Here is a 48,507-nt window from a genome sequence, read left to right as displayed (position 1 = left end):
CCCATTTCAACATACTACGCGCGTAGTATGTTGAAATGGGTGACTATTATTGATACCTATTCATATATTAATTATTAGTGGTTGATTGGGTTACTTTAATTAACTTGTTGGAATAGGTTACGATAAGTGTTGAACAATAAATGTTCTTGTGATAGTGTGAATGGGTTACTTATTATTTTTATTTGGAGGCGTTATGAAAATCCATTTTCGCGATTTAGTTAGTGGTTTAGTTAAAGAGATCGATGAAATAGAAAAATCAGACCGGGCGCAGGGTGACAAAACTCGGCGTTACCAGGGCGCGGCCAGAAAGTTCAAAAATGCCGTGTTTATGGATAAGCGGAAATATCGTGGTAACGGTATGAAGAATAGAATATCGTTAACAACATTTAATAAATATTTAAGTCGAGCACGTTCTCGTTTTGAAGAAAGGCTTCACCATAGTTTTCCTCAATCTATAGCAACTATCTCAAATAAATATCCTGCATTTAGCGAAACAATAAAAGATCTGGATAATAGACCCGCTCATGAAGTTAGAATAAAACTTAAAGAATTAATAACTCATCTTGAATCCGGGGTTAATTTATTAGAAAAAATAGGTAGCTTAGGAAAAATAAAACCGTCTACAGCTAAAAAAATAGTTAGCTTAAAAAAAATATACCCATCATGGGCTAATGATCTAGATACTTTAATTAGTACTGAAGATGCTACAGAATTACAACAAAAGTTAGAGCAAGGGACCGACCTACTTAACGCATTACATTCTCTAAAAGTTAACCATGAAGTTATGTACGCATTAACGATGCAGCCGTCTGACAGAGCTGCATTAAAAGCTAGGCATGACGCAGCCCTTCACTTTAAAAAGCGAAACATCGTACCTATCGATTATCCCGGCTATATGCAACGAATGACTGACATACTGCATCTTCCAGATATAGCTTTTGAAGATTCGATGGCATCACTTGCTCCTTTAGCATTTGCTCTCGCAGCTGCTAGCGGTCGTAGACAAATTGAAATACTAATTACTGGTGATTTTGAAGCCAAAAATAAAAGTATCATTAAATTTTCTGGTCAGGCTAAAAAAAGAATGGCGGTTTCAGGTGGGCATTATGAAATATACAGTTTAATTGACTCAGAACTATTTATTCAGAGATTAGAGTTCTTACGTTCTCATAACTCAATACTTCGATTAAAAAATTTAGAAATTGCACATGATGAACATCGTACTGAGCTGTCTGTTATTAACGGCTTTGTAGCTAAACCTTTAAATGATGCAGCAAAACAGTTCTTTGTCGATGACAGGAGAGTATTTAAAGATACTCGTGCAATTTATGCTCGCATAGCATATGAAAAATGGTTTAGAACAGATCCCCGCTGGGCTAAGTGCGATGAAGATGTTTTCTTCTCTGAATTATTAGGCCATGACGACCCAGATACTCAACTGGCATATAAACAATTCAAACTGGTAAATTTCAATCCGAAATGGACACCTAATATTTCAAATGAAAACCCTCGCTTAGCTGCACTTCAAGATCTTGACAGTGATATGCCTGGCCTTGCACGTGGCGACGCTGCTGTCCGTATCCATGAGTGGGTTAAAGAACAACTGGTGCAGAATCCTGCAGCAAAAATAACTGCATACCAAATCAAGAAAAATTTAAATTGCCGAAATGACTTAGCCAGCAGATACATGGCATGGTGCGCTGACGCGCTTGGCGTTGTGATCGGTGATGATGGACAGGCAAGGCCAGAAGAACTCCCACCATCGCTCGTGCTTGATATTAACATTGATGATACTGACTCTGAAGAAGATGAAACAGAGGAAGACGTTACTGATGAAGAAATAGACGACACCGAGTTCGACATATCAGATGATGATAGTGATGAAAATACGCACGAAGAAAAACCTCGCTTTTCAGCACCAGTTCGTAGAGGTGAAAACGCTTGGCTAATTAAATTTGAATTTGCTGGCAAGCAATATAGCTGGGAAGGCAATGCGGCCAGTGTTATGGATGCGATGAAAAAGGCATGGGAAGCCTATATGTAAGACTAAATGGCTGGGACCATGGTCCCAGTCTTATCGCTTATGTGCCAACCATGCTTTTATTACAGGTTCATAATCAATTGGAAAATCATTATCGGTAAAATGAGCATCATCGCCAGTGAATGCCCCGTATTTTTTAGGTGAAAAATAACGCTTTAGCTCACGGAAAGTACTAGGAAATCCATCGGTAAAAGTACCGATGATAATAAATGGCAGTGCAATTAATATAACCCACCATCTGGCAACAAAATGATAAACCTGAAGGTGTTTACCATTATAATAATATTCAGCATAAGTGAAGAATTTCAGCTTTCTATAGAGATAGATAGAGTTATGTTCAGAGCGCGATATTTTTAACTTAGTATAACCTTTACTTTCCGGATCAATATATTGATAACCCATCCTATAAATTTCCTTTAATAGTTATCTTAAAATACATACCATTTTCCATAGCTACCAACCAACGATCACCACAAACTTGCCAATACTTTACGTTAAATAACCTTGTCAGTCATAACGTAGGACTTTCCTCTCTAAACTGAGACAGTACCTCCACCTTAACGACCTTGATAGTGGTATTCGTAGTGCCATATAATATTCGTTTTATACACACGCTCTAGCTTATATGGGAAGATGTTGGCTATTTTTGGGGCGTCGCAACCTGCATTTACTGGGGTAAATATAGGTTCAATTTTTCCCGACAGATAGATAACGTATCTTGGATGATGATGATAATCAGTATTCAATTCACTGATGCCTGTGACCCAATCACCATCATATGGCCCACCTACAAGTTTAATATCCATAAAAGGCTCACATATTATCTTTGAGTTTTGTTATGCAATCCTCAATGACTTTAGCTAGCAGAGGATATTCACCAGCATCATCTTCGCGCATTGTCTCAAGCGCGGCGTTCATCTCGCCGATAGCTCTCTGTAGAGCCTGATACTGCAATGTCTGTAATATTGTCACTTCACTCATCACAACCTCGTCTAGTTATTCTTTATTACGCCCTAAACCACCTGTAACCGTTTAAGGACGGCATACTGCCCGGCAGTAAGCTGATCCATGTGCTCACTCATATATAGCCCTGATATCGTCGCTTGTATTAAGCGGACCGGCAGCATAGCTAGTTGCTTAAACTCTTCCAGTGTCAGTGCAGCCCGAATCCAACCAAGCGGGATAGGAAGCCCAGCACATGCCTCCTCAATTGGTTTAATAGCCGTGGCCGCAGTGTTATCAAGTGATCCAACTTGAGATCTTATATCTATATCAGATCCACAAGTTAGATCCGGTTCTGCGGCCACAGGCACTTCCAGTTTATCGTTGCAGAACGATAAGGAAGCATCAGACCGGCGAGCCAGAATGTCATGAATGAATGACCACGACTCGGGATTTATCGACCACACGTACCCAAGGCCCTGAGAGCGCGGTAGGCGGCGTTTGTCGGTAGAGTAACCAAATGCCTCACATATCTGTCTGAAAACTGTCTCAGGGCGTTTGGGCTTGCCCTTTTGGCTTATATAGCCCCCAAATCTCAGCACACTGTTAAATTCTTCGGCACGTTCTTTGTTCATGAGCTGTTCCATTGCGGCTTTCATGCTTTCTTGCGTGGCTTCACCCTTGCCAGTATCTGGATCAATTCCGCATGTTGAGAAATAGGCTCGGGCGGCTTTACGATGCAGAGAAGCAAAGGTTCGCTGAGTTACTTCCATGACTGGCCGAGTCTGGACTGTAAAACTTGTTACTTGAGGTTGCATTTTAGAGAACTGGTCATCTGCCTGTTCTCTGTTTAGAGCAGTGATCGATACGAATTCATTTCTATGGTTTTGCTTGAACTGGTATGTAAAGACAATAGCTTGTTGTTCGCGGTCAATTCGCGCTGCTGTTAATTCGTCCATCGTCATTAGTTCAGCCAGAGTTAGTTTTTTCTTGCCAGCATCCATAATAAATTTAAGTGTAGGTTCAGTGACTGGCAGCAATAGTTCTTTCTCAATCTCCCAGCGTGTTAGCTGAGCTTTTTCTATTTCTGAAATTGAACGTTTAGACAGCAACTCTTCACGTTGTTCTTGGCTTGGCGTCTCAGCCTCAAGATGTCGAAGAACAGTTAGATCCCAGACGCGTTCTTTAGAGTTTTTACGTAGGGCTTTCCCTTCGTCACTTAATTGTTGGTTTTCCGCTAAATGGCAAACTTTATAGCCATCTGCGTGTAATATGCAGATCAGGTTGTTAGCAAAATCATTTCTGGCTTTAGCTTCCATCCCCGCAATTTTAAATTTCAGTTTGACGTAGGTGGTATCAGCCAGTCCAAGTGATAGCCGATCACCATCAAAGATTGCATCAGTAAATTCATCATTAATATCTGCAGTGTCGAGTAAAGCCTGTAGAAATCCTCGTTTGATACTCTCAGCGCTCTCCTCTTTACGTCCAGGAATTTGCCCTAACCCGACCATGAACTCAGTCGCTGTTCTGTCACGACGTAACATCTGGATGGCATCTGAAGGAACAATCTGACCGCAGAACGAACCAAAATGGCGTGTGAAGTGAGGTATTTCGATAGATACACCTGACGATATAGCCGGGCTGTAAATGAGTCCATCATAAAGCGGGGCACGTTGATTAGGCGCATCGGTGAAATCAATCACCTCTTGTTCCTGTTTCATATCTTGGCTTACATAAAGCCACTTCTTTTCTGGCCAGCGGTCACGTAACTGCAATAGCAGCTGCTCGGCAAAGTTCGTAGAGTCAGTAGCCAGAAGAAATTTTTCGCCTGTCTCAACAGCTTTTAGTATTTCGGTGATAATTCTATTGGTATCTGTATAAAACACTCGCCGGGCTTGGCGTTTGCCATCTTTTTCATAGGTCACATCTACAGGAAGTTCGACAACATGTATCTGAGTCCATGTAGATAGCCCGACTTGCTCACGTTTGGCCAGCGCCAGTTCGCAGAGGTCAACAAGGATGTCACTGGCATCGGCATCGACTAAAAGTGCATGATCATCGGTCATCGCGATAGATTCAATTAGCCTGTTGAAAACGTCAACGGGATGGGCCATTGCTTTCCCCGATAAAGTTGCCCGGAGTCCCTGAGTCGCTTCATCCAGTCCGAAGAAATCATGCTTAGTCATCAATGGCCGCCAGCATCCCTTAACTGTACTGTTGATACAGATGGTTGCTTTGTTGGCGTAAGGGGCTATATCTTTAGCGCCCTCATCCCCGTAGTGAACTATGTCAGTTTTTATACGCTGCCCGAGATCGTTACGCGTCATCATATCCCACAGACCACCGATCAGGCTGACGCGGTGGGCCACAGAAACGCCACGTTCGGCAGCATGCATCAATGGTCTAAGCAAGTGTTTAGACTTACCTGAGCCCATGCCAGCCCGAACAATCACAGGTCCCCGTAGTGACTTAATATATGCCAATACTTCTGGGGTGATTTGAGGGGTATTAAACCGTTTATATGTGATGTGATCTGGACGTAGCGCGGCATTAGTTACCCGTTCACTGAATGACCGGAAAGCCTGTGCATTTTGACATTTTTGTTCAAACCGTCGTTTAACTCGGCTGATAACAGTATTTTTGAATGCATCATCCGCACCTAACTTTTTAAGTTCAGCGCAAATTAAAAGGATCAATTCTTGTGGTGATATTTTAGATGGGCATAGCATCATACCTGCATCAATACAGGCGGTTAACTGGCGTGAGAATGCTCGGCGGTGCTGTTTAGCAGTTGGGGCCACGCTTAATGCCAGTAATTCTGCATCAAAAATATTACCTGATATCTTCAACCTATTTTCAATAGCAAAGAGCTGCCTATTGGTTTCAGTTATGCCTTTAGCTTGGAATAAGTCATTGAAGTCACTGAATTCTTTTTCATCTTTATTGAATAACGGTCTGGTACATTTAACGTTCGGGAATTTTTTTATTACTTCAATACCTGTTTTTATACCGGTATTCCCTTTTCCTTCAGTAGCTGATTTTTGGTCATTATCGAGAGCACACCAGATCTCAATTCCTGGATAAAGTGAATTGAGTTGTTCGACAACTTTAATCACGTTATTTGCAGCAACCGCCACAATAACGGCATCGAAACGTTTTTTTGCTGCCATGTAAACCGACGCACCGGTTGCGAACCCTTCAACAACACAAACACGTTCAGCCCCACGTAGTTTGCCAATAATATGACAGCTTCCAGAGAACGGAGCTGGCGCATCTGGGCCAGCTCCCATATCTACCGCACGAGTTTGGATTTTTGCGCCGTTACTAAATATCCGTTGCCAGCCAATAATTTTCCCGCTAAACCGCCCATCTATGTGTGATAGGGGAATGGCCATGCATTCGCGTCTGGTTAATTTTTCGCCATTGTGACCACGGTCCCAGAGGCTAACTCTACGGACATTAGTCATTGGTAATATTTGAGATATTCCCTTTTTTACTACATAAGGGTGAGTTCCATCTTCAATCGGCGAATCTGCAAACGCTTGCAGAAATTCTAAATATTCTTGTAGGTCAGCGGACCGGTGCTGGCTATTAAGAAGTTCAGCAACCCGTTTCTGTTCCTCACGTTCAATGCGCTTAGCTTCGGCTTGTTGCTTTCTTTCAAGCTCTTTAGCTGTCATTGGGACCGTGGTCCCAGTGGTCCGTTCTTTATACCGCCGATACTCGGCAAATAAGAATTGAAGCCCACTCCATACACCTGCGTCTGCACCTTTAGAAACAAAGTTAACGAATGGGTATTTGATGCCGTCTGGCGTGGATTCTAAGCGTGAGTAAATCTCAACCTTGCCGCGTAGCTTGGGGCTGGTAACAGCCGGTGCATGGCCTGTATATTTCGTGAATTTTTCAGAAGGACCACGAGAAGTGGTTAATTGAATTTCTGATGAGCACTCATTCCAGTTAATACCAGCGGAATTAGCCAGGGAAGCTAGCTCAGAATTTGCTGCATCAAGTAGTTCAAATGGGTCAGAGTTAAATAAATGTTGATAAAAATCCGTTATTTTCATATTTCCGCCTAAAAAAAAGCTCTGCACAGTTGCGCACGAGAAGCGGAAACGGCTACAATCAACTCACATTGGACGTGGGTTGTTGATTGTAGACATCCCCGAGTACGAAGCCCCGGTCGCCACAACCGGGGCTTTTTATTGTCAAAAATTTGAGTTGCTCAAATATTGACCTGCCAAGATCACCGCTCATCGGTTATTACGCCACATAATAGCCTTTGAAAGTTAACTTGGCAAAATATGCTTAACACAACATCAAATAGTCGCCTTAATTGTGTGATATTTGGCCACAAAAATTATAGGGTGTATCACAATTATTTCGTCAAGATCCCTTATCACTCGTTGTTTTCTGTCAGCGGACTCAAGCAAAACCTGATTATCTCTTTTGCTAGCAAAGACTTTAATGACTGGTTCATCGCCATTTTTTGTTATGACAACTACCTCTTCACCAGTTATGGGAGTTGCATCTGGATCTGCGATCAGCACCTCACCTTCTGTGTAACGTGGTAAAGAAGCATCATTAGAAACTTTTAATCCATACAATCTACGAGCCGGAACTCTGATATCAACAAATTCTAGAGTATTGACACCTTGGCCGTTTTTTTCTAACCATTCAATATTTGGTCCTGTTAACGTAGTACCAATGATAGGTATGCCCGGCTGTTGATAATTACCAATCCCTGTAAGAACCCATTCAATGGGTCGATCCAATTCTCTCGCTAATTTGAAAGCAAGATCTAAGGCAGGCATAGCATTAGAGTTTTCAAGATGTGAGACCCCCGCACTGGTTATCCCAACGCGTTCAGCCAATGCTCTTACAGAAAATCTCTTCTTATCGAGGGCCTTAAGCTCCTCGCGGCGTTCTTTCAGCCAGTCACCACGTTTTTTCATAGTCGAAATCATAGATCACTTTTGTATAGCTGGCTATACACCCCAAAAGTGATGATCACGCCAAAAATTGCCAATTAAACTGGACAAAATGTGCGTAGTCATCTCATAATAAATACATGAAAACGAAAGAAGCTATCAAGATTGCAGGAGGCATAAACAGCTTATGCAAACTGCTTCATTGCAGCCGTGATGCTATCTACAAGTGGGGCGCTGAAGTGCCAGCTCATCGCCAGTATGAACTCGAAGTCAAAATGCGTGGAAGACTCAAGTCGGATTACACGCTGCAGCGGCAGAATGCCAGACGGAGGAATGATGAGTAAATGTCAGCCCCGCGACACCATGTCGTCAGTTGTCATTGCGGCAACAGAGCAAATGCTCATGCAAACCGGCGAAAGCTGTGCGCATTTTGCTACTGAGCGCCTTATTCCTCAGTTAGAAGCCCAGGGATTGATTGATATCGGTACCGAAGGTGTGACTGCTGAAACTTACATACGTTGGCGTAGCCGTTGTATCAAGAGAACAGAGCGGGTCATTACTGGTGAAACCTCAATGCCAGCCGATTGGGTTATTACGTGGATGTCTGCTTTATCTGAGCCGTACAAGGGAAAATGTCAGCAGAAACTTGCAGCATTGCAGGATCTTATGTGGATTCGCCTTCCTAGTTATACCTTGCATTCAACTAAATCAATCGAAGCTGAAATTGATGAAATAACCAGAAAATTTGGTGAAGTATTGATGCATGCCGAGCCAGCTCACGACGGTGTTTATGACTGTAAAGACGACAAACACGCGCTGAGTAAATTGCAAAATAGGCTATTTGAACTGTGTGCATATATAAAGCGCGAAATAGGGAATATCGAATCAGCCACTGGTATTTCTCCTGATGTAATCCAATTAGCTGCGCAAAGTCCTCTCCGCGCTACAACAAGGGGGCATTAATTGTTGCAGCTTAATTATGTGAGAAACCGACTAACAATAGCGTTATTGGGTATTTATAAGCCTAAGGCTAATCAACTGGCTAGTATCGGTGGTTCCATACAGGGAGAGCAGAAATTCAGGGCTAAGCCTACGCGGGAAATTTCATTTGGTGAAAACCATTCAATCACTGTTCCTGCCGAGGCTATACGCTGCTGTGAAGTCCGATCATATAAAGGCAGCTCAGTGCTGCTCACCCCAGAAGCTTTTGAATATTCAGCGTGGCGTAGAGCCGTAAATAAACTGCCTTATACCTATCAGGCATGGGTTAGATATTGCTACGGCGACTCAATTCTGTTTTCAGATCAAATAGTGCTTTGCCATCACGTTTGGTCCGCATTTCTCGTTTATCAAAGAGAAATAGGCGCACCGAAAATGAGTAAAAAAATAAAAACGTTAATGCAATCACTCGTTTGGTTATCAGTACAAGAATCCAAATTAATCACCAACCGTGGCGTCGGTAAATATGACGCTACTGCCCTCAGTACTCTAAGTGGCCTATCTGCCTCTAATTGGAACCAAAACTACCAGCCTCGCTGGTTTGCTTTGTTGCAGATTGGAGCCGCGCTCGATAGGGAGGCATTAACTCATGTTGAACAAGCCCATAGAGCAGAGAACAGCCGCGAAAGCAGTATATGCGGATATTCCAGTTTGTCTTTGTCAGCAGGTAATGCGTAGGAAAGCAGATCCACCGCGTCTACTCCGGTCACAAGCCAGAGATGAATACCTGATGTATTGCCCGACCTGTGGCTTTAGAACCCACCCAGACTGGAATAAACAAGCAGTTATCAGCGAATGGTATGGGGCAAATAAGACCGGTGATCAGCACATCGAATCTTTGTGGATAGAACGTTACGAACAACAACAGGAGTCGCTCGCTGTCCAGCGTTCTAACTCCTGCAATTCTGGGACCACGGCCCCACAATCAGAAGGTAGTTAACCATGCAAACAGAACCATTAATTATTGGCCAGCGGCGCGACCCATTAGATCCAGGCGCAGATTTTAGCCGTAATTACTTACATACGCTTCTGGGCGGCTACGGCCCAAAGCCAAAAGCACAGACCGTTGATGTAACGCCATCAAAATCTACAACCCCGACTAAAAGCCAGTATGAAAAATCGATGGACCGCGCCCGTAAAGTAGTAATTAAGCGTCAGCGTCGTAAATGCGAGGGAATAGCATGAAAATGTTTAAAACTTGTTTCCCATATCTTACCGAGATTGAACTCCCTGCAGATATGGCCGAACTGGTAGAAAAAAAGGCGTTTGATGGCCTGACTGATTCGGCACGTTCAGGGTTTGGCTGGTCGCAAATTGTTCCTGACGTTCGAATGATTATCTCAGATGGTCGGGTGCTATTACTTTATCGTAAAAGTGAACGAGTAGAGAACCGAGCTGCTGTGCAGCAACTGGTCGAAGAGCGCCAGAAAAAAGCCGAAGAAAACGGGGTCGTAGTTTCAGATGATTTATTGCGAGAGTTTGAACATACCGCAACTAATGAAATTATTCGCTTTGCCCCACTAAAAACATGGTCCGCATATATTCTTATCTGCCCTGTTGAAAAACATATCTATGTTTCCGCTGGTAATGCTGCCAAATGCGAAGATGCATTGTCGCTCCTGCGTAAAACTCTTGGCAGTTTATATGCGACCCCTTGGGGCTTTGGTGGGCTGGAAGCTACCGTTCTATCAGACCACCTAAGTTGTGAAGCTGGCAAAACAAACTATTACCCTCTGCCAGATAGCCTGATTATTTCCCCGTTTGGCAAAACTATATTCACAGGTTCTGATTCTTCACTCAAAGGCACGTTTGATGGCGTGGGTATTAATAGCCCTGAAGCTAAGTCGCTTATATCTGGCATGAAAATCAGATCTGTAGAAATGGCCTTTGTTGAACGTCCCGCTGATGGCCAGCTTAAAAATCTGGCTGAGTTTTCATTGCATATCCCGGCAAATGGGAACCTGCACTTCAAAGGTTATGACTATGACAATGATGAGCGGATGTCGGAAGAAGAAGCCGATGACGCTCAACATGTATATGCCGTTGAGATGCTGCTAGTCGCCAGTTACACCCCTCAAATTATGCGCAATTTAGCCACTTTCTTTGGTGTTGCAGACGACTACAACTTTATGGTTCAGGGGTAGTTATGGCGCTGGACTGGTTTCCTCAAGGACCCATGACCCAAAGAGAGGCAGAGGAATTGGCCAGCAGATATCGTTCTGCTGGTCGGGAGGTAACAATCACTCCATCGTTTGATATTGGCAAAAGCCTCGTAATGGTCCGCTTACCAGTAACAAAGAACAAGCCTCGGCCATCCAGCGATTATCAGCAAAAGATGTGGAAATAATCCCTTTTAATTTTCAGCAATAGAGTTCTCTATGCGAGGAAATAGCGATGTTAAAGACAATTACAGCAGCACCCGTTGAGCGTGATAGTCGTGGATTCTGGACTCATCCTGATTTTTTTGTCCCAGCAAACGGAAATGAGTTTGGTGTCGAAGGTGAATTCGATGCGTGGAAAGCATTTAACCGCGTTACGGGCGCTATAGGCTGGATGGAATGTGAAGAAAATGCAGAAGAATTACAGTCTGCATACGATGCCGGTGATTGTGATCTCAGCATGTGGCAACCAACGCAACCAAATGGTGACGGTTGGTTTATGGCATCCATCCACGAAACAGAAGAAGGTCCGGTTTGTTACTGGTTGCGCCCTATCGAATGCGATCCAGAAGCGTTAGCAACCCACCGAGAGCGTTGCCATCTTGAAGCATTAAAAACGGTGCTTTTAGCTAAGCATCAGGCAGCGGTAACAGCGGCACATGAATATTTTTCAGCCTGTGATGTGGGTAAAGAAAGACTTTTTGCCGCAGCAATTTTTGAACGTCTGCGTGTAGCTACCAGAAAGCATAGGGGTGACCTATGAGCTGCGGATATCAAGGATATGAATTTGGTGGCGGCTATTTAGATAGCCAATGTATCGACGGTTTTCTATGGGATATGGATAGCGGTGGTGTTGATAGTAAAGGTGACACCTATTTGGATTTTGGTGGGGAAATCCCCTGCCCGGATTGTAATAAAAATGCATGGATGGCTCATTACCGCGCAGACATCATCGAAATAGGTAAAGAGCAAGGCTTCTGTAGTAAACGGCCAAAAGTGCTGATGTATGGCGGCTACCCAGAGGTTGTACGTAGTGACATTCACGCTATGCGTAAAGCTAAACGTTGGATAAAGCGTGGTTGGTATCAGGGTAAAAAAGAAAAAGCATCAGAAATGCAGGGAGGTCATTGATGGATATGCAAATTTTAAAGCAAATAAATCATTGGGCCGCTTGCGCTCGATTAACCTCAGAATGCTCATCTGTCGTACATGCGGACTTTCTGGAAAAAGCTGCTGACCACATAACCAGCATTGAAAGCCAGCTGGAAGCTGCACAGCAAGAAATTGACGGGTTGAAAGTATGGAAGAAAATCGCTGCTGGAAGATATGAAAAGCTACAAGAACTCAAATCTAAACTTGAGAAAGCAGAAGCCGAGTTATCAGCGGCAAACGAGCGGGTATTACGGGAATATCCAGCAACTCTACCTTGTCCCGTTCGGCTTGAGCCGGGTCTCATCCTTGGCAAGGGGCTTCCTATAGCAATGCTGTTTAGGGCGTTATCACGTAGAGCTGATTACGAGGCTGAAATTGTCGCTATGACACCAGAGCAGCGTGCGGAACATGACCAACGCACGCGTGAGGTGAAAAAGTTTATTAGCGAGTGTATTGCACCACGTGTAGCCGGTTTCAAGGTAGAGGGGGAGTGATGAAAGCTATCGATTTATTTTCTGGGTTCGGTGGTTCTTCAACGGGTGCATCAATGGCTGGTATTGATGTTGTTTGGGCTGGTAATCATTGGCAGGAGGCTGTAGGGATTCACGCACTCAATCACCCAAGCTCACAGCACGTTTGTCAGGACCTCCATCAAGCCGACTGGTCATCGGTACCAGCACACGATTTGCTGATTGCCTCCCCGTGCTGCCAAGGTCACAGTAAAGCGCGTGGTAAGAAATCAGGAAACCCGCAGCATGATGCAAGCCGTTCCACAGCTTGGGCAGTTGTGTCAGCACTTGAATTTCACCGCCCAAAACAGGCTGTCATAGAAAATGTGCCAGAATTCCTCAATTGGGCGCTTTACCCCGCTTGGGAAGCAGCAATGAATGCGCTTGGGTATCAGTTGGCTGCTCATATTGTTGACTGTGCTGATCTGGGTGTGCCACAGAATCGCATTCGAATGTTTATTATCTGCACCAAAAGCAAGGCGCCACTGTTCCTCAACCTTCCACGGCGAGATCACGTATCGGCCAGCACATTTATCAATTTTAATGCTGGCACCTGGTCACTGATAAATAAGCCTGGTCGAGCCTTGCCGACTCTCGAACGTGTCTCTAACGGGCGCAAACAGTTTGGGGACCAATTTTTAATTAGCTATTACGGGAGCACAAAGATTGGGCGCTCACTTGATCGCCCGATAGGTACGATAACAACTCGTGACAGGTGGGCCATTATTGATGGCGACAAAATGCGGATGATAAGCGTAGATGAGGTCATGTCAGCAATGACATTCCCGAAAAATTATCACCGACCATCAAATTCGAAACTGGCGGTTCACATGGCAGGAAATGCAGTTCCACCGTCTGCTATGTTTGAAGTTATCACAGCACTACAGAAGCAATGCTAATGCTGACTAAATGGAATCTGGTAGAGGGGAATGCAGATGCTGAGTGAAGAGCAGTTAGAGAAAATTGCGAATCAGGGGCCTGTTGACATTGGTGGTGCTCAGAATCCAATAGTTACGGAAATGGCTGCGGAACTGCTATCACTGCGTGAGCAACTTGCAGAGTTGAAAGTGTTGCCGCCTGTGGCTGAGGTTGTATCAAAGTTCGGCGACCCGGAAGCATTCGGTGAGCGAGAACTTAACATTCTGGCTGATATTCAGAAAATGCCATATGGAACGCAACTCTTCACAGCAGCCAAATCTGAAGCATTACCACGGCATATTTTCTCAATGCTGGTAAATGAATTGCGCGACGTTCCTGCAATTGGTTGTAAGCGGGAATTGATTATTGGCGTATTAAATCGTCACGGTGTTATTGCTGATTCGGTGGAAAACTAATGCTAAATAGCCATCTGATATTAATTAAAGCTACGGAGCTAATCCCCTGCCCGTTCTGTTCTGGTCCGCCAGTAACGTTTATGTGTGTGCGTGAGGGCTTATCCTACAGACCAATATTTATCCCGATTGATATTGATCTGCCAGAAGATGGAGTGCTTACCAAGGTTAATGTTTTTTGCCATGAATGTGGAGCAACCTCTGAGGAGATCTCGGGAATGATTTACTCAGATAATGACCTTATTCCATTAATTAATGAGGCTAGAGCTAAATGGAATCTGAGAGATAAACGCCACATTGACCTATATCAGGCTGCTTATCAGGTAAATCAAACTAACTATATTGATGAATTTTTCGGAGAGAAGACAGCATGTTGATATTCATGTTCACTCCCGGTTTCAGTATTAAAAAAGGCTCTTTTATGGGGAGAGATAAACCTGATATGAAGATGTTATCTATCAGAACCCCCTTTGGCGCTATCTATTGGTTAAGCGGAAAACCTACATCAGTAATACTTGATGCGGCCCGCTCATCATTAAATGACCCTGATTGGTTTATTAAAAATCATCATGCTGTGCGGCAAGCAAAGCGTCGAGCATCAACCACTCGTCACAAAGAATATATAAAAGCTCAAGATGAAGCGGAAAACCGCTACCGTTCGCGCATTGATGAACTGATGAATGACAAATATCAGTTGGAAATGAAATGCCGTGAACAGGTTAGAGATATTTTGGCATATAGCCGATTAGTTAAGGGGGAATCAGATGGAACATCAACGTGAAACCCTCATGGTCATATTAGCCAGTAAGAGCCAAAAGGCATTGAATGCCGGTGGTGATGGTTTTATATCAGCGGATAGTTTGCGCTTTGATGTTGGCCTTAGTACGCAAGCAATTCGACGTTATCTGGATGCAGCGACAATTAATGGTATTACAGAGCACCGACAAGCATCGGCTGGACGCACTCATAGTTATAGACTGGCAAAGGAGAAGTAATGCTACTCGATCATCGTAGTCTAACCCCTAAAGAGTTGCGTGATATTTGGCAAACCGATCCTCGTATTGCCGCAGGGATTTTCTCCCTGCTTCGCCCCTGCTCTATCGACGGCTGTGCCAGTGATAGTAATCACCTGCTTCCTCACTATTTCACTAGGGAAGATAATTGCCTGGAACTCGATTGGCATACTGAAACCACTCGGCGTGGTGTTGAACCGGCAATATATTTCAACCCCCCATTTTCTAAAGAAGATGCGAATGCGGCCGTTCCTCACAATGGGATGGCCAACTTCTTTAAAAAAGCGCGGCAACAAGCCGAAAAAGGTGTCTATTCTCAATGGTTATTTCGGGCAAGGCCAGGAGAGGGATGGTTTCCATGGTATTTGGCCAGCAGGATTTATTTCATCGTTGGCCGTGTTGCTTTCGTAGATGCGAGTTCTGGCCAACTGGATAACAACCAGACAGAAAATCATGCAATTGCAGAGTTTATACCCGGTAATTTCCCCATGATGGCAGCAGGACTTCCACTGCAGCGTGATTCAATCATTGCATCCGGAGAACGTTTGTTAGAACAACAAGCGAACTGTTACTCTATCTTGAGTCAAAGATACGAACAACTCTTAGGCATTTGATAGCAATAGATAATTAAAACTTGATAGAACTTGCTTTTATCTATTAGACTGTATGAATATACAGTATTGCATAGGTGGGATGATTAATGCGTATTGAAATATTGTTTGATGAGCACAGCAAAGTTCCGGTGAAAACGATTGAAGCATTACGTGCGGAGATAGAAAAAAAACTTACACCGTTGTATCCAAAATTTGGATTACGCATAGCTAATAGTACTAGTAGCATTATTCAGGTTTCTGGTACTAAAAATGTGGCTGAACATGACGAAGTTATAAGTGTAATTCAAGGTGTTTGGGAAGATGACAGCTGGATACCGGCATAGCCTCCCTGCTTAAATATTGTGAGCCGACTACCCTGCTGGGGAGGTAAAATGTATAAGAATAAAATGAGCGATAACTGCCAGTCAGAAACCATGGCATCAAAACTTTTGGAACTTAATGCCTTATTACAAATGGTGCGTCGAACACTCGATAGCCCTGACGCGAGTATTTATATAGATGAGGTTGTTAGACTAATGAATACAGCTAGCGAAATGACTGTTGAGTGTGAACACATAAGGCAGTATATGGACACGTTGATCTACCAACAAAATAGTAAATTTTACGCCAAGTTTAACCATTCTTCGGCATCATAAAACAGTGGGACCGAGGTCCCACTGGTTCATCTAGCGTGTGATTCAATATTAACATTCACTGTTTTATTTAATTGATGAAGAGCCAGTTCAACAGTCTCTACTTTTGATGAATGTTCGACATCCAGCAATCGATCTATTTGCGGCGCTTTCTGACCAAGTTTTCTGGCCAAGTCAGCCTTACGGGTTCCAGTTTCGATCATTGCATTATGTAATGCCGCTTTCATAGCGACTAGCACAGGTAACGCAATAACATATTCACCGGCTTGAGGGGCAGAAGCGGCTGGTATAGGGCGACGTTCGTCAATCTCTATAGATAGAGCTGTAACAATACCGTCTACCGCCTCCAGTAGCGCCTCTTCTTTAGAGTCACCTACTGAATTTAGCAGCGGCAGATCACGGCATGAAACGATAAAAGTACCGCTATCATCATCGCGTTCTAGTTTCACTGCGTAATTAAACATATGATTTACATTCCAATTTATGAAGTTTTTAAAGCTGGGGCTTATAGCCCCAGATCTTTCAATATTTTCTTTCTTAATGGCTCCGGCATTTCTTTTGAACCGTGGTCAGGAAAAACTGACCGTTTTCCGTTGAGGGCTATTTTACGATGGCTCCCCCCTCCTTTTGCTTTCTCAATGGTTGCCCCTTGAGAAATCAGCCACCGTCTAAACTCACTGTATTTCACATTGCGCCCTCCTTTCCCTATAAAAATAGAATAAACATAAAGCCGCCAAAAAACAACATTTATGTATGTAAAGATAACAAAAATGATTCATTAAATAGCTGGCTTTACAGTTTTGGCGAAGCTACAGTTCGCGTCGTTGAGGACTATATTGAGTAACGACAGGATAAATAAAATGATATATAAAGAGCTTAACGAAACCATGACTGAAGATGCATTCAGATTGAAAAGAATTTTAGGTGACGGAAGATCATGGGCTTATGGTGATATAGCGGATGAGTTGTATATGGGTGAGTGCCGCGTTTTATTCATTTTGGCTCAGATGGAACACTTTAAAATGGTTCGCTGTAATGTATCGGGAAGATATTCTTTAACCCTTGAATATCGTCAGGCTTGTCAGGATAAATAAAGCCACGACTATTTTATAATTGGGACCATGGTCCCAATTCATCACTTGCAAAAAAGTTAATAAAAATATAAAATTTTTCTAAGTTGGCATTTTTGTAAGCTAACTTAGATCATCAACCGCCTATTGGCGGTTTTTTTGTGCCTGAAAATGGGCGCTGCGACCACGTGGGACCGTGGTCACAGCATTCGACCCATGCCACGAGACATGGCGAAACAAGGCCCATTGCTGATGCGCGCCAGCACTGATAAGCCTATCAAAAAAGGCTCCATCATTCCATGGAAAATACTGTAAAAATAAACAGTGCAACTTTAGTACATGCAGATTCGTTGCAATACATTAAAACCCTGCCAGACAATTATGTTGATGCAATCATTACTGACCCCCCCTACTACCGTGTGAAATCGAATAGTTGGGATAATCAGTGGGCATCAGTTCCTGATTTTCTGGCGTGGCTTGATGAGTTTTTTGCTGAATTTTGGCGGGTACTAAAACCGAATGGTTCTCTTTATTTATTCTGTGGTCCTAAGTTATCGGCTGATACAGAAATATTGATGAGAGAGCGATTTAATGTGTTGAATCATATTGTCTGGGCGAAACCATCTGGGCGATGGAAAGGGGCAAATAAAGAGTCTTTCCGATCCTATTTCCCAGCTACAGAGCATGTTTTATTTGCTGAGCATTATGGTGCCGAGGGCTTTGCAAAAGGAAATGCTGGCTATGCATCAAAATGCCAAGAGCTGAAACAGCAGGTATATGCACCGCTTATTCAGTATTTTCGTGAGGCTCGTTCTCGACTTGGTATTTCGGCAAAAGAAATTAATGAAGTCACGGGAACTCAGATGTGTAGCCATTGGTTCAGCCAAACTCAATGGCAGCTACCTCGACCTGAACAGTATGCAGCGCTACAGGCATTATTTAATCGGGTTGCAATGGAACGTGGTGTTATTGGGTTAACAACAGAACACTCATTGCTAGAGCGTGAATACGGCGGTCTATCGCTTGAATATGCAGGATTGATTAGACAGTACGACGAACTACGCCAGGAATATGAAGTGCTTCGGCGTCCGTTCAATGTTTCTAAATCAGTTCCACATACAAACGTATGGACCTATCCACCCGTTCAGCATTACCCCGGAAAACATCCATGCGAAAAACCTCTCCCTATGATGCTAGATATTATTGCCGCGAGCACTCGCTCCGGTGATTTAGTAGCAGATTTTTTCATGGGGTCAGGAGCAACGATTAAAGCTGCAGAACAGTTAGGCAGACGTTCGTTAGGTGTTGAACTTGAAGAAGAACGATTTTTACAAACAGCTAGTGAATTGAGAGTTAGAGAAACAGAGCTATAGCTAGCTCGGAAGATATGCGGTCAGCACATTGGTAGGTGTTGACGCCGGAACCGTAACCGGCTTCACATTCGCTTGAGCATCACTGAATAACGGGTTCATATCCCAATCTATTCCAGACATTGTTGCAGCAATGGTTGGTGCTCAGCCGAATGTGGTGAATGCGTAGACTGATGCGCGTAGTGCTGGACTACTGGCAAAGGGCCATAAACCAAGCTGACACCGATGCCAATGCCGGAGAGCAGACCCGGCCACCACAGAACAATTTTCAGGCTACCTATCAGGTGGCCTTTTTATTTGGCTCGCCGTAGAGCTGGCATGCAAGACATCCGGAAATAAGCGCCGGGAGCCGACTTACACACCAACCGATACCGGGGGGTTGAGGATGAAAAATATGCAGGAGAAAATTGCAGACAATGCCCTCTATGGCGGTGGTATCGGCTCAGTTTTGTTTGGTTTAATTACTTACTTTTCACCAAGCGAATGGATGGTGCTAGGTATTCTTGTGGGTATTGTTACCACAATAATTGGTTGTGGCACTGGGATCTGGTTTAAATGCCAACGTCTAAAACTTCTTAAAGAATATCTAAATCGGAAAGATAAAAACCTAACCGATGATGAATTGAACATCATGATGTCGGAGGATCGTTAATGCCGTCATCAACAAAAAGCAAATTGAGCGCGGCAATTCTGGCGCTTATCGCTACTGGAGCTTCTGCACCAGTAATGATGTCTCAATTTCAGAAAGAAAAAGAAGGCACAAGCCTTATTGCTTATCCCGACAACGGCGGTGTCTGGACTATTTGCGGTGGTGTTACGCGCGTGGACGGAAAACCAGTCGTTAAGGGCATGAAGCTTACTCAAGCACAATGCAACTCCATCGACAAGGCAGAGCAAGCCAAAGCGCTGTTATGGGTGCAGAAGAATGTCTACGTTCCTCTGACAGAGCCGCAAAAGGTCGGGATCGCTTCATTCTGCCCTTGGAACATTGGGCCGAGTAAATGTTTCACGTCTACGTTCTATCGAAAATTAAATTCAGGCGACCGCTTAGGTGCGTGCGCTGAAATTAAACGCTGGATACATGACGGCGGGAAAGATTGCCGTATTCGCTCCAATAACTGTTACGGACAGATAGAGCGCCGTGAACAAGAAAGCGAATTAACGTGTTGGGGGCTGGATGAATAAACTAGCTGCCACTCTCGTTGCTGTACTTGTAATCACTATTATTGGCTTGGCAGGTGGTTACCGGTGGGGTAGCGATAGTAAAGATTTGGAATGGTTACTCAAATGGACTGAGCGCAATAAGTCAGACCTAGAGGCAGAAAAAGCCGCTAAAAAGAGCGCCACCGAAAAAGAGGCCCAACTTCAGGCAGCACAATCAGCCGGGTTAAAAGCATATCAACAAGGAGTAGCAGATGCTGAGAACAAAGCAAAAGGCACTATTGCTGCTTATCGTGCTGGCAATATCAAGCTGCAAAAGCGCTTCGAGTGTCTCGCCGCTTCAGTTGGGGATATGCCCGTTACTCCCGCCAGTGGACAGCTCACTGATGCAGCCAGAGACTGCGGATTTTCAGACGCAGATGTCGGGTTTCTTATTTCAATCGCTGAGCGAGCCGACAAGCTAGTCGAGAAGGTCACCGCGTTACAGAAGGTTGTCACTGACGACCGGCGAATAATTAACAGCACCTCACATCAATAATTCCCAATTTTAGCCACTGGAGCTGCTATGAAAATTTATATTGCAGGGCCGATGACCGGCGTTGCTAACGATAACCGCGATACTTTTAATCAAGTAGCGAAGTCATTAACAGGTCGTGGATATATAGTCCTCAACCCTGCAGCTTTACCGCCTGGCTTAACCCAGCACCAATACATGGATATCTGCTTTGCCATGCTACGCGCTGCTGATTGCATCTTTCTGTTACCCGGCTGGAAACATAGTGCTGGGGCAACTGCTGAATATCATTATGGTTATAAGATGGCCATACCAACGTTTAATGATTTGGATACGATGCCTGTAATAGAACAGACAATTAATCCGACATTAGCCTGAGAAGGCCAGCAGACATTCAGATAATCAACCCGCTTAGGCGGGTTTTTCATTATTGGGACCATGGTCCCACATCAATAGGAATAACAATGGAAATGGGTCACGCGCAAAATACAAATATTCGCCTGCACCAACTGGAAGATGACGTGAGAGAACTTCAAGCCCGGCAACCAGTTGATCATTCCCCAACGACTCCATTTATTGGCGAAGCCGTTGCTTTAAGCTCCGTCAGTATCAAAGAGGAAACGCTACGCGCCGCCATTCTTATTTTGGTTACTAACTATGGGGTTGAGAAACTAAAGGCAGGAGCATTAACCGATTTGGCTTCATTAATTAATTCAGCTTTTGATGCCTTGGATAATAAATCCAAAAATATTTCTGAACTTACAGTCGGGATAAATATAGATCCTCATATGATTTTGGATCAGGTTGACAGCATCATAAGTAATGCAATTAAACATGCACGAGATTCTTTGGGTAAATAATTCAACCCGCGTTGTCTGTCGCCGTCGCCAGCGTTAACTGAGACGCATGACTCCTAATGCAGAGTGCGCTGGTTGAATCAATAACAGGTAACACCGCCTTGTTGAGGTGCATATCGGAAACGTTAGCCGAGGTGGAAGAAGCAGCGTGACACCGTGAGAGAACGGACCAACACCAGAGGCTACAACTATGCCCCCAAGAATAAAGAAGCCCTGCCGACATAGTGGGTGTGCAGCACTAACTATTGATGCAACAGGCTACTGTGATAAGCACAAACCGGAACATGCCAGTGATGGCTGGAAGCGCCACAAGCCGGGGCAGTCCCGACATGAACGTGGTTATGGTAGGAAATGGGATCTCATCCGCCATCGCATCCTCATGCGCGATGGCTATTTGTGCCAAGACCATAGGCGAAGAGACATTGGAGTAGCGGCAACTCATGTCGATCACATCATCCCCAAAGCTCTTGGCGGAACTGATGACGATGATAATTTGGAGTCGTTATGCGCCCGATGCCACTGGAAGAAAACAGCTACGGAGAGAATCAAATGATAGTACCCAGTAAGGAATTCGCTGGGCCAGAGGCAAGTCGATTCCATTAATTTAACAGCGAGATAAACATGAAAAAAACATTCTTGGCATTATCCATGCTGGCCTTAACCGGTTGTGATAGTGCTAGCAACGTAGCATCAAAAAACCTATCTACCGCCTCGGATAATTTCGAAATTCAGCGCAGATTTGTGTTCTACAACGGTATTACTGGCGATTACATTCTTACCATTGAAGGGCTGTGCTCGAAAGATAACTCCAGCACAGAAAGAACATTGGGGGTTGTTTGCAAGACGGGGCCAAATCAATACAAAAAGCAAATGCTTGGGTTGTCGGATAACGTCACTTGGTTTATGGAACAAATCGACTCTGTACCCGTCAGTGAGTATCACTACCGTGTAATCTTCAGGCCGTCAGTAATAATCCCTGATGTGGAAATTAAATGATGGCTGGAAGCGGCATAAGCCGGGGCAGTCCCGACATGAGCGGGGTTACTCCCACCCTGCATTAGAGGCTTACATCATCTTTAGGAATAGGGGTGAATCTCTTCCTTATAAAGCATCAACAGAGAAATAATATGACATATCAAGAACAAACATTGCTGATGATTAAAGGGCACATCACAACACTTCCTCTGGAGCAGCAGAGCGTGGTTAGCGAGTGCGCTGCCACCATTCGGGACGTATTGGCAAAACATCCTGATGGTGAAGGGCTTATGGCTCTTTCTTTAGTAGGAGCCGAGATCGATTTAAATGGGGTGGGGAAGTAGGCCACCCTTCAAATAGGAATTAATATCATCATAACTTCGTAGATGACAATCATTATCATCAACGCACACATCAAATGATAATCATTATCATAACTCACATCAAATGACATACATTCCCATTTGAGGCCGAGGGGAGGGGGGGGGGTAAATCCCCAACCCCTTTCGCGCTAGGGTACTGCCTGTCCCGGTAGATTTTTACGTGCATGTAATAAGAAATTTTTTTTCGATATTTTTTAACATTTGAGGCACCCAAATGAGCGATGATTTTCGTGCTGCTGGAGGTGGTGCAAAACCGGTGATAACGGGTGAAATGAAAAGTAGTGTAACCCGAGCGGTGTCACCTCCAGATAATTTAATCGGTGATCGGGCAGTCGATGCTTGGAAAAGAACAATTAGAATACTGATCGACCAAGGTACTTTCGAAATGCAAGATTGTTACTTGCTCACTGAGTACTGCAACACCATTCAGCTTTTACACAATGCAAACCAGATAATTAAGGATGATGGTTTCGGTGAAGAAACCGGAACTGGAGGTGAAAAATTAAATTCTGCAACAAAAGCTAGAGATAAGTCGATTAGCCAATTAATGAGACTCCAAGTCGTATTAAAGTTAGATGCAAACAGTCGCATAAGGCGTGGCGGTTCTGGAGGCAATAAAACTAAAGGATCTGCGGGAAACGCATTCTCAGAATTTTAAGATTGGGACCGTGGTCCCAATCAAACAGTTGCATCGATAGGGACATCATCACGGAAACATTCAATGGCCAGCTACCCGAACGTAAATGCCGCCCAGCAATACGCTCGGGATATTCTCAGCGGTAAAATACTTGCAGGGAAATATATTAAGCTCGCCTGTCAGCGCCATCTCGATGATTTAAAAAATAGTGTTAATGATAAAAATTATCCCTATCGCTTTGACAGGGATCTAGCTGAAAGAGCGTGCCGTTTTGTTCAATTACTACCTCATTCCAGTGGGGAACTAAAAGGGCAGAAGCTAAAAGCTGAACCTTGGCAATTATTTATCTTTTCATCGATATTCGGGTGGGTAACAAAGAAAGGCAAAAAACGTCGATTTAAAGAGGCTTATATCCGCGTTGGCCGTAAAAATGGGAAGTCATTTTTTGCGGCTGGCATTGGCATGTATATGTTTTGCGCGGATGGTGAGAATGCTGCCGAGGTTTATTGCGGTGCCACTAAAATGGCACAAGCTAAAAAGGTTTTCACGCCAGCTAGCCAGATGGCAAAGCTACTGCCTGATCTTAGATCCAGATTTAATGTCTCTGTTTGGGCTGAAAAATTAACCCGCGAAGATGGTTCTGTCTTTGCACCGGTCGTTGGCAATCCGGGAGATGGTGATTCACCCTCCTGCGCGATTATTGACGAATATCACGAACATCCCACAGACATATTATATTCAACAATGACCACCGGTATGGGCGCTCGTAGCCAGCCGTTGACATTGATCATTACTACCGCAGGTAAAGATATTGAATCACCTTGTTATGACAAAGATAACGAGGTTAAACAGTGTCTGGATAAGATGCTCCCGAATGAGCGCTTATTTGGCATGATTTACGAGCTGGATGTTCTTGATAATTGGCAGGATCCCTGCAATCTGATTAAAGCTAATCCTAATTTGGGTGTCTCGGTATTTTATGAAGATTTAGTTGAAAAACTTCATCTGGCGAAAACAGTTCCCCGGATGACTAACGACATAAAAACCAAGCATCTGAATATGTGGGTATCAGGTAAGACAGCGTTCTTTAATATGGAACACTGGAAAAATGCGGAAGACAAAAATCTTAAGCTTAGTGATTTTAAAGGTGAAGAAAGTCACTTAGGTTTAGATCTGGCCGCAAAACTTGACCTTAATGCTGGGGTACCGGTTTTCACGCAGGAAATAGATGGTAAGCGGCATTATTACTGTGTTGGTTCTAAATTCTGGGTACCGGAAGACACAGTTCACAGCATAGACCCCAAAATAGCCAAGACTGCAAAGCGTTATCAAAAATGGGTAAACATGCAGTGGGCCGGTAGCAGTTTGTTAAATGCTACTGATGGTGGAGAAGCTGATTATAGAGAAATTCTCGCCAGCGTGATTGATATGACTGAACGAGATGGCGTCAGGATCGCGAGCATTCCTATAGACCCAACAGGAGCTACAGCTTTATCCCACGAATTAGCGGATAACGGATTTGAGCCAATCAATATCCGACAAGACTTTACCAATATGTCCCCACCGATGAAAGAACTGGAAGCTGCGTTGGCAGGTGGTCGTTTTCATCATGATGGCAATCCTATTCTAGCGTGGTGCATTAGTAACGTTCTCGGAACATTTGTCCCTGGTAGTGACGACAGAGTTCGGCCAACCAAAGGGGATAAACAATCAAAAATCGACGGTGCTACAGCCCTGCTAATGGCAATTGGCAGAGCAATGCTTCATGGCCAAGGCTCTAGCTACTCTATCTACGATAACTCGGACGTCACATGTTAATGAAAATATTGATTATCACCGGCTTTTTGATCGGTTTGATAGGTGCTGGCCTTGTTTCATACGGCGCATGGTTATGGACACCGGCAGCAGGTTTTATTACTGCAGGTATTATCTGCTTATTTTGGTCATGGATGACATCCCGTCTGGCTGTGAATAATGGAGTGCAACCGGCTTCTAAAGGGGATGATTGATGTTTATTCCTCAATTTTGGAGAGGTAAACCCAGCGGGAATAGTGCTAATTGGCAAGTTGTCCCCGGAGGGATGCGAAGTAGTTCAAGTCAGGCTGGTGTCATCATTACCCCAGAGACAGCCCTTGCATTATCAGCCGTTCGCGCCTGTGTCACTCTGTTGGCTGAGTCGGTAGCACAACTGCCCTGTGTTCTCTATCGGCGTACTGAGAATGGTGGAAGAGAAATCGCCATCGATCACCCTTTGCATGATCTCATTCGCTACCAGCCCAATCGCAAAGATACGGCTTTTGAATATCACGAACAAACGCAGGGTGTTCTGGGGCTGGAGGGTAATAGCTACTCATTAATTGATCGTAATGGCCGTGGCGATATAACTGAACTTATCCCAATTAACCCTCACAAAGTGATTGTGCTGAAAGGTCCAGACGGAATGCCGTATTACGATATTCCAAGTATTGGCGAAATTTTGCCTATGCGTATGGTCCATCACATTAAGTCTTTTTCACTGGATGGGTATATAGGAACATCCCCTATCCAGACTAACCCAGACGTGCTGGGGCTTGGGATAGCGGTCGAACAACATGCTGCACAGGTATTTGCACGAGGCACCACCATGTCGGGTGTTATTGAACGCCCCTTCGAAGCTAAGGCGATAGCGAGTCAGGCGGCGGTTGATGCCATTTTGGCTAAATGGACGGAGCGCTATGGTGGCGTTCGAAATGCTTTCTCGGTAGGGATGCTGCAAGAAGGGATGACCTACAAGCAACTTTCTCAAGATAACGAAAAAGCCCAGCTTCTACAAAGCCGTCAATATACGGTTAATGAGGTTTGCCGCCTGTATAAAGTGCCTCCGCACATGATTCAGGATCTGCAAAAATCAACAAACAATAATATTGAGCATCAGGGGCTGCAGTACGTCATTTACACCATGCTGGCCATACTAAAACGGCATGAATCAGCAATGATGCGTGACCTGTTATTACCCAGTGAACGGCGAGATTTTTACATTGAGTTCAATGTGTCATCGTTGCTTCGCGGTGACCAAAAGTCTCGCTATGAGTCTTATGCGCTTGGCCGTCAATGGGGATGGTTATCTGTTAATGATATTCGCAGGATGGAAAATCTAACACCAATCCCCGGTGGTGATAAGTATCTAACACCACTAAATATGGTTGATAGCAAAGCGTTAACCGGCATAGGGAAAGCGACACCACAGCAAGTGAAAGATATTGAGGCGATTCTATGTACTCGAAATTAAATACCAACATCCCCTTTTCTGTGGGCGAGCATGCTTTAACAAAAATTGATGCCCGATCATTTACATCATCAGAGATTGCTCGTGTATTCACTGTTCCGGGTGGCTCAATTAAAACGCCAGTTTTGGCCCCGATAGTCGGCAAAAAGGATCAGTCATGAAGCAATTTATTAATTATCCCCACCTGGCAAATCAGGTGTTTGGTATTCCACAGTATGCCTCGCGGCAAATTATGGATTCAATCAAGGCAGTTCTGGTCCCTCGCCTTATGGGAGAAATGAGCACTGCCGCTCTAATGGCTTTTGAGCCGGATGACAAGCCAGAATCGCAACCGATACAAAGCGGCTCTATAGCTGTAATACCTGTTCATGGGATATTGGTTCCGCGCCGTGGGCAAATTACGCAAGCGTGTACGGAACTGACCAGCTATGAGCTTATTCGAGATCAATTCAGCAAAGCGCTAAATGATCCGAATGTGAGCGAAATAGTTCTGGATTTTTATACTGGTGGCGGGGCGGTATCTGGCTGTAAAGAGCTTGCCGATTATATTTTTGCATCACGTAGTATTAAACCGAGCACTGCAATTGTTAATTACAATGCGTTCTCTGCCGGGTATTTCATGGCGTCTGCCTGTAGTCGTATTGTAGTTAGCCATACGTCTGGTGTTGGTTCTATAGGTGTGATTCTTGAGCACATGGAAGCTTCTAAGCTGGAAGAACAGATTGGTTTGAAATTCACCACGTTTTACCGAGGTGATTTTAAAAATGCAGGTTCGCCACATGAGCCATTAACCGATGAAGCAACCACGTATCTGCAGCAGTTGATCGATGATGCTTATGAGACGTTTACTACATCAGTAGCAGAGTATCGCGGGATAGATGTTAAGCGAGTTATCGATACTCAAGCACGAACGTTCTTTGGCCAAGCAGCTGTTGATGCAGGGCTGGCTGATGAGTTATCCGATCCACAGACAGCGATTAACAATATCGCTGCTAAATATAGCCCGAAACCAGTAAGCAGTAGCATACAGCTTCGAGCTGAATCCATGCGACAGCAAGTACAACTTTAACCCGGCGCACCAGCGTCAAAACGAAAGCAGCCGATTGGCTGCTTTTTTTATGGAAAAAAAGAGAGATATTATGACTATTGAAGAATTGCGTAAATTGCGTGCGGGTGTTCACGATAAAGTTCAAGTTCTGGCTGTTAAAGAGACTGCCGGTGAAACATTAACGGCAGAGGAATTGACCAGCTTTAGTGCTTTGTCTGCGGAGTTCGAAAGCCTTACCGCTCAAATTACCCGTTTAGAAGCCTCCGAACGTATGGCCGCTACAGTTGCAGTTCCTGTTAAAGCGAACAACGTCGCACCTGGCATTATTATCAAAGAAGAATTGCAGCAATATAAAGGCGCAGGTATGACCCGCATGGTGATGTCGATTGCGGCTGGTAAAGGGAATCTAGCGGAAGCTGCCAAGTTCGCAGCTACTGAGTTGGGTGATAATGGTCTTTCAATGGCCATTAGTACAACCGCCGGTTCTGGCGGTGCCTTGATCCCGCAAAACATGCAAAACGAAGTAATTGAACTACTTCGCGACCGCACTATTGTGCGCAAACTCGGCGCACGATCTATTCCTTTGCCTAATGGTAATTTGTCCTTGCCGCGTCTGTCTGGTGGTGCGACAGCGGGATATGTCGGTGAAGGGAAAGATGTGGTTGCTACTGGAGCAACATTCGATGATGTTAAGTTGAGCGCCAAAACGATGATTGCTTTGGTGCCTATTTCTAACCAGTTAATCGGTCGTTCTGGATTCAATACCGAGCAACTTATTTTGGGGGATATTCTGTCAGCCATTGCTACTCGCGAAGATAAAGCCTTCTTGCGTGATGATGGCACCGGCGATACACCAAAGGGTATGAAATTCGCGGCCACTGCTGCGAACCGCCTTGTCCCATGGGCCGGGGCCACTGTAAATCTGACTACGATTGATGCATATCTGGATAGCCTAATGCTGAAGCATATGGACTCAAACAGCAATATGCTCCTCTGTGGTTGGGGTTTTTCTAACCGTAGCTATATGACGTTATTTGGGTTGCGGGATGGTAATGGTAATAAAGTTTATCCAGAAATGGCTCTAGGTATGCTTAAAGGCTATCCAATCCAACGTACCAGTGCTATCCCAGCCAATTTAGGTGAAGATGGTAATGAGTCAGAAATCTACTTCTGTGACTTCAATGATGTGCTTATCGGTGAAGACGGCATGATGAAAGTAGACTTCTCAACCGAAGCTACTTACAAAGATGCTGATGGCCAGCTTGTCTCAGCATTTGCCCGTAACCAGTCTCTGATCCGTGTTGTTACTGAACATGATATCGGTTTCCGGCATCCAGAAGGTCTGGTTCTCGGTACCGGTATTATCTGGTAATCATCCCTGCTATTTAGTCATAACTGAAAAGCCCGCCTTGTGCGGGCTTTTCTATAGGTGAATAAGATGAGTGTTCCAAAAAAAGTTACTAAATCGAAAGCTATTGCTGATGCTGTTGATAGTCAAAAGCTGATGGGAGATAAGGCTAATGTTGAAACGCTGGTTACTGATAAATCTCTTGCCACTATCGAACCGTTGGTTAATGCAGAGCCATTGGTCGATATTGACCTCTCGGTCACCACAACTGTGTTGGACTCCTCGTCGCCATTGGTTGATGCAGAAAAGCTGGTCGTTGTTGAGCCATTGGTTACTGCCACCTCGCTGGCCACTGATGAGTCGCTGGCTACTACCAACCCATTAGCTACTGGTGATACATCGAACACTGATAATCCTACGGGATCTGTGGCCTCAATCAGCGCAGAGACTTTCTCACTTGGCACTTCAGGTGAGGTTTATATTCAAAATTCTGGTATCTCTGGCAATGATTCTAGTGCTGGGACCACGGTCCCGAATGAAGGAAGTGATGTGAATATTTCAGATCAATCAACTCCACAGAAGAAAACAATCGTTATTTTCCTCGGGCCGTATCAGCGTTATTCACGTGGTGATAAAGCTGGTTTCAGTGCTGACTATGCCGAGACATTAGTTGCGCGAAATATTGCATGCTGGCCAAAAGATTTCGCTGCCAAATCGAAAGGTAACAGTCATGGGTATGACTTCGCGATCTAATGTCAAAACGCAACTTCGATTGGAAGAAGATTTCACGGAGCATGATGATTTCATTGAGTCGCTGATTAATGCTGCTCAGCGCAGTATAGAGCGCACTTATTATTGCGTACTGGTCGATAGCCAGGAGGAACTGGAAAACCTCCCAGACGGCGTTCGTGGTTTTCTAATTGAAGATGATTTCCAGCTTGCTGCCCAGATGATGGTTGCGCAGTGGTACTTGAATCCTAAAGGAACATCTCCCGATGGGGATACTCCAGCACAGTTAGGTGTTGAGTACCTGCTATTTCCACTTATGGAGCATACCGTCTGATGAGCGATAAACCACTCAATCCGGGGGACTTAAATTGCCGGGTAACTTTGCGGGAAATTAAATCGGAGCGAGGGCCTTTGGGGGAGGTTTTACCGGTAGCCCCGGTAGTTATTGGCAAGGCGTGGGCGAAAATAGAGCCAATATCAAACCGGAAGATAAGGTCGGCAGATCAGCAGCAAATTGTCGAAACCTGCCTTTTTACTCTTTATCCCCGGAGAGATATTTCCATCGATTGGCAGTTAGTCACCACTGCCGGTGTATTCACTGTCCGAGCTGTCGACCGTGTTAGTCATACGGACAGAATACTTATTACTGGGGAGGCTGACATACGCCATGATCGAACAGAGCCTTAAATCTGCTTTAGAGCGGATCACTGGTATGAATGTTTATCCTTTGTTGCTCCCTGACACTGAGCTTGAGGGGGTGACTTTCCAACGTATTTCCGACCCAGAAATCGAAACAGGACTGGTCCGTACCAACCTTATTGATTGCCGATTCCAGATAACGATTCATCTCATTGATGATTATACCCGGTTAGTGGTGCTTGATGCTGCTATATGGGCTGAATGGAAAAAGGTTGTCCATGGTTATATTGATGGGTATCCGGTTCAATACGTCCGTCGTGGTGGAGTTCAACAGGGCGTTACAACGTTAACCAATAATTCTAAACATTTTTGGTTTTCACGGGATTTCATTCTTTCTTTTAAGGAATAAATATTGTGATACCTGAAATAGAAATCAGTGGGTTGCAAGAGTTAGAACGGAGACTTATAGCAGTTGGTGAAGAAGTAGGAACTAAAATTCTGCGGGATGCGGGTCGAGCCGCGATGGCAGTAGTAGAAGCGGATATGAAACAAAATGCAGGCTATGACAATAGTTCTACGAATGCTCATATGCGGGACTCGATAAAAATCAGATCATCCCGAGGGAAATCAGGTAGCACAGTAGTTGTTCTGCGTGTTGGACCGACACGAAGCCACTACATGAAGGCTTTAGCTCAAGAGTTTGGCACTATAAAACAGGTTGCTAAACCATTTATCCGCCCTGCATTGGACTACAACAAAATGCAGGTTCTTCGCATTCTCACCATTGAAATCCGTGATGGGTTAAACACCCTAAGTCGGTAGCATCCTGCCGCCTTATTAAACTATTAAAAAGAGAGAAAATATATGACGGGAAAAACCTCGCCAGAATACGCCATGCTCCCTGCTGGGGTTGTTGTTAAATGGGGTGCTGTTGGTGATACCACCTTAACTATGAGGCCGCTGGTTAACTGTAAGGCTGTTGGTGCTACTGGTTTGACTGGTGGCTACGTAGATTGCACTACTTTGATCGATACAAATAAACAGTCTATTTCTGATTTACCTGAAGGACCGGAGAAATCTTTAGGGTTTATTGATGATCCAGAAAACGAAGATTTTGCTGCATTGCTTACCGCTGCTGCTGCACGTGAAACGGTGCAGTTTTATATGGAATTACCTAATGGCCGTACAGCTACGCAGATATTAGCACTTTCCGGTTGGCAGTTGGCCGAAGTATCTGCCCCTGCAAATGAAGTGATCCAGGTCGAGGTTAAGGGTAAGCAAAATAACATTGTCTGGGGAACTATCCCAAAGCCGTGATCAGCGTTACTACCCAGCCGCAAGGCGCTGATATTGCAGCCGGGGACACTTTGTCCCTGACTGTTGCGGCCATAGTCAATAATGGTGCGTCTTTGTCATATCAATGGCAAAAAGACAATGTCTCGATTGTTGGAGCAACATCTGCAACGTATGAAAAAAATAATACTGTAATTGCTGATGCCGGTGATTATCGGGTTGTTATTTCTTCCGTTGGGTTGAGCAGTATTACCAGCGAAAAAGCCACAGTCACAATCAATTAAGGTATCTCATGTCTCAGAATAAACCATTTGATATTAATTCACTGAAGTCCGCATTACTAAAACCAACAAATACAGCAGTACAAACTGAGTTATTCGGAGCATCCGTTTATATTCGCCGGATTACGGGTAAAGAACTGATGGATTATGACAATGCTATCAGTGAAGCACAGGATAAGGGTGATATGACAGCAATAAGTAATGTGTCTCTTGGTTTAGTCCTGAAGGCGCTTGTTAATCCGGATGGAAGCCCTATCCCTAAAAAACTATTGCCGACCGTTGACGAACTACTCACTGTGCATGCCAATCCTGAGCTGATGAAGGCAATTAATAAAGTTAAATCTCACAGTTTGGGTACGTTAGAGGAAGCGGAAAAAAACTAACAGACTCGCCCTGGCTAAAGTTAATTTTTCAGCTTGCAGATCGTTGGGGCGAGCCTGATCCGCGCAAAATAGCGGAACTGCCGGTTCATATTATTATGCACTGGCAGGCATTTTTTAATCTGCAAGCGGCACCACCTCCGGCATTTACCCCCCCAGAAGCCCCTCCACCCAAGCTTACTGCTTCAACACCAGTTGCGGATCAGTACGCTGATATTATGAGAGCACTCATGTAATGGGCGATGTAGCATCTTTAGCGGTAGGGTTACACCTGAATGCCGCGAACTTTAAGAGCCAATTGATCAGCGCATATAGCGATGCGCGGAATCAAACACAAACCTTTAACCGCACAGCACAGCAGGAAGCGAAAAAAACCGCTGCTTCATTTGATCAGATAGGCACATCTCTTACCGGTTTGGCAGGACGTATCGCAGGGCTGGCTGGTGTTGGTATATCTCTTGGTTCTCTTATCAGCATCAATCGGCAGTATGGGCAGTCGCTTTCTGATCTTTCTGCTATCACCGGCGCAACTGGTGCGGAATTGCGTAAGTATGATGAAGCAGCTCAGGAAATGGGTCGGACGACTGAATATAGTGCCAGTCAGGCAGCTGAGTCTATAAAACTCATGGCATCAGCTAAACCCGAGCTGATGAAAACGTCAGAGGGATTGGTCACCGCAACTAAAAGCGCATTGGTTTTAGCGCAGGCTGCGGGGACCACATTACCTGATGCTACGCGTACACTTGCACTGTCATTGAATCAGTTTGGCGCAGGAGCTGAACAAGCCGATCGTTATATTAATGTGCTTGCTGCAGGTGCTAAATACGGCTCATCAGAAATAACTGATACAGCCGATGCTATTAAAAATGGTGGTGTAGCAGCTGCACAAGCGGGGATCGGATTTGAGACGTTAAACGCTGCTATTCAGGTTCTCGCTGAACGTGAGATTAAAGGTGGTCAGGCAGGAACAGCGCTGCGTAACGTTATACTTACGCTGGAAAAAGGGACAGATCAAAGCCTAAAACCATCAGTTGTTGGACTTAGCCAGGCATTAGAGAATTTAAGTAATAAAAATCTATCAACAGCACAGGCAGTTAAATTATTTAACGTTGAAAATATTTCTGCGGCTTCTATTCTCGTTGAAAATAGAGGGAAACTTAAAGAGCTAGTTGATGAACTCACTGGCACCAATACCGCATATGAACAAGCATCCACGAGGGTTAATAACCTGAATGGTGATCTAATGGGATTGACTAGCTCTTTCGAAGGTATGGCTATCAGGGTTGGCCAAGCCAGTGGAGGAACATTAAGGTCTGGTGTTCAGAGTGCAACTGAAGCGGTTAATTTCCTCAGCGATAATTTTAATACTGTAGCTAATATTGCGTTGTATACATTATTACCAGTTCTCTCTACAAAACTTACTGCAGGATTACGAGAGAATATTTCTGCGTGGAAGGATAGTTATACCTCAGTAAAACAAGCAGCTTTACAGCAAAAAACAACGGCCCAAAGTTCTTTAGAAGCAGCTATGGCAACACAGCGCAGAACAGAAGTAGAGGCTAAGTTTTACCACCAAATGCAGCAGACAAATCAGTTGCATGGAATAAATGTCAGTTATAAAGATCAGCTAAGAATGTTGTATCGGCAAGAAACTGAAGCTGTTTTAGCTGAGACTGTGGCTAAACGGCAATTAGATGTCGCCAATAAACAATTATCTTTCTCTTCGAAGGCGGCATCAGTAGCTGGAAGTTTGGCTGCTGGAGCTTACTCAATGATCGGTGGGCCTGTTGGTGCAGCTATGCTGGCTGGTTCCGCAGTTTTTTACTTTCATAATCAGGCCACTCAGGCACGAAAGTCAGCATTGGATTTGAAAGATGCACTGGTAGAAACTACTGAAGCATTATTACAACTTTCAGAGAAGCAACTCTCAGTCAAAGCAATCGACCTTACTGATCAGTATCAAAATCAAATAACTCAACGAAATCAAGTTCAAAAAGAAATATTGGATGCGGATAGTCGTCTGAGTAGTTTGGATGGTTTTGACCCATTTGGGCAACAGAAAGGTGTTCAAGAGAAGAAAACTCGCGCTATAGCTGATTTGGAGGCAATAGACAGGGGTGCTCAAGCAACTAAGACATCGCTAGAAAATACCAATAAAGCGTTAGAAATGATAAAAGGCGGTCACCAGCCTCAGCCTAAAAAATCAACTGGCGAACCAGCTACAGATAAGCCGGTAGAAACTCCATGGTCTGGTACTGGTAGCGATGATAAAGGTAAAAAACAGGCAATTACCCAGTTTGCCCAGATGCGCCGTGAAATAGAGCTGGAAAATTTAAATAGTCTTAATCGTATTGATATTCAGGAGCAGCAAGCCCGTGAGAAATTAATTGATGCTGCGAAGAAAGCGGGAGCTTCGCAGGTTGAAATTGACCAATTATCTGCTCAACAATCTGAAAAGTTCAGTAAAGATCGGCAAAAATTAGCGGAGCAGTACTCCCCAACAAAGGCGCTAACTCGGCAGGTTCAGGAAGCTAATGATGTGATGCAGGGCCTTTACTCAAGGGATTTGCTCAGCTATCAGGAATATCAACAAGCTAAATTAAAGTCTGACCAAGAATATACTCGGCAGAGGCTGCAAGCTCAGGCTGACATGGCCTCAATACCGCAAATTAATTTAGCGGGTGAAGTTGATCCGGTTATACGTTTGCAAAATCAGTTAGCGCAGCAGCAGGCATTGTATGAAGCCTATTATGCGGATGGTTTGATTAGTAAGCAGCGGTATGAAGAACTCATGACAGCAGCGACCAATCAATCCGCTGATCAGCAAAAATCTGCTGCTATTGAATTATATCGAAACCAGTCGAAGTTACATGCTTTACAAATGGACCTTATTTCGAATGTTGGTGATCGTACTGCCAATATGATTACTGGAATTCTTACGGGGCAACAGTCTTTTAGTCAGGCTATGACAAATATGGCCAATACGATTATGGATACTGTAGTTAAAGCCTTTATTCAGGCTCAAACCCAAGCAATTATGTTCCAGATGGTCTCCGGAGCCACAAGCATGTTTGGCGGGGGTGCATCCAGTGCTTCAGCTAGTTCTGCAGGAGGTTCAGGTGGGATGGGAATGTCTACGAGCTGGAACAGTTATGCACCAGGTAGAGCGACTGGCGGAAGCGTCAGGGGTGGTAGCTTATATGAGATGGGTGAACTAGGTATTGAATTATTGCAGTCTGGCGGAAAAAATTACGTTGTTCCCGATAGAGACGGTAATGTTATTCCTACGAATCAATTGTCATCAGGTAACTCATCTTCTGGTGGAAATATTATTGTTCATCAAACAATTTCCGTTTCTGGTAACGGAGATGCTGCGTTAGAGCGAGTTGTATTACAAGCTGCCGAACAAGGCGCGAAACAAGGTGCTGCTGAGGCAAGAGCGGAGATGATGAAAGACTTTAGAACTAACGGGCCAGCCAGACGATCATTAGGAGTGTAACCAATGGCTGAAATACTCAATTGGCCGTCAGCACTAGTACCCAGCGATATGCGTATTCAAATGTTATCAAATTCAAAAATATTTGAGTCCCCATTCTCTGGGGCATCTCAAACAGTATCATCACCGGGGTCTCGTTGGACAATGACGCTTACCTTTAAAAATCGACAAGATGATGAAGCAAGAGCGCTTGAAGCATTAGTTGCTGAGTTGGATGGCGTTGCTGGCCGAGTAAGGCTGTGGGATTTTGCCAGAGGAGGGAGGTCACCGGCCGGTACTCCAATAGTCAGCCAATCAGAGCAAATGGGGAAAATGCTAAGTACTAGTGGCTGGTTGCCAAGTCGACTTGTTCTACGTGCTGGGGATTACATCACTGTGAATGATGAGCTGAAAAAAGTCATTCAAGAAGTACGGAGTGATTTAAGTGGTCAGGCTGTTATTCGATTTTCCCCTCAATTAAGATGGCCACCATCTGCAGGCGCTTCTATTGAATGCCGTAAACCTACAGGAATATTTCGATTAGCTGATGAGAAACAAGGTGATTTCACTCGAACTCCGGGGATTTTCCACGCCGTCACATTACAATTTGTCGAGGCATTTTGATGCTTGCTCACCCATTTTCTAATGCAATGATTGATTATCTTTCCCGGCCAAATGTGATCCCCATAACAGCGGTTCGGTTAGATTTAGTTTCTGGTGTAGTTTGTGCGCATACTGGCGTTGGCCCCATAGTGATTGGAGGAGAGACGTATCTTGGTGTCGGTATTTTTGCTCAAATTGATGAAGTTACTGAACAGAATGGCACATCACCCTCCCAGCTACAGATTCAAGTCTCTGGCTTTGAAACAGCACTGCTATCAACTTTTACAAATGAACGGTGCAGAGGCAGGGCAGTGAAAGTTATTTTGGCTGCAATGGAGGATGATGGCAGTATTGGTGTTGCTGATTTGATTTATAGCGGTGAAATCGCGAGTGCGAATATAGAGGCAGGTAATAAGAATATAATTTCTATATTAGTTACCAACCGCTTTGAGCGCTGGCAGATGGCGTTGCCAAACCGATTTAATGAAGAGTCTCATCTGGTTCGCGCGCCAGGAGACCACTTTTTTAGATATGTTGCACAAATGGCAGATAGAGCCATTTACTGGGGGAGCAAAAAAGACGCTCCTGTTTTTGTTTATAAGTAACAACGTAGCTATCTCTAATACAATCGCTATAATATTGCGAACACATTAAAGGAGATATGTATGTTTGATTCGAATTTTTTTACTAGCCCTCTATTTATTATTATAATAATCGCCTTTTTTTCATTCGTGATTTTATTTTTCGTTATAAGATTTAGTGTGAAAAGTAATGATATAATTGATTTATTACAAAGGATATTAGAGCAGCAAAGAAAGCAAGTTATAAGTCATGGGCTAATAGAAAAAAGTAGCAATGATGAACTGATAAACAAAAAAACTTTATTTTTAGATGAAGCATTGAAAATAACTCCAGAAGATTTATTCAGACCTGATGGGAGTATGAATGGCTCAGTTGTTAAAGGATTAGTTAATCTTAGGGAAAAACACATTAATGAAATATCAAAAAATTATGGTGACAAAAAATTAGCTGAGCATGATTTTGATGAAATAATATCAAGTCTTTCTAGAGAGATGCCAATAGAAAACAAAAAACTATTCTCGATGGAATATAAAGAACATTTAAATGATGGGTAACCGTTAATTGTAGGAGTACAAATGCGCTATTCAGATTGGCAAAAGAAACTCACACAAGTATTAAAGGCCGCTTCCGAGCGGCCTTTTTCATGGGGTGAAAATGACTGCTGCCTATTTGCTGCGGATTGTGCATTTGCAATCTGTGGCATTGACCCACTTGCCAATTATCGAGGCAAGTACGATTCAGCACTATCAGCCCGTAAAGCTCTATTACGTGGACATGGCAGCATTATCGGTATCTTTGACAGCGTCTTTGAGCGAGTGCCGCTTAAGCTGGCCCAGCGTGGCGATATAGTTGTATTTAGTGGCGAGCAGGGACAAACAGCCGGTGTTATTTGGGGTGGTCAGATTTGGTCTACAGGGGAATATGGAGCAGGGCCGACACAAGTAACCGCTGAAATGGCATGGAGGGTTCATGGGTAAAGTTATTGTAGCCCTCGCAGGTGCTGCCATGATGGCTGTTGGTGCTATTACTGGTAACTATTACCTGATTGCAGCAGGTATGGCCATGAATACGGCCAACCAATTGTTGGCTAAAAAACCAAAGATAGAAACGTATCGTGATCAGTCGGAGCGAAAGCAAATGCTTCGTTCTGCTGTAGCCCCTGAGAACGTTGTAATTGGTAAAACGGTTGTATCCGGATTATTGATGTTCGCGGAAGAAGAGCCGGGGGAGCAGCAAGATGGAGAGTGGGTACATTTGGTCATAGTACTGGCCGGCCACCCTATTGATCGGATAGGTCGTATCTGGTTGGGTGATGATTTAATCAGTACCTTTGAAGACTATGCTACCTGGGAACTTCATAATGATCGGTCTACCTGCGACCCTTTCATGCTTGAAAAATGTCCGTCATGGAAAGAGGACATGATAGGTAAAGGGTTGGCATGGCTCAGAGTATCACTCAAGTTTAATGCAGAAAAATTCCCGTATGGCTTACCGAATATTAAAGCTGAGGTCTGGGGGAAAAAGTTGTATGACCCACGAACTGGTATGACTGAGTGGAGCAATAATCTGGCTCTGGGCGTATTAGATTATTATCGCTCAGTGCTGAAGGTTCCTGATACAGAAATTAATTGGGAACAATTTAAGGAAGCGGCAAATATTTGTGCTGAACTGATAGTCAATCCTGAAGAGCAGTATGAAGCCCGTTATACAATGAATGGTAGCTTTGATTTATCAGAAACCCCCTCATCATTATTAGAGTCTATGCATTTATGCTGTGCGGGTGAACCGACTTATATTGCTGGCCAGCATGGAATACTGGTTGGCGCTTATTATGGCCCTCCACAATTAACGTTAAATGAACATCAAATGGCCGATTCCGTTCAAATCACAACGGAAACTTCGATGCGTGATGCGACCAATGCCATTTATGGGACTTTCGTTGACTGGGAGCAGCAATCTACCAAGATTGATTTTACTCCAGTTCGCGTGAATGAATGGATTGTCGAAGATGGCTTAGAAATAAAAGAAGATGTTGATTTACGCTTTATCGATGCACCTTATCAGGCGCAGCGGGTAGCAAATATTTTATTACGGCGTAAACGTGCTGGCCGAGTAGTTGTAGCAAAAACTAATTTGAGTGGGTATGCCTATAGACCGGGCGCAGTAATTAAATTTGATATGCCGAGTATAGGGGTTAAAGGATCTGAGTTTAGGGTAACAGGTTGGCGTTTTAGTATGACAGGTGGTGCAGAATTAACTCTGCAGGAGGAATCTGTTGAGTTTTATGATGATGCTATTGGTGAGCCATTTACTCGACCTCCATTCACACAGCTTCCTACAGGTGGCCCAGCTTCCCCTATTGGTTTGCAACTGCTGAATGAAACTGTAGGCGATATTGTGCAGGGGGTATTGGCGTGGACCAATATCGGCAGTATTTCCTATAACAACATCACTGTTTATCACTCTGATGGAACGGTTGTGTTTACGGCACAGGTACCCGGTAACAGTTTACAGCTGAGCGGCTTGCCAAGCGGTCCCTATATGGCACAGGTTCGGGCAGTAAGCATTATAGGTATTCAATCAGCCCCCGCATCTATCTCATTTGTTATTGAGCCACCGCCAGTTCCCGTTGGTGTTGATGTCACAGCTGGTAACTGGTCCCTGATATTAATCCCCCGTTTTAATGGGGTTACGACCATCGGCACATTGTGCGAGTTCTGGTACTACACCGAAGATATGCCGATTGATGAAGTGACAACGCGGGCGAAGTTTGTCGGTACCGGTGTCAGCATGTCTCACTCCGGACTAATGCAGAACACCCCCTATTTCTATTGGGTGCGGGGGATCAACAGCTACGGTAAATCGGCGTTCTTCCGAGTTGAAGCCAAAACCACACATGACCCCAGTTCTATTATCGAGTTACTGGACGGTGAAATTGGTGCTGAGCAGTTGCGCGAAGAACTGCGTAAACCGCTGGAAGAAACCATTGATATGTGGACGGCTAAAGTAGGCAATGATCATATTGCTGGCGGTATTGGCCTTACCATTGAGACGGACGACGATGGCAAAGAGCGGATTAAATGCATTGTGGATGCCGATATATTTGCTGTCGTTAATCGAAACGCCAATACCAATATCAATCCCTTTGTGGTGAAAGATGGCACGATTTATATCAATCACCTGATGGTTGATAACGCCGAAATAGGGGAGGTTATTGCCAAGTATATTAATGTTCAGCATCTGGTGGGTACTTTGATTGAAGGTTCCACGATTAAAGGTAGTCAGATTACGGGTACCAATATTTATGGCTCAACAATTACGGGTACCACGCTGAATGCCAACACCATAAATGGCGGCAGCATTAATATTGCCAATCTGTTCCGAGTGGATGCCAATGGAAACATTATCATGCAGGCCACGGCAGATACTGTCGGGATGAAAATAACCAACCAGACCATTTCTGTTTATCGCGGACCGGGTGACCGTGCAGTTGCTTTGGGCTGGATAGGATAAGGAACAATGTATGGGATTTTATGGTCTGCAAATCCGACCGAATGACGGTGGTAAAGAAATCAATATTACCAGCGGTGCTCGGGCGGCCAGCTATCTCGGGGATTTTACCCCTTCGTTTGATGATAATGGCGCTACAGTTGTTCAGGTTCCGGGGTTAGCAGCCGGTGCGCAAATGTTTGTTCTGCCAATAAGAACGGCGGGTGTTTCTACACCACCGGGTTCATCAACTGCCATCACACTGGCGGCATCTTCTATTTCCATCAGTGGCAATCTGGTTTATATCCAGTTGAAGGGATTCAACAAAAACACGGATAGAAATAAGCGTCCAGTGCGGTTTCGTACCATGCAAGTTATGGGGGCGACTGCTGGCGGGAATTATGGACTGGCGCTATATGATGCTACAAATTATTCGGAGATAAACGATGCCGCTATCAGTGGTGCCTGTGTCTGGCGAGGGGTAGTACAAATTGCCCCTAACTGGCAGGTACCCGGCAATGTGCCTTTTCGGGAAAGCTGTACTGTATTCGCGCATTGGGACAGCGGTGATGTAACACTGGATTTTGATGAGACAACCAAAACGATTTCTGGCTGGCGAAGAGGCGGTGATATCGGGGTTAACCAGCAAAATATCAATATTACGGCTTATGTCTGTATTTTTTCTAATGGTGCACCGCAAATTCCGCCGGTCTATGGACTGGCTATCTGGAATCGGGCTGGGCAATGTACCTTTTCTTCCGATAATGCGCCGTTGTTATTGCGTGGAACCGTGGGAATACAGCGTGTGCCGGGTTATTACAGCGGTGCGCCTGCTGGCGTGGGGCGAATGATGGTGCCGCTTTGCCGTTTGGGTGCCCATGAGCTGAGAAATAGCAGTAACGTCATGAATTATTTTGCCGGTATCCGGATGAGCGGCAATGCTATCACGGCTTATCTTGGGCGGTTAAATGTCAACTATATAGCCGTTGATAACTGGATTGATTTTGCCATTACCCAGCTTCCCCTCCCCGTTATTGATGCCAACGATTATTTCTAAGTAAGGACTTCCATGAGTATTAAGATTTCAGGCATTCTTCCGGGGCCAACCGGAGAACCGGCTGCGCATATAGGTATCACTTTACGCGCGATTAAAACCTCGTTGACGGTAATAACCACCCTTGAATCCAACTCAATCACCGGCACAGATGGCGCTTACTCACTTAACGTCGAACCCGGTCAATATGATGTTTTGCTATGGGTAGATGGCATCAATGCGCGAAGGGTGGGGACCATTAATGTTTATAGCGACTCCCTTCCTGGCACGCTGAATAACTTCCTGACGGCGTTACGAGAAGAAGATGGCACACCGGAGATTATCCTTCAGCTTGAACAATTGCGCGCCGAAGCAGTGCGGGCTGCGCTTGAGGCTAAAGAATCCAAAAATGAAGCCACTCAACAGGCGGGTATTGCAATCAGTGCTGCAGAGAATGCCGCACAGGAAACGGCTGAGCTTATCAAAGCTGCAGTAAAAGAGGATGCTGACAGGGCAGAGGCGGCCCGCGACGGTGCTGAAACGGCACAATCAACGGTAAATACGCTAGCCGCTGAAGTTGCCCGGCATCATAGCGAAGTCGGGCAATTAGCCTCTGCTGCGAGTGATAGTGCGGCAGAGGCTGCATCGAGTTCGAACAGCTCAGCCCAATCCGCCAGTGAAAGCGAAAGCAGCAAGAACGCCGCTGCGCTGAGTGAGCAATCAGCTTTGGCCGGTGCCGAGGCTGCGGGAAACTCAGCAACAGCGGCCGCGGGAGATAAAACTGCCGCTAAGGGATTTCGGGATGAAGCGGAAGAGTTCGCCGCAAGGGCGAAATCGTCTGCAGAAAGCATCGATGTCTCTGCGCTTGAAGAACAGATTAATCAGAAAGTTAGCCAGACGGAATTTGATGATACTATTGCAGATAAGGCCAGCAATCAGGCGCTGACAGATGGACTTGCAACAAAAGCCAGTACCCAGGAACTTATAGACGGATTGGCCGGTAAACTGGATAAGACTGGAGGCGAATTAACAGGCCCCCTTATTTTAGCAGGTGATGCCATAGATCCGAAAGGTGCGGTCACTAAGCAGCAGTTGGATAAGAGCGGTGGGGACTACTTACTCTCTTTCCGATTACATACAAATAGAGCACGCATCCCAGCAGGGTACGGTGCTGGGGATGGGCAGATACTGTCGCGTGCAGTGTGGCCTGACGCGTGGGCCGCGATTGATTCTGGCGAAGTCCCTTTAGTTTCTGACGCAGTTTGGCTTTCTGATGTATCGAAGCGGGGCTGTTATTCAACCGGTGACGGGTCAACTACTTTCCGTATGCCGGACTATAATGGCATCCAGCCTGGATCAATTAAAGCCCCTTACTTCCGTGGCGACGGTGGCCTAACCGATGGTGACGTTCAAAGCAGTGCCCTGCCAAACATCAAAGGCACCATGACGGGCGGTAATGCTCCCGCGACTGCTTCCGGTGTGTTTTCTTTATCTGGCGCAAGCAGTATAAATGGGGGAGCAGGTTCATCTTTCACTGCGCGCTTTGGTGATGTTGATTTCTCCGCTGCAAGATATAACCCTATTTATAAAGATGAAGTCAATGAAGTGCGTACTAACGCGGTGGTTGGTTGCTACATCATTCGCTTGGCTGGTTCTTATCTAAATACAGGCTCTATCGACGCTGCCGCATTGGCTGCTTCTATATCAGCACTCAGTGCAAGGGTGGGTGTGCTAGAAGCTAAATCGCAGTTATTTACAATTATGTACCCAGAAGGCACCCCGTCTTCCCCATACAGTTTCCCGGTCAACACACGACGAGTATATGTAAATCCTTTCCCAGGCAGAGTTGTTAAGTGTATCCCTGAAGTATATGTGAATGGTGTATGGGGTAACCCGGGGTGGATTTATTATTATTCCACAGCGCTAGCTGGCTCATTCGGCACAACTGCGAATCAAACAGACACGCTTGCAAATATAGTGGTTGTCTCAGGTACGGTAAGTTTGTCAGCAGCGTCTAATACATCGGGTAGCCCACACAACTCCAATACATCACCTACGACAGCTCTACCTTTAAGAATTAAAGTGTTCACTATTGATGGGGGTGCCTAATGTTTGTTTACGGATTAATTGGTAGTAATGCTCAAGATGAACCATTAGAAGCTTATCTGAATATTCCAGCTGGCTGGGTTTTTATGATTAATGGTCGTCGGCCCGAAGATGGAATTAATTATTATGCTGGTGAAAATGGCGAGTGGTTGGTTGGCCCTGCGCCACAAGTTGTTCAACAGATGATTATTGAAGCCACGCAAAAGCAAATCGCTGCTTTATCCTACGCATCAGACATCATTGGTGCTATTGCCGATGAGATAGAGGGACTGGAGGATAGCGAAGAAGATGTGCCGGATAAACTCCGTGCCGACTTAAAAGCATGGAAACAGTATCGTGTGAAAGTGAAAAACATCGATGTTTCGAATGCACCCAATATCGAGTGGCCAGTGCCACCAGAGTTTTTTTAGACTTACGGATAAACTAAGCACCAATAAAATTAAAGCCCCGCAATATAACTCGCAGGGCTTTAATTAATCAAAGAATAAAACGTTCATTTATTTCATACTTTATTTTTGATATCGCTTCATCATTATTTTCTGATGTTGAAATAATAGTTCTGGCGATAGGGATCATTGTCAGTAATTCCCCCTCTGGTAATTCATACTTTTCTTCTTCAGCCGCCTTTTTAATGCAGTTAACGACAGATTCCATTTCAGAAAAAGTATTATTAACCGCGCTTCTGGTTTTTTCTTCTTGTTCTTTTAGATGTTCTTCTAGAAGAGACTCAATCTTTTTAAGTAAATCCTCTGGTGCTTTCTTCATAGATATTGAGACAACATCCCCACGATACTTCGCAGTAACCCCTGCTCCAAACGATCTAACTTTAGTAGCAGCTTTGGGTTTTTTAGCTACTGTAATCAGTTGTTCAATAATCTCTTCGGTATTAAAAATCTCTCCATTAGCTTTTCTTTTTGACAGATGCTGAGCAAATGAATACATAGCATCTTCGTTATCAATAAAAAGCTTGGCCAATGTTTCCCCAGATCTAGCACTTAACTCATTAGGGCTGGAAAATAAGCTAATAATTTCACGTGGTAGCTCTGCAGTTTTAATACAGCGCATAATGATTTTTCGTGAGATTTTCTCGGCTTCAGCTAATTTACTGACATTACCTTCAAAATCATTATGCAGACGGCGTGAATAGCGTTGCCCGCGCTCAAATGCAGAGGTAGGTCGGTAATCGTTACCGATTTGAGACAGCCATGCCATTTGCTCTTCGTCTAAATCACCGACAAGGACCCGATAGTCTGTTTTTGTAATTATGGCGGTTTTGCGGCGACGACTGCCATCAGCTACTTCTATAACGCCGTTTACTTCACGGCCATAGGCCGGGTTCTGCTGGCCTGATAATTTGAATGAAGGGATCAGGTCATCTAATGCGGTTTCAGTTAGCAACTCTTGATCACGCTCATTTCCGCACCAAACCATTGTGGCCTTGTTGACCCTTTCGGCTGGGATGGTCTTGAGAACAAAATGAACATCACGGCCACAAACTGAAAGGGTAATGTGATTACCGGTCATTGCATTAACGCGAGATGTTAACTGTGAAACAGCTGGTGCAGCTGGTTGCCTAGTTACAGTTCCTGTCGCTGGGACCGTGGTCTCATTATTAATTTCAATTTTTGGAGCATTCTTCATTACTGTCGCACGTTTCATTTCAAATTCTCCCAGCGCGGCTTAATTAAGCGATTATAAATTTCGGCGCAAACCGGTTCCCAAATAGCAACAGCGTTGCGCCATGCATTTGGAGTACTACGTTGGTTAGCTGCTTGTTCGAACACAGTTCGCATACGAACTTGTCCTTTACCTACTTCGTCAGTAACCCGCACTACTTCTTTAAGGACCATACTGCCCCATGCATCACGAATGTGGTCGTCCATCCATTGGCTTTGGCTACCGACTGCATTACTGAATTTGGTAATTAATACCCTAACATCAGGCTCAAACCCGCCGAGGTCCACTCCAGCCATAAGATCACGCAACATAGTGAAAAATTGCAATGTGCTGACATAGTCATAAAGTTCGGCGGGTGTTGGGACAACGATGACATCCGCCGCACAAACTACATTGATTGTGCCGATCCCCAAGTTAGGCGCACTGTCTAAAACAACCACGTCATAGCTATCCCATACAGACTCTATTGCAGCTCGTAGCATCATGTGCGGTGCGACGGGGAGCTTCCCGGCATCATGCAAAGGGTACAATTCAGACTCAATTCTATGGATAGCCAGACAGGATGGGATTATGTCCAGATTTGGCCAGCATGTTGGCTTAATGGCATACATCGCATCATCACGTTCACCCAAATAATAGGGCAGCAAAGTTTCGTCTTCGTGGATATGTAAATCAGGGACATAACCGTGGTAAAGGCTGGCGGTAGCTTGCGGATCTGTCGCGTCAATTAATAGTACGCGTAAACCCTGCAATGCTAACCATTGTGCCGTATGCACTGAAGTGCTTGTTTTATATGCGCCACCTTTATGTGCAGCGATAGCTAATACGACCGGGTCCTGCCCATCAGGTCTTTTCCATCGCGTACCAAAATGATCTCGAAGGTCATTGATTTGTTGGATTGTATATCCCGCTCTTTGTGGCACTCGGCCACGTGTAACCATATCTGCAGGAGGCAGTTTTCCTGAGTCCTCGCCATTGCGGATGGTCTGAGGCGTTACACCAACTAATTCGGCAGCTTCGGTAATTCCCCATCGACGAGTGATTGCACGAGCCTCTGGACTGTCGTCACCAAATTGAGCGCGAGCTATGGCTTGGGTCATAGTCTGACCGCGTTCAATGCAACTATTTAACGTAGATTGTAAATTCATTGCTTATTCCCGTTATTTTGCGTAATTTAAGTAAAACACCTAAAAACACGCAAAGCAACACAATAAACGCAAAAGTTTAAAATTTAAGCGTAATAATTTTTATTGACGAGATTCATTGATGTCGCTATGGTTATGACGTTGCAGCAAAATCTGCAACCGGGCGTAGGAACCTGAACCCCATCGGCGGCACATACACGCTAGGCGTGTTTTTTTTGTGTCAATGCCTGAGCACAGCCAAATTATGGCAGTCCAGGCGGAGCAGCTTTCGGGCTGGCCGGTATCCGTTGGGGCCGGTATTCCTACCTCCGTTTGGGCTGCCACCCTATAGAGTGTAGGAACTCTGGTGGTAGCATCACTACCCATCGGAGTTCATGCAATGTACACATTCAAGTTCGCGGCAATTTGCCGCACCGACCGCAAAAATCACATCCATCATCTTTCCACTATTGCCGATACAGAGCAGGCAGCTCGTCGCCAGCTAACTGGAAAATTCGTGTTATTTTTCTGTGCTCGCCTACCAGTGATTGGGGGTACTGCATGAATCAGTTAAAAATGAATGAATTCGGGCTATCTGAGTCACTTGAATCAGTTCTGGCACAAATATCGGCGATAGTTAACGTAGTTCATTTTGCTATGTTTGGCAGCAATTTGAACTGCTAAGAATAATAGCAGTAACGTCAGCAACTTATCTACTTATGGGGGTTAGATGTTCAAGCTGAGTGAAGAGCAAAGTCACAAGAAAAAAATTCATGATCTGCTGTCGAAGGGTTACAAATTTGCCACTATGGCTGGCGGCAGGATATCCGGTACGTACAGGTATAAATATGAAGCAGAAAGCCGCCTACAGCGGGGAATGCTGATAGTGGAACTGAAGCAACTGTTGTAATGTGTCACGAATTATTTGAATATTGGCCATGATTTGGCTATTATGTAATTGTAATCGGTAGACAGCAGAAAATCGCCGACGCTGCCTAGACCTCGAAAAAGGACCGATGAGGGGAGCTTTTTAGCATGATGATTCATTCTTATTAAATTAAGAAGAATCGCTGAAAAGAGGCGTCCCTCCTATCGTTTACATCATTTTAGAATAGCTTCAATTTTGGCCTTCGTTGCGTGATAAGCGGTAACGGGGGCCAAATTGTTTTCACTGATCTGAATTATTGCCAACCCATAATACTTCTGTCCCCGCACGTGTATGTTGGTCACTGAGTTAAGAACGACTGCCTGCTTATTGCGCCCCTTGTTTACTGCAACCACACTGCGCACGCAGTATGATGCATTTAAAATATCAGCAACTTCCTGCCATGTAAGACTGTCTTTTCCGGTTCTGGCCGTTATTACATGCTGAATGTCTCTTGCTGAAAAGATGATGCCTGAGCAGGTTTGCCTTGGCCATCCATTTTGTTGACACAATACGTTGAGACGATTGAACTGCTTCTTCGTCATAATGTAGGTGAATAATGGCTGTTGCCACTCATCATTCGATAGCTTTTCCCCTGTAGTGGAAATATCGAATATCCGCTTTGTGTAGAATAAAATTGCCTCACTAAGGGCTGTGTCGCCAATGGACATTGGAAAGTAGTTCCATGGAATAAAAACAAGGATTTTATAGAGATACTAGATATCTGTCATTACAAAGGTTTTTTGGAAGGCTTATGCAAATTTCTAACGGCGGAGATTAGCTGTGCGTAAATTAGTAATGTCTCGGCAATTTACCTACCTGATTTAATTATCTTGTGATTTATATCTATTACCTTATGTTAAGAAAAAGCATAACATCATGTTTTTAATTAATATATTTTAAAGCATGTTTGCTATTTTCAGCTATTTAAATATTAAGTCCTCTTGGATTAAGTCCATTGATGGCACTCTATCTGACTAAGTCAATATTCGCTACAATTAAAGAAACCCATTCAAACATCATTTATCAAGATGATCCTGTCAGCAACAACAAATCTAATTTCGTCAAAATAAAGTAACCCAATCATAAATCAAAATAACAAAAGCAACCTATACACACATCAAATGGTAACTCATTCATGCATTATATTGCCACCTATTTCAACATACTACGCGCGTAGTATGTTGAAATAGGTGGCAATATAATGCATGAATGAGTTACCA

Annotated in this window: 65 protein-coding genes and 1 pseudogene; 56 read left to right on the top strand and 10 right to left on the bottom strand. The window is 44.5% G+C overall.

The window, feature by feature from the left end:
* Window positions 1-193: 193 nt before the first annotated feature.
* Window positions 194-2,044: a protelomerase family protein gene (locus tag ACNSO8_RS24545; RefSeq protein WP_418396172.1), complete on the top strand. Its 1,851-nt coding sequence runs from the start codon at window positions 194-196 to the stop codon at window positions 2,042-2,044.
* 30 nt (window positions 2,045-2,074) lie between these two features.
* Here ACNSO8_RS24545 and ACNSO8_RS24540 read toward each other — a convergent pair whose 3' ends face one another.
* From ACNSO8_RS24540 to ACNSO8_RS24520, 5 genes are all read right to left on the bottom strand, one after another.
* Window positions 2,075-2,443 (bottom strand): hypothetical protein, encoded by a 369-nt coding sequence (locus ACNSO8_RS24540; RefSeq protein WP_418396171.1) that lies wholly within the window; start codon window positions 2,441-2,443, stop codon window positions 2,075-2,077.
* Window positions 2,444-2,598: 155 nt separating this feature from the next.
* Window positions 2,599-2,847: a hypothetical protein gene (locus tag ACNSO8_RS24535; protein ID WP_418396170.1), complete on the bottom strand. Its 249-nt coding sequence runs from the start codon at window positions 2,845-2,847 to the stop codon at window positions 2,599-2,601.
* Between the two features lie 7 nt (window positions 2,848-2,854).
* Window positions 2,855-3,022, bottom strand: a complete 168-nt coding sequence (locus tag ACNSO8_RS24530) for a hypothetical protein (protein ID WP_418396169.1) — start codon at window positions 3,020-3,022, stop codon at window positions 2,855-2,857.
* Between the two features lie 32 nt (window positions 3,023-3,054).
* Window positions 3,055-7,047 carry a plasmid replication protein, CyRepA1 family gene (locus tag ACNSO8_RS24525; protein ID WP_418396168.1) on the bottom strand — a complete coding sequence of 1,331 codons (3,993 nt, stop codon included), beginning with the start codon at window positions 7,045-7,047 and terminating at the stop codon, window positions 3,055-3,057.
* Window positions 7,048-7,299: 252 nt separating this feature from the next.
* Entirely contained in the window at window positions 7,300-7,935 is a 636-nt protein-coding gene (locus ACNSO8_RS24520) for a helix-turn-helix domain-containing protein (RefSeq protein WP_418396167.1), read from the bottom strand.
* A gap of 116 nt (window positions 7,936-8,051) precedes the next feature.
* On the opposite strand from ACNSO8_RS24520, the gene ACNSO8_RS24515 reads away from it, so the two are divergent.
* From ACNSO8_RS24515 to ACNSO8_RS24435, 17 genes are all read left to right on the top strand, one after another.
* Window positions 8,052-8,255: a Cro/CI family transcriptional regulator gene (locus ACNSO8_RS24515; RefSeq protein ID WP_418396166.1), complete on the top strand. Its 204-nt coding sequence runs from the start codon at window positions 8,052-8,054 to the stop codon at window positions 8,253-8,255.
* A complete protein-coding gene (locus ACNSO8_RS24510; protein ID WP_342079294.1) occupies window positions 8,248-8,874 on the top strand; it encodes a hypothetical protein in 627 nt (208 codons plus the stop codon). Before ACNSO8_RS24515 ends, ACNSO8_RS24510 begins: the two co-directional genes overlap by 8 nt.
* A gap of 18 nt (window positions 8,875-8,892) precedes the next feature.
* The gene (locus ACNSO8_RS24505) at window positions 8,893-9,588 is read left to right on the top strand and encodes a bacteriophage antitermination protein Q (RefSeq protein ID WP_418396177.1); all 696 of its coding nucleotides are present in this window, start codon (window positions 8,893-8,895) and stop codon (window positions 9,586-9,588) included.
* Entirely contained in the window at window positions 9,581-9,850 is a 270-nt protein-coding gene (locus tag ACNSO8_RS24500; RefSeq protein ID WP_418396165.1) for a hypothetical protein, read from the top strand. The genes ACNSO8_RS24505 and ACNSO8_RS24500 overlap by 8 nt, the downstream gene beginning before the upstream one ends.
* 2 nt (window positions 9,851-9,852) lie before the next feature.
* Window positions 9,853-10,095 carry a hypothetical protein gene (locus ACNSO8_RS24495; protein WP_418396164.1) on the top strand — a complete coding sequence of 81 codons (243 nt, stop codon included), beginning with the start codon at window positions 9,853-9,855 and terminating at the stop codon, window positions 10,093-10,095.
* The gene (rdgC, locus tag ACNSO8_RS24490) at window positions 10,092-11,054 is read left to right on the top strand and encodes a recombination-associated protein RdgC (protein ID WP_418396163.1); all 963 of its coding nucleotides are present in this window, start codon (window positions 10,092-10,094) and stop codon (window positions 11,052-11,054) included. The genes ACNSO8_RS24495 and rdgC overlap by 4 nt, the downstream gene beginning before the upstream one ends.
* Before the next feature lie 250 nt (window positions 11,055-11,304).
* Window positions 11,305-11,832, top strand: coding sequence for a hypothetical protein (locus ACNSO8_RS24485; RefSeq protein WP_418396162.1), 528 nt, complete (start codon window positions 11,305-11,307; stop codon window positions 11,830-11,832).
* Complete coding sequence (locus ACNSO8_RS24480) at window positions 11,829-12,200, top strand: hypothetical protein (RefSeq protein ID WP_418396161.1); 372 nt, start codon at window positions 11,829-11,831, stop codon at window positions 12,198-12,200. The genes ACNSO8_RS24485 and ACNSO8_RS24480 overlap by 4 nt, the downstream gene beginning before the upstream one ends.
* Window positions 12,200-12,715: a hypothetical protein gene (locus ACNSO8_RS24475; RefSeq protein WP_418396160.1), complete on the top strand. Its 516-nt coding sequence runs from the start codon at window positions 12,200-12,202 to the stop codon at window positions 12,713-12,715. The genes ACNSO8_RS24480 and ACNSO8_RS24475 overlap by 1 nt, the downstream gene beginning before the upstream one ends.
* Window positions 12,715-13,629: a DNA cytosine methyltransferase gene (locus ACNSO8_RS24470; RefSeq protein ID WP_418396159.1), complete on the top strand. Its 915-nt coding sequence runs from the start codon at window positions 12,715-12,717 to the stop codon at window positions 13,627-13,629. The genes ACNSO8_RS24475 and ACNSO8_RS24470 overlap by 1 nt, the downstream gene beginning before the upstream one ends.
* A gap of 36 nt (window positions 13,630-13,665) precedes the next feature.
* Complete coding sequence (locus ACNSO8_RS24465; protein WP_418396158.1) at window positions 13,666-14,064, top strand: hypothetical protein; 399 nt, start codon at window positions 13,666-13,668, stop codon at window positions 14,062-14,064.
* On the top strand, window positions 14,064-14,438 hold the full coding sequence (locus tag ACNSO8_RS24460; RefSeq protein ID WP_418396157.1) for a hypothetical protein: 375 nt from the start codon (window positions 14,064-14,066) through the stop codon (window positions 14,436-14,438). Before ACNSO8_RS24465 ends, ACNSO8_RS24460 begins: the two co-directional genes overlap by 1 nt.
* Window positions 14,432-14,842, top strand: coding sequence for a hypothetical protein (locus tag ACNSO8_RS24455; RefSeq protein ID WP_418396156.1), 411 nt, complete (start codon window positions 14,432-14,434; stop codon window positions 14,840-14,842). Before ACNSO8_RS24460 ends, ACNSO8_RS24455 begins: the two co-directional genes overlap by 7 nt.
* Window positions 14,826-15,056, top strand: coding sequence for a hypothetical protein (locus tag ACNSO8_RS24450; protein WP_418396155.1), 231 nt, complete (start codon window positions 14,826-14,828; stop codon window positions 15,054-15,056). The genes ACNSO8_RS24455 and ACNSO8_RS24450 overlap by 17 nt, the downstream gene beginning before the upstream one ends.
* Window positions 15,056-15,688, top strand: a complete 633-nt coding sequence (locus ACNSO8_RS24445; protein ID WP_418396154.1) for a DNA N-6-adenine-methyltransferase — start codon at window positions 15,056-15,058, stop codon at window positions 15,686-15,688. Before ACNSO8_RS24450 ends, ACNSO8_RS24445 begins: the two co-directional genes overlap by 1 nt.
* An 86-nt stretch (window positions 15,689-15,774) precedes the next feature.
* Window positions 15,775-16,011 (top strand): DinI-like family protein, encoded by a 237-nt coding sequence (locus ACNSO8_RS24440; RefSeq protein WP_418396153.1) that lies wholly within the window; start codon window positions 15,775-15,777, stop codon window positions 16,009-16,011.
* Between the two features lie 48 nt (window positions 16,012-16,059).
* Window positions 16,060-16,323 carry a hypothetical protein gene (locus ACNSO8_RS24435; protein ID WP_015972125.1) on the top strand — a complete coding sequence of 88 codons (264 nt, stop codon included), beginning with the start codon at window positions 16,060-16,062 and terminating at the stop codon, window positions 16,321-16,323.
* 26 nt (window positions 16,324-16,349) lie between these two features.
* Here ACNSO8_RS24435 and ACNSO8_RS24430 read toward each other — a convergent pair whose 3' ends face one another.
* Together ACNSO8_RS24430 and ACNSO8_RS24425 are read right to left on the bottom strand one after the other, a co-directional pair.
* Entirely contained in the window at window positions 16,350-16,784 is a 435-nt protein-coding gene (locus ACNSO8_RS24430) for a hypothetical protein (RefSeq protein WP_015972126.1), read from the bottom strand.
* 41 nt (window positions 16,785-16,825) lie between these two features.
* Window positions 16,826-17,008: a type II toxin-antitoxin system HicA family toxin gene (locus ACNSO8_RS24425; protein ID WP_087768470.1), complete on the bottom strand. Its 183-nt coding sequence runs from the start codon at window positions 17,006-17,008 to the stop codon at window positions 16,826-16,828.
* A 172-nt stretch (window positions 17,009-17,180) separates the two neighbouring features.
* Here ACNSO8_RS24425 and ACNSO8_RS24420 point away from each other — a divergent pair, with 172 nt between their 5' ends.
* The 35 genes from ACNSO8_RS24420 (at window position 17,181) to ACNSO8_RS24250 (ending at window position 43,968) form a co-directional block, all read left to right on the top strand.
* Entirely contained in the window at window positions 17,181-17,414 is a 234-nt protein-coding gene (locus ACNSO8_RS24420; RefSeq protein ID WP_418396152.1) for a hypothetical protein, read from the top strand.
* A gap of 275 nt (window positions 17,415-17,689) precedes the next feature.
* Window positions 17,690-18,763, top strand: coding sequence for a DNA-methyltransferase (locus ACNSO8_RS24415; protein WP_418396151.1), 1,074 nt, complete (start codon window positions 17,690-17,692; stop codon window positions 18,761-18,763).
* A gap of 158 nt (window positions 18,764-18,921) precedes the next feature.
* A complete protein-coding gene (locus ACNSO8_RS24410; protein WP_418396150.1) occupies window positions 18,922-19,071 on the top strand; it encodes a hypothetical protein in 150 nt (49 codons plus the stop codon).
* Window positions 19,072-19,154: 83 nt separating this feature from the next.
* Entirely contained in the window at window positions 19,155-19,412 is a 258-nt protein-coding gene (locus tag ACNSO8_RS24405; RefSeq protein WP_418396149.1) for a phage holin, read from the top strand.
* Complete coding sequence (locus tag ACNSO8_RS24400; protein WP_418396148.1) at window positions 19,412-19,945, top strand: lysozyme; 534 nt, start codon at window positions 19,412-19,414, stop codon at window positions 19,943-19,945. Before ACNSO8_RS24405 ends, ACNSO8_RS24400 begins: the two co-directional genes overlap by 1 nt.
* Entirely contained in the window at window positions 19,938-20,459 is a 522-nt protein-coding gene (locus ACNSO8_RS24395; protein ID WP_418396147.1) for a hypothetical protein, read from the top strand. The genes ACNSO8_RS24400 and ACNSO8_RS24395 overlap by 8 nt, the downstream gene beginning before the upstream one ends.
* Window positions 20,460-20,486: 27 nt before the next feature.
* Window positions 20,487-20,813: a DUF4406 domain-containing protein gene (locus tag ACNSO8_RS24390; protein ID WP_015972132.1), complete on the top strand. Its 327-nt coding sequence runs from the start codon at window positions 20,487-20,489 to the stop codon at window positions 20,811-20,813.
* An 86-nt stretch (window positions 20,814-20,899) separates the two neighbouring features.
* Window positions 20,900-21,295 (top strand): hypothetical protein, encoded by a 396-nt coding sequence (locus tag ACNSO8_RS24385; RefSeq protein ID WP_418396146.1) that lies wholly within the window; start codon window positions 20,900-20,902, stop codon window positions 21,293-21,295.
* Window positions 21,296-21,482: 187 nt separating this feature from the next.
* Window positions 21,483-21,845, top strand: coding sequence for an HNH endonuclease (locus ACNSO8_RS24380; protein WP_418396145.1), 363 nt, complete (start codon window positions 21,483-21,485; stop codon window positions 21,843-21,845).
* Between the two features lie 68 nt (window positions 21,846-21,913).
* Entirely contained in the window at window positions 21,914-22,288 is a 375-nt protein-coding gene (locus tag ACNSO8_RS24375; RefSeq protein WP_342222916.1) for a hypothetical protein, read from the top strand.
* 131 nt (window positions 22,289-22,419) lie between these two features.
* Window positions 22,420-22,611 (top strand): hypothetical protein, encoded by a 192-nt coding sequence (locus tag ACNSO8_RS24370; protein WP_418396144.1) that lies wholly within the window; start codon window positions 22,420-22,422, stop codon window positions 22,609-22,611.
* Between the two features lie 253 nt (window positions 22,612-22,864).
* Window positions 22,865-23,308 (top strand): P27 family phage terminase small subunit, encoded by a 444-nt coding sequence (locus tag ACNSO8_RS24365; protein WP_050146115.1) that lies wholly within the window; start codon window positions 22,865-22,867, stop codon window positions 23,306-23,308.
* A 63-nt stretch (window positions 23,309-23,371) separates the two neighbouring features.
* Window positions 23,372-25,105, top strand: a complete 1,734-nt coding sequence (locus ACNSO8_RS24360; RefSeq protein WP_418396143.1) for a terminase large subunit — start codon at window positions 23,372-23,374, stop codon at window positions 25,103-25,105.
* Window positions 25,099-25,296 carry a hypothetical protein gene (locus ACNSO8_RS24355; protein ID WP_261370753.1) on the top strand — a complete coding sequence of 66 codons (198 nt, stop codon included), beginning with the start codon at window positions 25,099-25,101 and terminating at the stop codon, window positions 25,294-25,296. The genes ACNSO8_RS24360 and ACNSO8_RS24355 overlap by 7 nt, the downstream gene beginning before the upstream one ends.
* Window positions 25,296-26,555, top strand: a complete 1,260-nt coding sequence (locus tag ACNSO8_RS24350) for a phage portal protein (RefSeq protein WP_418396142.1) — start codon at window positions 25,296-25,298, stop codon at window positions 26,553-26,555. Before ACNSO8_RS24355 ends, ACNSO8_RS24350 begins: the two co-directional genes overlap by 1 nt.
* The gene (locus tag ACNSO8_RS24345; RefSeq protein WP_418396141.1) at window positions 26,540-26,713 is read left to right on the top strand and encodes a hypothetical protein; all 174 of its coding nucleotides are present in this window, start codon (window positions 26,540-26,542) and stop codon (window positions 26,711-26,713) included. The genes ACNSO8_RS24350 and ACNSO8_RS24345 overlap by 16 nt, the downstream gene beginning before the upstream one ends.
* The gene (locus ACNSO8_RS24340; RefSeq protein ID WP_418396140.1) at window positions 26,710-27,621 is read left to right on the top strand and encodes a S49 family peptidase; all 912 of its coding nucleotides are present in this window, start codon (window positions 26,710-26,712) and stop codon (window positions 27,619-27,621) included. Before ACNSO8_RS24345 ends, ACNSO8_RS24340 begins: the two co-directional genes overlap by 4 nt.
* A 67-nt stretch (window positions 27,622-27,688) precedes the next feature.
* A complete protein-coding gene (locus ACNSO8_RS24335; RefSeq protein WP_418396176.1) occupies window positions 27,689-28,972 on the top strand; it encodes a phage major capsid protein in 1,284 nt (427 codons plus the stop codon).
* A gap of 66 nt (window positions 28,973-29,038) precedes the next feature.
* Complete coding sequence (locus tag ACNSO8_RS24330) at window positions 29,039-29,701, top strand: hypothetical protein (protein WP_418396139.1); 663 nt, start codon at window positions 29,039-29,041, stop codon at window positions 29,699-29,701.
* A complete protein-coding gene (locus ACNSO8_RS24325; RefSeq protein WP_418396138.1) occupies window positions 29,679-30,011 on the top strand; it encodes a head-tail connector protein in 333 nt (110 codons plus the stop codon). The genes ACNSO8_RS24330 and ACNSO8_RS24325 overlap by 23 nt, the downstream gene beginning before the upstream one ends.
* Entirely contained in the window at window positions 30,011-30,364 is a 354-nt protein-coding gene (locus ACNSO8_RS24320) for a head-tail adaptor protein (RefSeq protein ID WP_418396137.1), read from the top strand. Before ACNSO8_RS24325 ends, ACNSO8_RS24320 begins: the two co-directional genes overlap by 1 nt.
* A complete protein-coding gene (locus tag ACNSO8_RS24315; protein ID WP_342222914.1) occupies window positions 30,345-30,725 on the top strand; it encodes a hypothetical protein in 381 nt (126 codons plus the stop codon). The genes ACNSO8_RS24320 and ACNSO8_RS24315 overlap by 20 nt, the downstream gene beginning before the upstream one ends.
* Before the next feature lie 17 nt (window positions 30,726-30,742).
* A complete protein-coding gene (locus tag ACNSO8_RS24310; RefSeq protein ID WP_418396175.1) occupies window positions 30,743-31,138 on the top strand; it encodes an HK97-gp10 family putative phage morphogenesis protein in 396 nt (131 codons plus the stop codon).
* Between the two features lie 42 nt (window positions 31,139-31,180).
* A complete protein-coding gene (locus ACNSO8_RS24305) occupies window positions 31,181-31,633 on the top strand; it encodes a phage tail protein (RefSeq protein WP_418396136.1) in 453 nt (150 codons plus the stop codon).
* A complete protein-coding gene (locus ACNSO8_RS24300) occupies window positions 31,630-31,893 on the top strand; it encodes a phage tail protein (RefSeq protein ID WP_418396135.1) in 264 nt (87 codons plus the stop codon). The genes ACNSO8_RS24305 and ACNSO8_RS24300 overlap by 4 nt, the downstream gene beginning before the upstream one ends.
* Window positions 31,894-31,901: 8 nt before the next feature.
* Window positions 31,902-32,273, top strand: coding sequence for a phage tail protein (locus ACNSO8_RS24295; protein WP_418396134.1), 372 nt, complete (start codon window positions 31,902-31,904; stop codon window positions 32,271-32,273).
* Window positions 32,274-32,505: 232 nt separating this feature from the next.
* Window positions 32,506-35,769 (top strand): phage tail tape measure protein, encoded by a 3,264-nt coding sequence (locus ACNSO8_RS24290; RefSeq protein WP_418396133.1) that lies wholly within the window; start codon window positions 32,506-32,508, stop codon window positions 35,767-35,769.
* Between the two features lie 3 nt (window positions 35,770-35,772).
* Window positions 35,773-36,369, top strand: coding sequence for a hypothetical protein (locus ACNSO8_RS24285; protein ID WP_418396132.1), 597 nt, complete (start codon window positions 35,773-35,775; stop codon window positions 36,367-36,369).
* Entirely contained in the window at window positions 36,369-36,953 is a 585-nt protein-coding gene (locus ACNSO8_RS24280; protein ID WP_418396131.1) for a hypothetical protein, read from the top strand. Before ACNSO8_RS24285 ends, ACNSO8_RS24280 begins: the two co-directional genes overlap by 1 nt.
* A 60-nt stretch (window positions 36,954-37,013) precedes the next feature.
* Window positions 37,014-37,484 carry a YebO family protein gene (locus ACNSO8_RS24275; RefSeq protein ID WP_418396130.1) on the top strand — a complete coding sequence of 157 codons (471 nt, stop codon included), beginning with the start codon at window positions 37,014-37,016 and terminating at the stop codon, window positions 37,482-37,484.
* 21 nt (window positions 37,485-37,505) lie between these two features.
* Entirely contained in the window at window positions 37,506-37,907 is a 402-nt protein-coding gene (locus tag ACNSO8_RS24270) for a DUF6950 family protein (protein WP_418396129.1), read from the top strand.
* A complete protein-coding gene (locus ACNSO8_RS24265; protein WP_418396128.1) occupies window positions 37,900-40,443 on the top strand; it encodes a phage tail tip fiber protein in 2,544 nt (847 codons plus the stop codon). The genes ACNSO8_RS24270 and ACNSO8_RS24265 overlap by 8 nt, the downstream gene beginning before the upstream one ends.
* Window positions 40,444-40,453: 10 nt before the next feature.
* Window positions 40,454-41,476 carry a DUF6453 family protein gene (locus ACNSO8_RS24260; protein WP_418396127.1) on the top strand — a complete coding sequence of 341 codons (1,023 nt, stop codon included), beginning with the start codon at window positions 40,454-40,456 and terminating at the stop codon, window positions 41,474-41,476.
* Window positions 41,477-41,488: 12 nt separating this feature from the next.
* Window positions 41,489-43,561, top strand: coding sequence for a prophage tail fiber N-terminal domain-containing protein (locus ACNSO8_RS24255; RefSeq protein WP_418396126.1), 2,073 nt, complete (start codon window positions 41,489-41,491; stop codon window positions 43,559-43,561).
* Window positions 43,561-43,968, top strand: a complete 408-nt coding sequence (locus ACNSO8_RS24250) for a tail fiber assembly protein (protein WP_418396125.1) — start codon at window positions 43,561-43,563, stop codon at window positions 43,966-43,968. Before ACNSO8_RS24255 ends, ACNSO8_RS24250 begins: the two co-directional genes overlap by 1 nt.
* Before the next feature lie 289 nt (window positions 43,969-44,257).
* Here ACNSO8_RS24250 and ACNSO8_RS24245 read toward each other — a convergent pair.
* Window positions 44,258-45,199: pseudogene (locus tag ACNSO8_RS24245) on the bottom strand (ParB/RepB/Spo0J family plasmid partition protein); the annotation flags it as partial.
* Window positions 45,200-45,213: 14 nt separating this feature from the next.
* Window positions 45,214-46,335: a plasmid-partitioning protein SopA gene (sopA, locus tag ACNSO8_RS24240; protein ID WP_418396174.1), complete on the bottom strand. Its 1,122-nt coding sequence runs from the start codon at window positions 46,333-46,335 to the stop codon at window positions 45,214-45,216.
* A 268-nt stretch (window positions 46,336-46,603) separates the two neighbouring features.
* On the opposite strand from sopA, the gene ACNSO8_RS24235 reads away from it, so the two are divergent.
* From ACNSO8_RS24235 to ACNSO8_RS24225, 3 genes are all read left to right on the top strand, one after another.
* A complete protein-coding gene (locus ACNSO8_RS24235) occupies window positions 46,604-46,711 on the top strand; it encodes a hypothetical protein (RefSeq protein WP_418396173.1) in 108 nt (35 codons plus the stop codon).
* 48 nt (window positions 46,712-46,759) lie between these two features.
* On the top strand, window positions 46,760-46,924 hold the full coding sequence (locus ACNSO8_RS24230) for a host cell division inhibitor Icd-like protein (RefSeq protein WP_418396124.1): 165 nt from the start codon (window positions 46,760-46,762) through the stop codon (window positions 46,922-46,924).
* 165 nt (window positions 46,925-47,089) lie between these two features.
* The gene (locus tag ACNSO8_RS24225; protein ID WP_418396123.1) at window positions 47,090-47,269 is read left to right on the top strand and encodes a hypothetical protein; all 180 of its coding nucleotides are present in this window, start codon (window positions 47,090-47,092) and stop codon (window positions 47,267-47,269) included.
* 191 nt (window positions 47,270-47,460) lie between these two features.
* Here ACNSO8_RS24225 and ACNSO8_RS24220 read toward each other — a convergent pair whose 3' ends face one another.
* The gene (locus ACNSO8_RS24220) at window positions 47,461-47,955 is read right to left on the bottom strand and encodes a hypothetical protein (protein WP_418396122.1); all 495 of its coding nucleotides are present in this window, start codon (window positions 47,953-47,955) and stop codon (window positions 47,461-47,463) included.
* Window positions 47,956-48,507 lie beyond the last annotated feature (552 nt).

This window comes from Yersinia sp. LJYL362 (assembly GCF_048323875.1).
This window is presented reverse-complemented; position numbering and strand designations above follow the sequence as displayed.

What these genes read in the sequence shown, in the direction of transcription:
- ACNSO8_RS24435 (WP_015972125.1), top strand. Translation starts at nt 16,060, where the DNA reads ATGTATAAGAATAAAATGAGCGATAACTGCCAGTCAGAAACCATGGCA.
- ACNSO8_RS24475 (WP_418396160.1), top strand. Translation starts at nt 12,200, where the DNA reads ATGGATATGCAAATTTTAAAGCAAATAAATCATTGGGCCGCTTGCGCT.
- ACNSO8_RS24370 (WP_418396144.1), top strand. Translation starts at nt 22,420, where the DNA reads ATGACATATCAAGAACAAACATTGCTGATGATTAAAGGGCACATCACA.
- ACNSO8_RS24535 (WP_418396170.1), bottom strand. Translation starts at nt 2,847, where the DNA reads ATGGATATTAAACTTGTAGGTGGGCCATATGATGGTGATTGGGTCACA.
- ACNSO8_RS24530 (WP_418396169.1), bottom strand. Translation starts at nt 3,022, where the DNA reads ATGAGTGAAGTGACAATATTACAGACATTGCAGTATCAGGCTCTACAG.
- ACNSO8_RS24420 (WP_418396152.1), top strand. Translation starts at nt 17,181, where the DNA reads ATGATATATAAAGAGCTTAACGAAACCATGACTGAAGATGCATTCAGA.
- ACNSO8_RS24390 (WP_015972132.1), top strand. Translation starts at nt 20,487, where the DNA reads ATGAAAATTTATATTGCAGGGCCGATGACCGGCGTTGCTAACGATAAC.
- ACNSO8_RS24320 (WP_418396137.1), top strand. Translation starts at nt 30,011, where the DNA reads ATGAGCGATAAACCACTCAATCCGGGGGACTTAAATTGCCGGGTAACT.
- rdgC (WP_418396163.1), top strand. Translation starts at nt 10,092, where the DNA reads ATGAAAATGTTTAAAACTTGTTTCCCATATCTTACCGAGATTGAACTC.
- ACNSO8_RS24255 (WP_418396126.1), top strand. Translation starts at nt 41,489, where the DNA reads ATGAGTATTAAGATTTCAGGCATTCTTCCGGGGCCAACCGGAGAACCG.
- ACNSO8_RS24440 (WP_418396153.1), top strand. Translation starts at nt 15,775, where the DNA reads ATGCGTATTGAAATATTGTTTGATGAGCACAGCAAAGTTCCGGTGAAA.
- ACNSO8_RS24485 (WP_418396162.1), top strand. Translation starts at nt 11,305, where the DNA reads ATGTTAAAGACAATTACAGCAGCACCCGTTGAGCGTGATAGTCGTGGA.
- ACNSO8_RS24345 (WP_418396141.1), top strand. Translation starts at nt 26,540, where the DNA reads ATGTACTCGAAATTAAATACCAACATCCCCTTTTCTGTGGGCGAGCAT.
- ACNSO8_RS24545 (WP_418396172.1), top strand. Translation starts at nt 194, where the DNA reads ATGAAAATCCATTTTCGCGATTTAGTTAGTGGTTTAGTTAAAGAGATC.
- ACNSO8_RS24450 (WP_418396155.1), top strand. Translation starts at nt 14,826, where the DNA reads ATGGAACATCAACGTGAAACCCTCATGGTCATATTAGCCAGTAAGAGC.
- ACNSO8_RS24415 (WP_418396151.1), top strand. Translation starts at nt 17,690, where the DNA reads ATGGAAAATACTGTAAAAATAAACAGTGCAACTTTAGTACATGCAGAT.
- ACNSO8_RS24295 (WP_418396134.1), top strand. Translation starts at nt 31,902, where the DNA reads ATGTCTCAGAATAAACCATTTGATATTAATTCACTGAAGTCCGCATTA.
- ACNSO8_RS24280 (WP_418396131.1), top strand. Translation starts at nt 36,369, where the DNA reads ATGCTTGCTCACCCATTTTCTAATGCAATGATTGATTATCTTTCCCGG.
- ACNSO8_RS24405 (WP_418396149.1), top strand. Translation starts at nt 19,155, where the DNA reads ATGCAGGAGAAAATTGCAGACAATGCCCTCTATGGCGGTGGTATCGGC.
- ACNSO8_RS24455 (WP_418396156.1), top strand. Translation starts at nt 14,432, where the DNA reads ATGTTGATATTCATGTTCACTCCCGGTTTCAGTATTAAAAAAGGCTCT.
- ACNSO8_RS24285 (WP_418396132.1), top strand. Translation starts at nt 35,773, where the DNA reads ATGGCTGAAATACTCAATTGGCCGTCAGCACTAGTACCCAGCGATATG.
- ACNSO8_RS24445 (WP_418396154.1), top strand. Translation starts at nt 15,056, where the DNA reads ATGCTACTCGATCATCGTAGTCTAACCCCTAAAGAGTTGCGTGATATT.
- ACNSO8_RS24225 (WP_418396123.1), top strand. Translation starts at nt 47,090, where the DNA reads ATGTTCAAGCTGAGTGAAGAGCAAAGTCACAAGAAAAAAATTCATGAT.
- ACNSO8_RS24525 (WP_418396168.1), bottom strand. Translation starts at nt 7,047, where the DNA reads ATGAAAATAACGGATTTTTATCAACATTTATTTAACTCTGACCCATTT.
- ACNSO8_RS24400 (WP_418396148.1), top strand. Translation starts at nt 19,412, where the DNA reads ATGCCGTCATCAACAAAAAGCAAATTGAGCGCGGCAATTCTGGCGCTT.
- ACNSO8_RS24235 (WP_418396173.1), top strand. Translation starts at nt 46,604, where the DNA reads ATGCCTGAGCACAGCCAAATTATGGCAGTCCAGGCGGAGCAGCTTTCG.
- ACNSO8_RS24410 (WP_418396150.1), top strand. Translation starts at nt 18,922, where the DNA reads ATGCGTAGACTGATGCGCGTAGTGCTGGACTACTGGCAAAGGGCCATA.
- ACNSO8_RS24360 (WP_418396143.1), top strand. Translation starts at nt 23,372, where the DNA reads ATGGCCAGCTACCCGAACGTAAATGCCGCCCAGCAATACGCTCGGGAT.
- ACNSO8_RS24380 (WP_418396145.1), top strand. Translation starts at nt 21,483, where the DNA reads ATGCCCCCAAGAATAAAGAAGCCCTGCCGACATAGTGGGTGTGCAGCA.
- ACNSO8_RS24290 (WP_418396133.1), top strand. Translation starts at nt 32,506, where the DNA reads ATGGGCGATGTAGCATCTTTAGCGGTAGGGTTACACCTGAATGCCGCG.
- ACNSO8_RS24500 (WP_418396165.1), top strand. Translation starts at nt 9,581, where the DNA reads ATGCGTAGGAAAGCAGATCCACCGCGTCTACTCCGGTCACAAGCCAGA.
- ACNSO8_RS24330 (WP_418396139.1), top strand. Translation starts at nt 29,039, where the DNA reads ATGAGTGTTCCAAAAAAAGTTACTAAATCGAAAGCTATTGCTGATGCT.
- ACNSO8_RS24480 (WP_418396161.1), top strand. Translation starts at nt 11,829, where the DNA reads ATGAGCTGCGGATATCAAGGATATGAATTTGGTGGCGGCTATTTAGAT.
- sopA (WP_418396174.1), bottom strand. Translation starts at nt 46,335, where the DNA reads ATGACCCAAGCCATAGCTCGCGCTCAATTTGGTGACGACAGTCCAGAG.
- ACNSO8_RS24375 (WP_342222916.1), top strand. Translation starts at nt 21,914, where the DNA reads ATGAAAAAAACATTCTTGGCATTATCCATGCTGGCCTTAACCGGTTGT.
- ACNSO8_RS24430 (WP_015972126.1), bottom strand. Translation starts at nt 16,784, where the DNA reads ATGTTTAATTACGCAGTGAAACTAGAACGCGATGATGATAGCGGTACT.
- ACNSO8_RS24470 (WP_418396159.1), top strand. Translation starts at nt 12,715, where the DNA reads ATGAAAGCTATCGATTTATTTTCTGGGTTCGGTGGTTCTTCAACGGGT.
- ACNSO8_RS24515 (WP_418396166.1), top strand. Translation starts at nt 8,052, where the DNA reads ATGAAAACGAAAGAAGCTATCAAGATTGCAGGAGGCATAAACAGCTTA.
- ACNSO8_RS24520 (WP_418396167.1), bottom strand. Translation starts at nt 7,935, where the DNA reads ATGAAAAAACGTGGTGACTGGCTGAAAGAACGCCGCGAGGAGCTTAAG.
- ACNSO8_RS24315 (WP_342222914.1), top strand. Translation starts at nt 30,345, where the DNA reads ATGATCGAACAGAGCCTTAAATCTGCTTTAGAGCGGATCACTGGTATG.
- ACNSO8_RS24275 (WP_418396130.1), top strand. Translation starts at nt 37,014, where the DNA reads ATGTTTGATTCGAATTTTTTTACTAGCCCTCTATTTATTATTATAATA.
- ACNSO8_RS24460 (WP_418396157.1), top strand. Translation starts at nt 14,064, where the DNA reads ATGCTAAATAGCCATCTGATATTAATTAAAGCTACGGAGCTAATCCCC.
- ACNSO8_RS24220 (WP_418396122.1), bottom strand. Translation starts at nt 47,955, where the DNA reads ATGTCCATTGGCGACACAGCCCTTAGTGAGGCAATTTTATTCTACACA.
- ACNSO8_RS24510 (WP_342079294.1), top strand. Translation starts at nt 8,248, where the DNA reads ATGAGTAAATGTCAGCCCCGCGACACCATGTCGTCAGTTGTCATTGCG.
- ACNSO8_RS24260 (WP_418396127.1), top strand. Translation starts at nt 40,454, where the DNA reads ATGGGATTTTATGGTCTGCAAATCCGACCGAATGACGGTGGTAAAGAA.
- ACNSO8_RS24365 (WP_050146115.1), top strand. Translation starts at nt 22,865, where the DNA reads ATGAGCGATGATTTTCGTGCTGCTGGAGGTGGTGCAAAACCGGTGATA.
- ACNSO8_RS24385 (WP_418396146.1), top strand. Translation starts at nt 20,900, where the DNA reads ATGGAAATGGGTCACGCGCAAAATACAAATATTCGCCTGCACCAACTG.
- ACNSO8_RS24540 (WP_418396171.1), bottom strand. Translation starts at nt 2,443, where the DNA reads ATGGGTTATCAATATATTGATCCGGAAAGTAAAGGTTATACTAAGTTA.
- ACNSO8_RS24395 (WP_418396147.1), top strand. Translation starts at nt 19,938, where the DNA reads ATGAATAAACTAGCTGCCACTCTCGTTGCTGTACTTGTAATCACTATT.
- ACNSO8_RS24230 (WP_418396124.1), top strand. Translation starts at nt 46,760, where the DNA reads ATGTACACATTCAAGTTCGCGGCAATTTGCCGCACCGACCGCAAAAAT.
- ACNSO8_RS24350 (WP_418396142.1), top strand. Translation starts at nt 25,296, where the DNA reads ATGTTTATTCCTCAATTTTGGAGAGGTAAACCCAGCGGGAATAGTGCT.
- ACNSO8_RS24465 (WP_418396158.1), top strand. Translation starts at nt 13,666, where the DNA reads ATGCTGAGTGAAGAGCAGTTAGAGAAAATTGCGAATCAGGGGCCTGTT.
- ACNSO8_RS24270 (WP_418396129.1), top strand. Translation starts at nt 37,506, where the DNA reads ATGCGCTATTCAGATTGGCAAAAGAAACTCACACAAGTATTAAAGGCC.
- ACNSO8_RS24340 (WP_418396140.1), top strand. Translation starts at nt 26,710, where the DNA reads ATGAAGCAATTTATTAATTATCCCCACCTGGCAAATCAGGTGTTTGGT.
- ACNSO8_RS24495 (WP_418396164.1), top strand. Translation starts at nt 9,853, where the DNA reads ATGCAAACAGAACCATTAATTATTGGCCAGCGGCGCGACCCATTAGAT.
- ACNSO8_RS24325 (WP_418396138.1), top strand. Translation starts at nt 29,679, where the DNA reads ATGGGTATGACTTCGCGATCTAATGTCAAAACGCAACTTCGATTGGAA.
- ACNSO8_RS24305 (WP_418396136.1), top strand. Translation starts at nt 31,181, where the DNA reads ATGACGGGAAAAACCTCGCCAGAATACGCCATGCTCCCTGCTGGGGTT.
- ACNSO8_RS24355 (WP_261370753.1), top strand. Translation starts at nt 25,099, where the DNA reads ATGTTAATGAAAATATTGATTATCACCGGCTTTTTGATCGGTTTGATA.
- ACNSO8_RS24250 (WP_418396125.1), top strand. Translation starts at nt 43,561, where the DNA reads ATGTTTGTTTACGGATTAATTGGTAGTAATGCTCAAGATGAACCATTA.
- ACNSO8_RS24265 (WP_418396128.1), top strand. Translation starts at nt 37,900, where the DNA reads ATGGGTAAAGTTATTGTAGCCCTCGCAGGTGCTGCCATGATGGCTGTT.